The organism is Paraliomyxa miuraensis (assembly GCF_026337845.1).
GTDB lineage: Bacteria > Myxococcota_A > Polyangia > Nannocystales > Nannocystaceae > Paraliomyxa > Paraliomyxa miuraensis.
Map to the genome: position 1 here is coordinate 56,898 of NZ_JAOVZF010000133.1, position 47,753 is coordinate 104,650.

Sequence of the window (47,753 nt, forward strand, 5' to 3'; positions counted from 1 at the left end):
ATCCCCACGCTCGAGCTCGGCCCGAGCCAAGCCCATCAGCGGGTTCACCAGCGGCAGTTCCTCGGGCCCGAACGCGGCTTCCCGCAGCGCGAGCGCCCGGCGATGCCGCTCGACCGCGAGCACCGGCTCGCCCGCGTGCTCGTGCATGATCCCCAGGTTGACCAGCACGAACGACGTGTTCACGTGATCCGGGCCGAACAGCTGCTCGGCGTCCTCCAGCGCGCGCTCGTAGTGGGTCCGCGCCTCCTCGAAACGCCCCTCGGTATCGGCGAGATTGCCCAGGTTGGTGCGCATCGTGATCACGGACGGACCACGCCGCACCGCCGACTCCCAGAGCTCGAGCGCGAGCTCGTAGCGCCGGCGGGCCTCGTCGGCGCGCTCCTGCCGATACGCGAGGTTTCCCAGCTCGTTGTGCACCCTCGCGACCTCGGGGTGCCGCGGGCCCAGCTCCTCCTCGGCCAGGACCAGCGCGCGCTGAAAGCCTTGCTCGGCCTGCTCGACGTTCCCCTGCTCGAGCCGCACCGCCCCCATGCTCGACAGCAGCCCCCACTCGTCCCCCCGGGACTCGTCGTACGCATCGCGGTGCTGCACGAGCAGCGCCCACGCTCGCTCATGGTACTCGTACGCCTGCTCGAGCTCGCCCTTGCGCAGGTACGAGTCGCCGAGGCTTCGCAAGAGCTTGATGCGCAAGTGGGGCTCTCCTCCCGCCCGGTCGATGGCGGCGTCGGCGTGCTGGGACCACTCGAGCGCCTCATCGACCCGCGCCAGCATCGACCCGGTCACGTACACCAGCGTCGTCGCCACCCTTGCGGCCACGCCATCCTCGTGGTGACGCACCGCCTCGAAGTAGGCCCGTCGTAGCACCTGCTCGCCCTCGGCGGGATCGGTGTGCGTCAGCAACCCTCCGTGCAGCGACAGCACCGCGACCATCAGTCCGGGGTCCCCGAAGGCCTCCACGTCACGGCGTAGCTCCTCCACGAGCCGCAACCCTTCCTCGAAGCGCCCCGCGGCATCGAGCGCGAGCCCCTCGAGGTAGCGCTCGCCAAGTGCGGCTCGCTCGGTGCTCTCGGGCTCGATCGAGACCTCGAGCAGGGCCTGTGGATCGGAGCATGCATCCACCCTGGGCAGCCCGGCCACGGCCGCGCTGGCCCGCTCGACCGTAACCGCGTCGGCGACCGCGAGCACGTCCACCAGGGCCTCCAGCCTGGCCCGTTGATCGTTCAGGCACCGGATCATCCGCTCGGTCGGCAGCGAGTGAGCCTCGCCCTCGCCGTGGCTCGCCCGGCAGGCGGAGATCCGACCGGCGACCCAGGTCTCGGCGTACGCATCGAGCTTGGGGCGCACGCGGCTCCACGTGTCCGCGGCAAACGGCAGCTCGGTCCCGAGCATGGCCGACTCCACCGCGCTGCGTGACTCGTCGTTCCAGGTGCCCGCCATGTCGCTCCCCGCATCGACGCAGGGATCCCGACGCACCCCGCCGGCAACCAGCGTGGCCAGGCCCACCGCCACCACCGCGCCCGCCGCCAACCAGGGCAGCCGCGTCCGCGAGGGGCGTCGCTCGAGGTCGGCGAGCACGGCCGCCATCGTCGGGTAGCGCTGCTCGGGCCGCACGGCCAGCCCGCGCACCAGCACCGCGTGCACGAACGGCGGAACCTGGCGGTCGGAGGGCGGCGAGCGCAGCTCTCCGCGTGCAACGGCCATCGCGCGTTCGGTCGCGGTGTACCCCTCGAAGGGCGACTCACCGTAGAGCGCCTCCCATAGCGCCACGCAGTAGCTGAACTGATCGCCACGTGCATCGAGGGAACCACGACCAAACTGCTCGGGGGACATGTAGGCCGGCGTCCCCGGGACCGCACCGGGCCGGGTGAGCGTCATGTCGAGCACACGCCCGTCCGAGCCGCTGCTGGTCGTCCCCTCGAGCGCCTCCTGCAGCGCCGAGATCGAGAGGCCCGCCGACGATCCGGTGCGCGGCGGTCGGGCGATTCCGAAGTCCGTCACGCGCACCCGTCCGTCGCTGCCCACCAGCACGTTGTCGGGCTTGAAGTCACGATGCACGAGCCCCGCGGCGTGGGCGGCCTGCAGCCCTCGTCCCGCTGCCACGAACACCTCGAGCACCTCGCTCCACGACCGCGGCCGCTGGCGTAGCCACTGCTTGAGCGTGCACCCCTCGACCAGCTCCATCGCCAGGAACACCCGCCCATCGGCCGTGCCCACGTCGTGCACGGCGATCACGTTGGGATGGGACAGCTGCGCCATCGCCTGCGCCTCTCGCAGCAGGCGCTGGCTACGGCGACGGCCGGCCTCGTCGCCGTGCGCCCCATGCAGCACCTTGACCGCGATCCGGCGATCGAGCTTGGGATCGTACGCCGCATAGACCACCCCCATTCCGCCGCGTCCGAGGCGGTCGAGCACCACGTACCGCGCAATGGTCTGGCCACACCGGAGCGGAACGTCGACGGAGGCCGATGCCTCCTCGTGCTCACCGGCTTGGGTGGGCTCGATCCCTGGTCGGCCCGGCGAGTTCGTGCCGGTCACCGACGATTCATCCACCGGCGGCATCGTAGGGGGTCTGCCGATGGTGTCACGTGGATCCGCTCGGTACAACGACGACGACGCATCGTTGACACCCCTGCGTAGGCCCGGCTAGCGTGCGCAGAAGGACGCCGCGATGCCCACGCCGTTTCGCCTCTACGACACCAAGTCCCGCACGGTGAGTGACTTCACCCCGCAAGTGCCTGGAACCGTGGGCATCTACGTGTGCGGGATGACCGTCTACGACCGCTCCCACGTGGGCCACGCCCGCGCGATGGTGGTGTTCGATGCGTTCACCCGCTGGCTGCGCCACGAGGGCTGGAAGGTCCGCTTCGTCCGCAACTTCACCGACATCGACGACAAGATCATCGCCCGCGCCGCAACCCTGGGGATCGACCCGGCCAAGCTCGCGCAGGACGAGATCGATGCGTTCCATGCCGACATGGCCGGGCTGGGCCTTCGGCCCCCCGACGCCGAGCCCCGCGTGACCAAGACCATGCCGCAGATCATCGAGCTGATCGCGGCGCTGGTCGACGGTGGCCACGCCTATCCTTCCGAGGGCAGCGTGTGGTTCTCGGTGACGTCGTATGAGCGCTACGGCGAGCTCTCGGGCCGCAAGCGCGAGGACATGCGCTCGGCCGACACCGCGCTGGGCAAGCGCGACCCCGCCGACTTCGCGCTGTGGAAGGCGGTCAAGCCCGGAGAGCCCGCGTGGGACAGCCCGTGGGGTCCCGGCCGACCTGGCTGGCACATCGAGTGCTCGGCCATGGCCAAGCACGAGCTGGGCGACACCATCGACATCCACGGGGGTGGCCTCGACCTCGTGTTCCCCCACCACGAGAACGAGATTGCCCAGTCCGAGTGCGGCAACGGCAAGACCTACACCCGCTACTGGATGCACAACGGCCTGCTCACCATGGAGAGCGGCCAGAAGATGGGCAAGAGCCTGGGCAACGTCACCCCCATCGAGCTGGTGCTGCGCGAGTATCCGGCCGAGGCGCTGCGCCTCTACTACTTGCAAAACCACTATCGCTCGCCGCTGCCGTGGAACGCCGAGGCGCTGCCCGAGGCGCTGGGCATGCTCAGCCGGCTCTACGACGCCCGCGACGTGGCCGAGGCCATGGGAGGAACGGAGGAGGATGCCGACCGGGTGGCATCCGAGCTCGGCGACGATGCCAAGGCGGTGCTCGAGGAGGGCCGGGCATTCCCCGGGCGCTTCGAGCACAGCCTTCGCGAGGACTTCAACACCTCGCAGGCGCTGGCCCACTCGTTCTCGCTGGCGCGAGCGGTCAACCGCTTCGGTGGGCACAAGAAGGCACGCAAGCGCGGCGCGCCGGTGGTCGCCCCGGCGCTCGCGGCCTTCCGCCTGGTGGCCGCGTCCCTGGGCCTGATGGCGATGGACACGCAGGCGTTCGTCGAGGAGGTCAAGGACAAGCGACTGTCGGCGCTCGGGCTGCGCCGCGAGGAGGTCGAAGCCATGGTGGCGCAGCGCGTGGCCCTGCGCGAGGCCAAGGCGTGGAGCGAGGCCGATGCGATCCGCCAGCGCCTCGACGAGCAGGGCATCGTGGTGATGGACGGTCCGGAGGGCTCGCGCTGGCGCGTGAGGCTCGACATGGCGGTGGAGGCCTGACGTGCGGCTTCCTCCGCCGGCCGTCGAGGTACAGCGGCGAGGCAGCGACCTCGTGCTCCGCTGTCCGTACTCCACCGCGCCTCCCGTGCGTGCAGTGGGCGAGTGGCTGAAGCAGTGGGCCCTGCGCGACCCCACCCGCGTGTTCCTTGCCGAGCGCAAGGGCGAGGGCTGGGCGCCCCTCGACTACGGGACCGCATGGGCGGATGCTCGGCGGATCGGGAGCGCACTGCTCGAGCTGGGTGCGCGACGCGACCGACCGGTGGCGATCTTGTCCCCGAACTCGCTCGCTCATGCGCTGATGATGCTGGGCGCGATGCAGGTCGGGGTCCCCGTGGCGCCGATCTCATCGGCCTACTCGCTGCAATCCACGACGTTCGAGCGCCTGCGCGCGGTGATGGACACGCTGCGGCCGGCAGCGGTGTTCGCCGAGGCCCTCCCACCCCACGCGGCTGCGCTCGCGACCATCCCCGAGGACGTGGTGGTGATCGGCGAGGGAGACGGGGGCCGCCCCTCGGTGTCGTTCGCCGATCTGCGTCGCACCGAGCCCGGCCCCTCGATGGAGCGAGCGATGGAGCAGGCGTGGGCCTCGCTGGGCCCCGACACGATCGCCAAGGTGTTGTTCACTTCGGGCTCCACCGGCGTGCCCAAGGGCGTGGTCAATACCCACGGCATGCTGTGCCACAACCAAGAGGCCATCGCCGCCCTGTGGCCGTTCCTCGAGGACACGCCGCCCGTCACCGTGGACTGGCTGCCGTGGAGCCACACCTTCGGTGGCAACCACAACCTGCACATGATCCTGCGCAACGGGGGCACGCTCTACATCGACGGTGGGCGCCCGGCCCCGGGGTTGGTGGCGCAGACCGTCCGCAATCTTCGGGACGTGTCGCCCACGATCTACTTCAACGTACCGCGCGGCTACGACCTGCTGGCCGGCGTGCTCGAGCACGACGCGGAGCTGCGACGCTCGTTCCTCGCCCGCCTCGACGTGCTGTTCTTCGCCGCGGCGGCACTGCCCCCCGCCACTCGAGCCCGCCTGCTGGCCGTGACCGAGACCGAGCGGCGCCCGCTGTTGTTCGCATCGGCGTGGGGCTCGACCGAGACCTCCCCGCTGGCCACGAGCGCCTACTTTCCCACCACCACACCGGCCGTGATCGGCCTGCCCGCCCCCGGGGTGGAGATCAAGCTGGCGGCGGTCGAGGATCGCCACGAGCTGCGCGTGCGCGGACCGAACGTCACGCCCGGCACGTGGTCACCGGGTGGGCACGTCGAGCCGCCGGACCTCGACGCGGACGGCTTCCTGCGGACCGGGGACGCCGGTCGTCTGGCCGCGGACGACGATCCGACCCTGGGTGTGATGTTCGAGGGACGTCTGGGCGAGAGCTTCAAGCTCACCACGGGCACCTGGGTCCTCGTGGGCAAGCTGCGGGTCGCGATCATCGATGCGTGTGCACCGTGGGTGCAAGACGCGGTGATCACCGGCCACGATCGCGACCAGCTCGGGGCGATGTTGTTCGTCGCTCCGCCCGACACCGCCGCCGCGCTGGCCGAAGTTCGTGCTGCGATCGCGGACGCGCTGCGCCGCTTCAATGCCCAAAACCCGGGGTCGAGCACGGCGATCCGCCGGGCGACGCTCGAGCTTCGACCGCCCTCGCTCGACGCCGGCGAGACCACCGACAAGGGCTACATCAACCAGCGACGCGTCCTCGAACAACGGGCGTCCACGGTGCAGCGCATCCACGACGAACCACCGCCGCCGGACGTGCTGGTCATCTAGCCTTGGACTAACGCGGCCCTCGGAACGCCCCGAAGTCCACGTCGAGCCCGATGTAGGGGCCCGAGAGCGTGAAGTCGTTGGGGGGACGCCAGGCCTCGCGGGTCACGAAGCGATAGCCAGCGGTCAGGCCCACGCGCATCCAGTCGGAGAGCGTGAGGCCGAGCGTGAGACCCGGCTCGATGCTCACGAGCCCGACCTTCTCGATGCAGGACCAGCGCCCGAAGTAGCGCTCGCTCTGGGAGATGCACGCGGCCCCGGCCCCCGCCAGGCTCTCGATGCCCACGTCGAGCACCCGGCCCTTGTAGAGCGTCCACGCCAGCAGGACTCCGCCGTAGGCCATGCGCATGCCCAGCTCGTTCCCCCGGGAATCGACGATGGAGCCAGCGTAGCGCGCGGTCAGCGAGTAGAACGCGCCGCCGATGGTGAAGCGGTCGTCGAACACGAAGCCCACGCGCCCTCCCGTCAACGCACTCGGGTTGCGGTTGGTGGTGGTGCCACGCAGCGACAGACCCACGAACCCGTGGACGCGTGGCCCGCTGTCGTAGACCGGCTCGGGGGGGGCAGGTGGAGGCGGAGGGGAGTACGGCACCGGCTCGGGGTGGAGCACGACCTCGGTGAGGTAGACGCCGGAAGGAGGATCCTCCTGCCATGCATCGGTGTAGTCGACGTAGACCGGCGAGCCGGCCGTGTCCGATGGCGGGGCCACTGCGGTCGGTGGCGCTGCGCTCGGCGGCGGTGCTGCACGCGGGGCCACGGGTGCCGGCGGAGGCGCTGCGCTCGGCGGAGGCGCTGCGCTCGGCGGAGCCACGACTGCACCACCGCTGCTCACGACTCGTCCATCATCGTCCTTGTTCTGCTCCGTGGGCGGCGGAGTGGCGGGGCCGGGTGCGGGCGCAACCACGTCGTCCGAAGGCGGCGTCACGCTCAGCAGCAAGGCCAGTCCGAAGCTCATGACCAGAGGATTCCCGCCTCCCATCTTGCCGCAGGACGATCGCCTTGGCCAGCCATCGCCTGCTCGAGAGGGATGTTTTTCTCGTCACGCCCCTCGATGGCGGCGCCGAACGCACCAAGCCCGACCGGCCCTCGACGTGCGGGTCGGGGGGCTGGGTTCGGGAACGACCAAGACGATCACTCGGTCGGCAGAGGCACGGCATCGAGCCCTTCGACGGCATCGCCCTCGGCCAGGTCGATCGTCCCCGTTGGCATCCACAGCACGGCATCCACGATCGGCCCGGTGGCGCCGTGGATCGGACAGGCGTCGCACGGCGCATCACACGGTGAGATCTCGGACTGCAACGCCACCACCTCGCCGTTGCGCAAGAACGCGAGATCGACCGCGGCCGCCACCCCACACAACGAAATCGAGACGGCACCCACCTGGTCGGGAACCCACAGCAGGGCGTCGAGATCGCACCGCCGGTCGACCCAGGCCGAGTCCCGCGCCTCCTCGGTGACTGCAACCTCGGCCGAAACCTCGGTGTCCCCGACCACGAGCATCACCCGCTCGAGTTCCTGCGCGGTCGTGAGTTCTTCGCACGGGAGGCTCTGCGGCCCACCACATGCGGCCAGTACCAGCGTACCCATTGGGCCAATGGCTCGACCCATCGCTCGACCCGGGATCACCGTGCGCAATCGTAGCACCCCCCGTTCGGTCCCCGGTGCACCCTTTTGGGCCCTGGGTGGCTCGAACGCAAAATGCGCCTTTGGGCTGCGATCTCTGCGCTAACGTCGCTACTCACGTCGACCGTCGCCGTCGATCCAGCCCCGCTCCACACCCAGGTCGTGTGGACCGCCTCCGCTCCCTCCCGCACCTTCGTGGGCGACTGGGAGACCCCCTCCAGCGTGGTCCTGGTCTACGGCGACGAGTGGCTCGAGACCTACGAGGCCCTCATCGAGAGCCTCACCGAGGTGGTCGACGTCACGGTGCTGATCGAGGAGGGTCAGGACGTCGTGATGGTGGAGGACGGCCTCGACCGGCTCGATCCCGACCGACGGGCTCGCATCTGGTCGCCCGGCCACGAGGTCGACTCCTCGTGGCCTCGCGACTACGGCCCGCTGCAAGTGCGCGAGAGCAGCGGCGCGGTCACCTGGCTCGACTCCCTGTACACGCTCGACCGCCCCCGCGACGACGAGCTACCGGGGCAGCTCGCCGACTGGTTCGGTGCAGACGTGCGCCCCCTCGAGCACTCCCTCGATGGCGGCGCCATCGCCAGCAATGGGCGCGGTCTGTGCGTGTCGACCGTGGAGTACTTCGAGCTCGCCGACATCGACGCGACCGACGAACCGCTGTTGCAGGGCCTGATGAGCGACCTCGGCTGCGAGGCCCTGGCCCTGGTGCCCGCGCTCGAGCTCGAGGACACCAAGCACGTCGACCTGGTGATGCAGTTCCTCTCGCCCACCCTGGTCGTGGTGGCGCGCTTCGATCCCCTGCAAGCGCCCGAGGATGCCCGGCGGGCCGATCGCGCGGTGGACGTGCTGCAGCGGACGGCCACGTCCATGGGCCTGCCCCTCACGATCGAGCGCATCGACAGCCCGCCGGCCCAGGGCGATCTCTACCCGAGCTACGTCAACTTCCTTCAGATCGATGGCTACCTGCTGGTGCCCGCGTACACCTCGGTCGAGCGGAGCATCGAGCGACGTGCGCTGCGTCGCCTGGCCGAGCTCGTGCCCGACAAGACGGTCCTCCCCATTCCCTCCGATGAGGTCCTGCCGCACGGAGGCGCAGTGCACTGCTTGACCTGGGGCATGGTCCGCTGACCAAACGAACCAAGCGGCACGCCCTCCAAGGTGGAGGGCGGCCGCCAAGTCGAAGGGGAGGCCGCGCCGGCCTCCCCTTCCCGCGGCCCTTGAGGGCTCGTCAGTGCTTCTTGTTCAGGTAGCCGGTGAAGCGCAGGCCCAGCAGCAGGGTCTGCGACGGGCGGCCGTCGTTGCGCAAGCGTCCGTCGTAGTCGAGGCCGAGGCCGAGGCCGAGCTTGTCGAGCACGCGGAACTCGTAGCCCATCCCGAGCTGACCGCCCACCGCGGGTCGCATTCGATCCGAACCCAGGGCCGGCGAGTGGCTCATCACGCCCAGCGCCCCGCGCAGGAAGAAGCCCCGGCCGAAGTAGCGCCGGGCGACCAGGTCGGCGTTGAAGCTGCCCTTCTCGATGCCCAGGTAGCCCGTGCCGCCCAGCGTCACCCCCAGGGTGAAGCGGTCGGTGATGCCCCCGTTGATCTCGTACTCGCCGCGCACGACCGGGATGAAGCTGCCTTGCATGCCCGCTGCCCCCACCCGGATGCTGCCCCCCAAGTTCATGCCCTTGCGGGGCGGCGTCTCCTTGCGCTCGCGTGGGGCGCGGTTGCCCGCGATCTGGAGGCCGGCCTGGGCGGAGCCCGGCACGAGGACCACGAGGAGGGCAAGGAGCAAGAACAAGGGGTTCATCCGTCGCATGGCGGCCCCCGAACGCCAGCCCCCGCGGTGGCCTTACAGCCTCGCACCGCACGAGATCGAGCGTCCATGCCGGGTCCGAGCCCGACCGCTTGACCCCCACGCCCGGTCGGCGTACTCGCAGATCCGTGGCGGGCTCCTCCAAGAGCGCGGTGCTCGGTGCCTTGCTGGGCAACGGGTTGCTCACGCTGGTCAAGTTCGGTGCGTTTGCGTTCTCGGGCTCGGGCGCGATGTTCTCCGAGGCGATCCACTCGCTGGCCGACACCGTCAACCAGGGGCTCTTGTTCGTGGGCATCCGGCAGAGCGAGCGCCCGGCCGACGCCCTGTTCCCCTACGGCTACGGGGCCGAGCGCTACCTCTACTCGCTGCTCTCGGCGGTGGGGATCTTCGTGCTGGGCTGTGGCGTGACCGTGTACCACGGGATCCACAACCTCACCGATCCGCCCGAGATCTCGCAGTCGTGGGTGCCGCTGGCGGTCCTGGCCGTGTCGTTAGTGGTGGAGGGCAGCGTGCTGCTCTCGGCCGCGCGCGTCGTCTGGGCCAACAAGGGGCAGCAGAGCCTGTGGGAGTACCTGCGCAGCACCACCGATCCCACCGCGGCGGCCGTGCTCTTGGAGGACGCGGTCGCATGCACGGGCGTGCTGATCGCGATGGCGGGAATCGGGCTGAGCCAGCTCACCGGGAATCCCACGTTCGATGCCGTGGGGGCGATCGTGATCGGCTTGCTGCTCGGGGCGGTGGCGGTGTGGCTGGGGATCCGCAACCGGTCGCTCTTGCTGGGGCCCGCGATTCCGCGGGAGCTGCAGGCCGAGATCGAGGAGTTCCTGCTCTCGCTACCCGAGGTGCAGCGGGTACGTCGGGTGCGCACGAGGATCGTGGGGGCCGACCGCTTTCGCTTCCAGGCCGAGATCGACTTCGATGGCCGGGTGCTCGGGTCCAGGATGGCCGCGTTGATCCACGAGCGACACGGGCAGCTGCAGGACGACGAGGCGCGCGAGCGGTTTGCGGCCGACTTTGGCGAGCAGATCGTCGACGAGCTCGGCCGCGAGGTGGATCGCATCGAGGCCAAGCTCGTCGAGCGATTCCCGAGGCTCAAGTACGTGGACCTCGAGGCGGACTGACGGCGGCTCAGGGCTTGGCGCCACGCTGCCGCAGCTTGCGGGCGGCGTAGTACTCGACCACGGCGGCGAACGGGGGCAAGCGGCCGTCCTTGCCGGGCGTGCGAGCGGTCTCCAGCATGCGTCGCAGCACCCCCAGCGAGTCGTCGCGACGGAGCTTGGCCCCCTGGCGTTGCCACACCTCCCGTCGTCGCGCCCGCAAGGTTCGCGCTTGGAGGTTGAGCACATCAATGTCGTGACGCGCCCGGGGATCATCGGAGCGAATCTCGCCCTCCGCCGTGTAACGAAACAGCGACTGGACATCGAGCTCCCGTTGCGCCGGGTGCAGCTCGAGCGGACGATCGCCTCGGATCTTGTCACACGTGTGCTCGACACCCCCGTGCGAAGCCTCGAGGATGCCGCCACAGACCCCCAGGAGGTTCGACCACTCGAACACTCGTGAGCGGCCGTCGTCGGAATCGGAACGAGCGACCCAGTGCTCCACCCGCATCCCCCCGGCACGCGGCTTGTCATCGCGAGCCCCCCGCGAGGGATCGATGCGTCGCATACAGTAGGCACACAGACCGAGTTGCTCTGCGGCCAGAGCGTGCCTCACGGCGTCCTTGCAGCCATCGCCCAGCATGTCATCCCAATCCCTGGGACTCGATGCTCCAGATGCTCGCTGATCGCGGCGCGCGACCGCGATGCACTCAGGCTCCTTCTTCTTGTGGATCCGGCGCACCGTGGACCTCGAGGTCGTGCAGCTCCCACTGCAAGCCCGTCACCGTGGGGTCGTCTTGGCCGAGGTCGTCCTCGACCTTGGCCAGCAGTGCCTTGGCGTCATCGAGCGCGCCGTCGTCGATCAAGCGGGCGAGCTCGGCGAGACGCTCGCGCATCCAATCCGGCCGCTCTCCCACCCCCATGATGTCGCGGAGGATGGCGTTGCTGTCCTTGCCATGGATGGGCCCGGGACGCATCGCCTTGCCGTCGTGGAGGAGCCACAGATGCTCGGGGCGAGCGGAGGCGATCACCTGGGGGGAGTGCGTGGTGGCGACGAATTGGAGGTTGGGGAAGGTTCGCAGCAAGTCATCGATGACACGGCGCTGCCATGCCGGATGCAGGTGCAGCTCGAGCTCGTCGATCAGCACCACACCGGTGGCATCGCGGGCGGCATTGGCACCGTGGTGCGGGTTCAGCTGTGATGCGCGCCAGGTGATGTCGGCGACCATCGCCACGAGGTTGCGGTAGCCATCGGAGAGCTGCGAGAACGGGACGAGCTCGCCCGTGTCGAGTTCGAGACGCAGCTCCTGGTGGTTGACGTCGTAGAAGAAGCGCTTGGCTCCGCCCACGCAGCCGAGCACGGCCTGCTCCATGGCCTCGAGTTCAGGGGCGCGCGGGACTTCCTTGGGAGGTCCGCCCGCCTTGATGAGCTCGGCAAGGCGTTGCAGGGATGCCTCGGTGCGCCAAGCCATCCAAGCCTCGAACCGCTCATAGCTGGCCGCTGAGGTGAGCCCCCCCTCGTAGCCACGCAAGCGCGAGCCTAGCTTCTGCGAACGGTCGCCTGCTTGACCACCCAGCTCAACCACTGCAGACCGCAGCCTGTTGGTGCCGTATTGCGCCAACACGGGCAATTCGACCTTCTCCGATCCACTGAGTCTGTTCTGGTATTTCCTTGCGACGTCTTGAATGCCATTGACTCCGTGCGAGACTTCGGCCAGCTCGTGCTGGCCGTTGTCGACGTAGAAGGTCTCCTCGAGTCCGGCGACCCACCTACGCCACTCGACTTGCTCATCGTCGATGCATCCGATGGCTGTCACCGCCACTGGAAACCGTGGCTCGAGGCTCGGTACCTCGGTGGACTTGCGTAGGGCCTGCCGGACGTCCCCGCGTTGAAAACGACGAGCATGACGCCACATGTCGCTCAGCCCCAAGAGCCAGCCGCTCAACCCCACCGCCAGCCCTTCGAGCGCGTTGCTCTTGCCCGAACCGTTGTTCCCGATGAGCAGGGTCAGCCGCGGATGCAGCTCGAGCACCAGGTGCTCGAATCCGCGAAAGTTCTGCAGCTCGAGGCGGTCGATTCGCATGGCGGGGCGCCCTCGAACCCTACCATTCCCCAATAAAAACACACACTGGAGCGCGATGCACTATCCCCGCACCCCCTACCCTGCCGGAAACCACCCCTTGGTCCGGTTGGCGAACCGCACCAGCGACAGCATCACCGGTACCTCGATGAGCACCCCCACCACGGTCGCCAGCGCGGCGCCGGAGGCGAGGCCGAACAGGCTCACCGCGACCGCAACCGCCAGTTCGAAGAAGTTCGAGGTGCCGATGAGCGCGGCCGGGGCCGCCACGTCGTGCGGCAGCCGTAGCCAGCGCGCGAGCGCGTAGGCGATCGCGAAGATCCCATAGCTCTGCAAGAGCAGCGGCACGGCGATCAGCACCACCCGCCCCGGCTGGTCCACCAGCGTCTGCGCCTGGAACGAGAACAGCAGCACCACCGTGAGCAGCAACCCCACGATCGAGGTGGGCTTGAGCCGCGCGGCGAACCCCTCCACCGCCGCCGGTCCCCGAGGCCGCGAGAGCAGCACCCGCCGCGTGAGCACCCCGGCCAGGAGCGGCACCACCACGAAGATCACCACCGACGCCACCAGCGTCCCCCACGGCACCACCAGGTCGGTCACCCCGAGCAACAGCCCGGCGATGGGAGCGAACGCGAACACCAGCACCAGATCGTTGATCGAGACCTGCACCAGCGTGTAGTTGGCGTCCCCCTCGGTGAGGTGGCTCCACACGAACACCATGGCGGTGCACGGGGCCACGCCCAGGAGGATCATGCCCGCGATGTAGTGCTCGGCGTCCTGCTCGGGCACCAAGCCGGCGAACACCACCCGAAAGAACAGGGCCCCCAGCGCCGCCATGGTGAACGGCTTGACGAGCCAGTTGATCACCAGCGTGAGCACGAGCCCCTTGGGCTTGCGACCCACCTCGCGCAGGCACCCGGGGTCCACCTTGAGCATCATCGGGTAGACCATCAGCCAGATGAGCACGGCGACCACGAGGTTGACGCCCGCGAGCTCGAGAGCGGCGATGGCCTCGATCATCCCGGGCACGGCCCGGCCCACGAGCACCCCGAGCCCGATGGCCAGGGCCACCCACAGCGACAACCAACGCTCGAACAGGCCCATGCGCGCGTCCCTCCCTCAGGCCTGCACGAGCCCGAACAGGTAGAACATCTCCGCCGCGATCTGCCGGCTGCGCTCGTCGTAGCGCGCCGCTTCCTGCGGGGTCCCGTCGGCCTGCTTGGGGTCGTCGTAGGCCAGCGAGAGCCGCAGCGCAGCGCCCTTGACCGTGGGACACGAGGCATCGGCGCTCGAGCAGGTCATGATCGCGGCAAAGCCCTGCTGCGGATTGGTCTCGTCGTCGTAGCGCTTGGACCAGCCCTCGGTCGGCGCACCGGCCGGGCCCATCGAGACCGCGTAGCGCGGGTTGTCACCCTCCGCACCGCCGACCTCGAAGCCCGCGCGCCGCAGGGCCTCCACCGCTCGTGAGTTGAACGCGGTGACCTCGGTCCCCCCCGAGAACGTCCGCACGCCATCCACCCCGAGCCAGGCCGCGGCCGTGGCCGCCCACACCTGCCCGAGCTGGCTGCGACGCGAGTTGTGCGTGCAGATGAACGTGAGCTCGGCGGGCTGCCCCTCGGCGCGCCGCTCCGAGACGAACGCGGCAAGCTGCGCGAGCACGGCCCGACGCTCGGCCGGGATCTCGGCCATCGCCGGCAACACGTGCTCCCGCACGTGCGCATGCAGAGCGGGATGCATCGAGACCTTGGGCGTCATGGGTAGCTCCGGGACGGCAGGGGCAGCGGGGGTGGCCTCGTCGTGGCGTGAGCCGGTGGCATCGCCCCCGCAAGCACCCACCATCAATCCCAGCACCGAGAGGAGGCCGAGGCGACGAATTCTCATATCGATGTTCATCGATGCACCAGACGAAGGCAATCGAGGGAAGAACGTCCGTTACCTGCGCAGCGTGGTGACCAGGCCCTCGAGGCGGGACACGGCCTCGCGGTCGAGATCGTAGAAGACCCACGTGCCCCGCCGCTCCGAGCCCAGCCAGCCCGCCTTGCGCAGCACCTTGAGGTGGTGCGAGATGGTCGGCTGCGCCAGATCGAAGTGAGACTCGATGTCGCATGCACAAAGGGGCTGCCCGGCCGCCGCCAGGAGCCCCACGATCTCGAGCCGGGTCTCGTCGCCGAGCGCCTTGAGCAGGCCGGCGTAGGACCTCAGCTCACGAGGCTTGCGCCGCCCCGAAGGACGGCACTCCTCGACCACGCGAAGGCGGGTCGTCACGGGGAGATACTACATCGATGAATGTCGATGTAAAGCTCCACCGCGAGACCAGGGCTCATCGTCACCGTCCCGTGACCCAAACCCCAGCACCCGGCGGCACCCGGCGCCAGCCCGGTGCTACTCGATCGCGGCCAGCGACTTGCACGCCGCCAGCATCGCGTCCACATCGGCCTGGGCGTAGGGCTGCCCCCCCAGCTTGTCCTGGCAGTGGTACTTGGCGCCGTCGACGTCGACGTTGGCCACGAAGTGAAACTCGGGCTTGCCGTCCAGTTCGGTCTCGTAGACCAGCTCGGTCTCGTTCTCGGTCACGAACGACTTGAGCTTGTTGACCGTGTTGCCCTCGATCTCGGCCTTCTTGGCGGCCAAGTCGGCGGCGCTGGCGTTGATCTGGAGCTGGAAGCTCTCCCCCGCCATCACCACGTACACCCCGAACTCCGCCGTCGCCTTGGCTCCCTCGGGCGCCTGCACGTTGGCCTCGAGACCCACGTCTTCGAGCGAGAGCGAGGCGAGCTTCACGGGCTCGGCCGGCTTGGCGTCGGCCTTGGCGTCGGGCTCGGCACCGCCGTCGGCGGCCTTCACGTCGCCCGCCTTGGCCTCCTTGGCGTCGTCCTTCTTGGCCTCGGCCTTCTTGGCGTCGTCCTTCTTCTCGCCCGAGTCGCAGGCGAGGGACAGGGACACACTGAGCACGAGCGCAAACGATCCTGCGAGACGTTTCATGGCGCCCGCATGCTCGACCAAGACCCGTCCCTGCCGCAAGCCCCCCGCCCCACGGGTGAAGAACACCCGCCTACGCCAGCACGAGCAGCACGTAGAGCGTGGCCAGGACGATCTGCACCAGCGCGTAGGGCAGCGCCTTCACCACGAACCCGCTGAACGAGACCTTCAGGCCCTGCTTGTGCATGATGGTCACCGCCACCAGGGTCGACGCCGAGCCGATGGGGGTGAGGTTGCCGCCCAGGTTGGCGCCGAACACCACCGACCACCACAGCGGCGAGTCCGACGGCTTGCCGAGCTGCTGCAGGATCTTGGCCAGCATCGCGGCCAGCGGGATGTTGTCGGTGACCGAGGAGAACGCGGCCGAGGCCACGAGCACCAGCCCGGTACCCAGTGTGTCGCCCAGCCCGATCACCCAGGCGAGCCCCTTGCCGATCAGCGTCAGCACCTGCGCGTGCTCCATCACGTTGATCACGATGAACAGGCCCGCGAAGAACCCGAGCAGATCCCAGTCGAGCGCCCGATAGTAGGCGTCGACGCTGCTCTTGTAGCGCGCCAGCATGATCACGGCGAACGTGAGCGCCACGTAGCCCATGCCCAGCTCGCTGACATAGGGCAGCACCGACGTGGTCGCGATCACCACGATGAACAGCCCCAGCATCACGGCCCCGAAGTAGAAGAAGCCGCGGCTCTCGATCCCGTCGTTCTCGTCGAAGCCCGCGACCTGCTCGGCGGCCGCGCGCCGCTCCTCCTCGGTGCGGAGCGGCTCGATCCGGAACAGCCGCGCGCCCATCAGCAGGGTGACCACCGTGCCGAGCACCACGAACGGCGCCGCCGCCACGAAGAACGCCATGAACGAGATCCCGGCCGCCGTCCCCACGATGATGTTGGGCACCGAGGAGATCAGCGTCAGCAAGCCCCCCACGTTGGTGAGCAGCCCTTCGATCAGCAGGAAGCCGAGCAGCATGGGCTCGCGCCCGAGCTTGCGCAGCGACACCCCCGTCAGCGAGCCCACGATGATCATCGCGGTCACGTTGTTCAGCACGGCCGAGAACACGACCGTCATCAGGCCGTAGAACCACAGCAGGCGCACCGGGTCGCCCCCGCTGGCCTTGGTGAGCCGAATCGCGATCCACGTGAACAGCCCCGACTTGGAGGTCACGTCGACGAAGATGCTCGAGCCCAGGATGATCGCGATCACCCCCCAGTCGATCGCCGGGATGTAGATCGGGATCGTCAGGGTCTCCTCGAACACGTGCACCTCGGCCGTGCCGGGCTCGATCCCGAACACCATCGCCATCATCAGCGACAACATCGCGAACGCACCCGCGATGAACGACTTCTTGGCGTGGATCTTCTCCTCGAGCGCCAGGCACAGGATGAGGGCGACCAGCACGGCGGCGAACGTGAGCGTCACCGACAGCGAGGGCGCATGGTGCCCGGCGCTGGCCAGCAGGCCAGGGGCGGTACCGACGAGGGCATGGAACGACGACGAGGGAATCGGTGCGGCTTCGATCACGGGAGCACCTCCTAGAGCAGCAGCAGTGGGATCTCGCGCAGCTCCACGGCGAGCGGGTACGCCAGGCCGTGCATCGCGAGCTGATCGTCGTCACGGGTGTTGAGCACGAGCACGTCGACGTCGTGCTCCTTCACCAGCCGCACGTGGTCCGCGAGGCGGTGCCCCATGGTCACGATCTCCTCCACCGTCACGTGGGATCCGATGCGCTCGATCCCCTCGCGACACGAGCGAATGTAGTCGTGGGGCTCCTTGAGCAGCTGGGCACGGATCGTGCGGCGCGCGGTGTCGGTGTCGAGCGCGGGGATCTTGGCGATGACCTCGATCATGCGATCGAAGGAGCGCTCGTCCTCGACATGGCTGAGCAGCAGCCGCCCGCCTCGCTCGGTGAGCGCGAGCGCCCAGCTCACCAGGCGGTCGTCGCCGGCGAGGTGATCGGTGACCGCCATCACCCGGTCGGTGCCACGCTCGGCGAAGCGCTCGGGGGCGACGAGCTCGGGGTGCGGGCACACCAGCACGGGGGCGTGGCTCACCTGGGTGAGCACGTCGAGGTGCTCGCCCAGGCTGTGAGGCCACCGCCAGCCGTCCGAGCACAGGTTCCGGTGGGTGCACACCAGGCTCGCGCCGGCCTTCTGCACCGCCTCGAGCAGCTCGCCCGTGGTCCTCCAGTCCTCGCCGGGAAGCACCTGCACCTGCTGCACGCTCGGCACCCCGTGCAGCAGCCGGCGCACGGCATCGGCGAAGGCCTGGGCCGACTCCCCCGTTCGATCGCTGACCACCACCACCGTGCTCGCATCGACCGGCGCGAGGTGGAACACGGGCTTGTCGGCGGAGCGAAAGACGCTCTCGAATTGATCGACGTTGGTCATGACTCGCGCCGGGCAGTATACGTGCACCGGCGCGAGCGCCTCCGCGCATGACCCGCGTTCACCGCGGGTTTGCGCGTCTCCCCGGGCAACCGGCACGAGGGCGGCAGCCCTCGACCGGTGCTCACGAACGAGCTACTGGCATTCCTTGGGCAGCGGGACCTCGCAGCACGTGGTGTCCCACTCGAGGCAATTGACATTGCAGGGCAGCGGCATGGTCGAGCTGCCCATGCCCAGGGCCTGGCACGACGGACCGGGGTCCGAGTCGAGCTCGCAGATCTCCTGGCCGTTGATGAGCGTGTCGCCACAGAAGCTGCACTGCGCGAAGTCGAACTGGCAGCTGGCCATGTTGCAGTTGAGGATGCCGCCCGTGTAGTAGCGGATCTTGCCGTTGGGCAGGAGCGCCGTCTGGCCCAGGCACATGTTCCCGCCCAGGCCCGCCGGCGTGCAGAAGTCCTCGCCGCAGTCGCACTGCTCGGTCCCCTCGATGACGCCGTTGCCGCACGCCTGCCCCGTAGGGCCGTCGTCCGAGCTCCCGCTGGCATCGGTGGCGGTCCCGGAGTCGAGTCCGGTGGTCGTGTCGTCCGACGTTGTGGTCGTATCGTCCGACGTGGTCGACGACATGCCCGTGGTGGTCGTCGTCATGGTCGTCATCGTCGTCTGAGGACCCGTGGTCATGTCGAACGGGTTGGTGGTGTCGTCGCTCGCGGGGCAGCCGAGAGAGACCACCAGCCAAAGCGAGGCAAGGAGCGGGGCGCCGGTAGGACGAAGCAATCGCATCGGCCTAATTTATGGCCTGAATCCGCCTCGAGCTTCGAAAAACCCACAGGATGCCTCCAGACGGCTCAATTCCGGGAATCCCGGCCGCTTCGCGCCTCCATGGCGGCGCGTGACCGGCCGGCCAGGGCGGTCCATCGTGACCCGCGCACCCTCCGGCATCCCCCGAGCGCGCCGTGGAGCGCCGCAAGAGGCTCGGGCGCACCTAGTCGTCATCGTCATCGTCGTCGTCGAGCCCGACGATCTCCAGCGCGGTGACGACCGCCGCGTAGATGGCCTCGCGGTCCCCCACGGCGCGCAGCTCATGGGTCGAGCCATCGGGGGATACCACGAGGTCGCCCGCCAAGTAGCGCCGGCCCTCGTCGTCGCGCAGCTCGCCCTGCAGCACGAGCAAGCGCTCCTCGCCGACGTGCGTGTGACGCGGAAACGCCTGACCGGGCTCGAGGCGTACGAGCCCCCCGTGGGCCTCGCCAATCGCGGGGCCGCCATCGAAGTCGTGGAAGCGGACGCCCGGAAGCATGTCGTCCCAGACCTCGTCGTCATCGATGCCGCGCAGATGGCCCTGGGCCTGCGCCTCGGGCAGATCGAACAGCACCATCATGCGATCGAGGAACGGCAGGAAGCGCTCGCGCCCCCCCGCGAGTCGGAGCAGGCTCTCGCGCATGCGCTCGGTTGGCGCGCGCCTGGGCAGCCCGGATGCCAGCAGCTCGAGCACGTGCGCGTCGATGGCCTCGGGCTCCGAGGCGTTCGAGCTCAGCTCGTCGGTGCTCATGCCCTCCCTCCTTCGGACGGGGGCATCACGCTCATCGCAGCCCGCAGCTTGCCCAGGGCAGCCGCCGTCCGCGACTTGACCGTGCCGATGGGCGAGCCCATGTGCTCGGCGATCTCCGATGACGACAGTCCATGGAAGTAGGCCAGCTCGATGACCGTGCGCTGATCCTCGGGGAGCTCGGCCAGCACCTGACGCACCAGCGCGCGGTCCGGCGACAGCTCGGGATCCTCGTGCGAGGGCGCGGGCTCACGAGGGACGACCTCCTCGACCGGAACCTCGCGCCGGTGTCGAGCCGAGCGCAGCCGATCGACCGCACGACTGCGCAGGCGAACCAGCATCCACGTGCGAACGGAGCCCCGCGAGGCATCGAACGCGTGGGCACGACGCCACACCTCCATGAGCACGTCCTGGACCAGATCCTCGGCGGCGGTCTCGTTGCCCAGCATGCGATGGGCGGTGCTCAGCAGCATGCCCGCGTGACGATCGTAGAGGGTGGCCAGCGCCGAGAGCTGGCCCCTGGCCACCTCGCTCACGAGCATGCCGTCGTCCGGCTCGGCGTCCGGTGCGGCCGAAGCACCGGACTGACTGGGGCTCGATGGGGCCATGCGCGTGCTCCGCCACGCTAGGCCAAGGAAGGCAGCGCGGTCAATTCGGAGGAGGGGTCCCACCTCGAGCATGGGCGTGGCCGGGGTCAAGCGAAGTCCTCGTGGGGCTGCCCCTCGATACGAAGGTCGGGCCCGCTCGGATCGGCGCTTCGTGGTCAGCCCGCTCCGCTCGCGATTCCGAGCTCCAAAGCCAGGTAGCGCCGGAGCTCGGCCAGCGCCTGCTCGATCTCGGCGCGATCCACCGTGCCGCGCTCGGCCGCCTTCATCAGCCCGAACATCACGGTGGCCCCCACCGAGCCCGAGGCCCCCTTGAGCGAGTGGGCATGGCGGCGCAGCGCCTCGGCATCGCCCTCGCGATGGGCCTCGAACACGTGCGCGAGCTGCTGCTGCGTCTGCTCGAGGTACTCGAGCAGCAGCTCGCGAAGCTCGTCCTCGTCGTCGCCGAAGGTCTCGCGCAGCCCGCTCAGATCGCAGGGAGGCGCGGCCGCCGGAGCCGGTGAAGGACGTGCTGGCTCCTCCTGCCACGCGCCGTGCTCCCGCAGCACCCGCAGCAGGTCGCGACGGCGTACCGGCTTGCTGATGTAGTCGTTCATCCCGACCTCGAGACAGCGCTCGCGGTCGGTCACCAGGGCGTGGGCCGTCATCGCCACGATCGGCAGCCTGGGCCCGGCGTCGCCCTCGCGCCGGCGGATCTCCGCCGTGGCCTCCAGGCCGTCCATGATCGGCATCTGCACGTCCATGAACACCAGGTCGTAGGGGATCGACTCGATCATCTCGAGCGCGGCTCGTCCGTCGCCTGCGACATCGATGCGGCACCCGAGCTGCTCGAGCATGCGCTGGGCGACCTTTTGGTTGACGGCGTTGTCCTCGATCACCAGCACGCGGGCCCGGCTCTCGCCCAGCGGGCGCACCTGGGCGTGGAAGCGGGAGTAGCTGGTGGAGACCGCGATCGGAGCCCGCGTGGGGCCGGCAGGCCGATTGCCCCACACGGTGGAGAGCACGTCCATCAGATCGCTCTGGTGGGCCGGCTTGACCAGGTATCCGGAGAAGCCGGCGGCCTCGAGTTCCTCGGTGCCCGCGCGGTGGGTCACCGAGCTGAGCATGACCAGCACCATGTCCCTCAGCCCGGGGTCGGCCTTGATGGTCCGGCCGAGCTCGAGGCCGTCCATGTTGGGCATGTGGAAGTCGAGGATCGCCAGGCCGAAGGGACGCGCCTGCGCGCTGGCTCGGCGCGCCACCTCGAGGGCCTCGGCGCCCGACGAGCACGCCTCGACCCTCAGCCCCCAGCGCGAGAACTGCTCGACCAGGATGCGGCGATTGACCACGTGATCGTCCACCACGAGGATGCGAGCGCCGCTGAGCGAGGCCGGCACCCGTACCTGCGAGGGCGCGCCCTCGACGACCTCGAGGGGCAGGCTCACCCAGAACGTGGAGCCACCATCGGGCGACGGCGACAGCCCCACCTCGCCGCCCATGAGGCTCGAGAGATCCTTGACGATGGCCAGCCCGAGCCCCGTGCCTCCATGCGTACGGGTGGTCGACATGTCGACCTGCTGGAAGTGCTCGAAGATCGCGTCCCGTCGGTCCTCGGGCACGCCGACCCCGGTGTCCTGCACCTCGATGCGAAACCGGTCTGGACCCACGTTCCGGGGGAGGTGCTGGACCTCGACCAGCACGTGGCCCTCGTCGGTGAACTTGACCGCGTTGCTCACGAGGTTGAGCAGGATCTGCCGCACGCGCCCATGATCGCCGATGACGTCGGCCGGGGTGTCGGGCAGGTAGCGACACACGAGCTCGACGTCCTTGGCGTCGGCGTCGATCGCAGCCTGATCGAGCACGTCCTCCACCAGCGCGCGCAGGTTGAAGGGCACCGCCTCCAGCTGCATCTGCTTGGCCTCGATCTTGGAGAAGTCGAGGATGTCGTTGAGCAGATCGAGCAGCGCCACGCCCGAGGTGTGGGCGATCTCGGCGTGCTCGCGCTGACGCTGCTCGAGCTTCGAATCGAGCAAGAGGCCCAGCATCCCCAGCACACCGTTCATGGGCGTGCGGATCTCGTGGCTCATGTTGGCCAGGAAGCGGCTCTTGGCCTCGGTTGCCGCCTCGGCCTGCGCGCGCGCGAGGTTGGCCCGCGAGAGCGCCCGCGCTCGCATCATGTCGAAGGCATGGGCCATCGCGGTGAGCAAGATGATCACCGCGGCCTCGTTGATGGCATAGAGCCCGATCTCCGCGGGATCGCCCCGGGTCATGCTGGCGAGGAACACCACGGAGATCACGCTGACTCCGCACCACAGCCATCCGGCACGACCGCCGAGCACCATGCACAGCAGCACGGGAACGAACGTCAAGGTGCTCACCCCCGCCCCGAGCACGCCGTTGCCGGTGAGCAGACCCGTGACGACCACCACGGAGAACAGCGCGGCCACGGTGTGGGCCACGAGCCGCGAGGATGCTCCGAGCCGCACCATCACCAGCAGCACGAGCACGATCCCCAGGCCCAGCCCCGTGAACAGCATGCCGATGGCGTTGGCGATGATCACGTGCACGAGCACGAACATCGCGATCCCGATCGTCATCACCAGGAGAGCACCGACGAACACGCGAAGGCGTCGGTGTTCCGTCTCGTCGTGCTCGCGTCCCGACGAAGCGATGATCCGCTCGACCAGCACCAGGAATCTCCGGGCCAGCGCGCTCCGCTCCTCGTCCGGATCCCCCGCCTCCCGCGGCGGGCCCCGGCGCGGCTCAGCCGGCATCGCCCTCGACCCCATCGGCCGCTTCGGCCGTGGGCACGTCGTAGAGCTTGTAGAACGCGCGATCGTAGCGGCGAAGCTGCCCCACGTTGGTGAACTTGACGCGTCCCTTGAGGAACGCGGCCATCGGGTTCTTCTTGCCGGTCTCCACGCCCACGTAGGTCTTGGCGGGCATGGTGAGCACGCAGCTCGGCTCGCCGTGCAGGCCTTCGACGACCTCGCAGCGACCGTTGGCGATCGTCACCGTCCACTCGGGCTTGGCGTCGCCCGTGAGCACGAGGTGGAAGCGCCCCTGCCAGTCCTCGACTCGCTCGGGGCGCAGGCGGGCCGGCAGGCTGCGAACGATCGCTTCTACCTCGGCAGGCGTGTCGAGCACGGTCGGACGAGTCACGGTCGGCCGGACGATATCAGCCAGGGGCATCGCTGCCACCGGGGACAGCAGGCCCGCAATGGGCCGATTCCGGATCGACGGGAGACCGCGCCGAGCTCCGTTCAGTCGCCGAAGCGACGCACCCGTGCGTGACAGTACGGCGTCTTGCCGCTCCTGGCGTAGTAGTCTTGGTGGTAGTCCTCGGCCTTCCAGAAGCGCTCGGCCGGGCGTACCTCGGTGACCACGTCATAGCCGCGCGCGCGAAGCCGCTCGATCAAGCCCTCGGTGATCTGCTTCTGCTCGGGGCTGCCGTAGAAGACGGCCGAGCGATACTCGGGCCCGATGTCGGGACCCTGGCCATCGGCCTGGGTGGGATCGTGGATCTCGAAGAAGCGCTTGGCCACCGCTTCGTAGGAGACGCGGCCGGGATCGAAGCGGACCGCCACCGTCTCGAGGTGGCCCGAGGTCATGCTCGAGACCTGCTCGTAGCTGGGCGACTCGACGTGGCCTCCCATGTAGCCCGACTCGACCGAGATCACCCCGGGGAGTTCCTGCATGTAGTGCTCCACGCCCCAAAAGCAACCACCGGCGAAGTAGGCCACGCCATCGGCGACGGGGGCGGTGGGCTCGCCATCGGCCACCATCGCGGCCTCGGAGGGCGCGGGCGCGGCCGTGGCCGTGGGCTGGGCGCTCGGTGACGAGCACGAGCACGCGATGAGGAACAGACCGCCGAAGCCGAGGAGGAGACCGCGCATCACGACGAGTCTACGACCGGCTCGCGGCGACGTTACGGTCACGCCACGCGCGGGCCATTGCCCCCGAGGCGATCCTTCACGAAGCACGCCCGCTGCGCATTGCAGCACTCGGGCGAGGCCAGCTCGTCGTCGGGCCCCCACGACTGGCAGGTTCGCAGGCACGAGAACGGGACCTGACTGCGCAGCACCGACTCCCACACCTGCTGGGGATCGCCGCTCTGCCGCGAGAAGGTCTTCCAGCGCAGGTATCGACACAGTTCCATCATGCACCTCCCTGTGGGTTCGGGGTCGGCGGCTCGTCCGCCTCCGGCAAAGAGCCCGACGACGGCGTGGCCAACGACGGCGTGGAGTGGCAGGCCCGCTCGAGCGTCTCGAGCACGGTGCCCTCGACGAGGTCGACCTTGTACCCGGTCATCGGCAGCGGCGTGGCGCCCTTGGTGGCGATCGCGGCCGCCTTGGCGAGCGCCTCGGCGCTGGCCGGGCCCCCGACGAGCGCCGCCTCGACCTCGGGCAGACGCAAGGGCACGGGCGCCACCCCGCCCATCGCCACCCGGGCAAGGCTCACCGTGTCTCCGTCCATCACCAGCCGCACCAGCACCTCGACCAGCGGCCACTCCGAGCGTGCGCGCGTGATGGTGCGAAAGTATGCGGCCTGCTCGCGAGGCCTGGGCGGGGGGAGCACCACGTGGGTGAGCACCGCGCCGGGCTCGAGCCGATGGTCGCGGGAGGGATCCGACCCGTCACCGTAGAGCTCGGCCACCGTGCGATCTGCGGCGCCGTGCACCATCACGCTGGCCTCGTAGGCCATGAGCGCCATGCCCAGGGTGGAGGGATGCACGCACGCGCACGGCCCGAGGTCGAAGCAGGCGTGATGGATGTGGTCGCCCTGGCGAGCCAGGCACGCCGCCCCGCCCTTCTTGAGGCAGCGCTCGTCGGGGTTGCGGTAGTACCAGCAGCGATTGGCCTGCAAGAGGTTGCCCCCCAAGGTCGCCACCGCACGGATCTGCGGGGTGGCCAGGGCTCCGGCCGCGGCACACAGGCCGGGGTAGGCGGCCGCGAGCCCGGGGTGCACCGCCAGCTCGGCGATGCGCAGCTTGGCCCCCACGAGCATGCCTCCCGTGCCGTCGGGCTCGACGGTGTCGAGGCCAGGCAGGTCGCGCAGGTCGAGCAGCGGGCCCGCCGCCATTCGCAGGCGGCGGCGCTCGGTCAGGTCGGTCGCGCCCGCTCGCACCACGGGGGCGGAGCCGCCGGCGGCGGGCTCGAGCTCGGTCAACGAAGTTGGAAAGCGGATCATCCTCGCACCCCCTTCAGCACGCGGTCGGGTCGAAGCGGCAGCTCGCGGGGCCGCCAGCCGGTGGCGTCGAACATGGCGTTGCCGATGGCGGCAGCGGGGGCCAGCGTGACCAGCTCGCCCAGCCCCACCGAGCGGCCGCGGATCTGCTCGTAGCCGGTCTCGTCGAAGTGCACGTGGATCTCTCCCACGTCGCCGATCCCCATGACGCGATAGTCCTCGAGCCCGGCGGTGAGCAAGAAGCCGCGCGAGGGATCGAGCCGGCGCTCCTCGTAGAGCGCATAGCTGATGCCCTGGATGATGCCGCCCTGGGCCTGGCTGCGTGCGAGCTGCGGCGACACGATGCGACCGACGCCGTAGCCGCCCCAGGTGCGCAGCACCCTGGTACGCCCCAGGCGCGTGTCGACCTCGAGCTCGACCACCTGCACCGATCCGGCGAGCGCCTGCTCGATCGCCAGCCCGAACATCGGCGGCATGTAGTAGCCGCCTTCGTCGCGCTGGCGTCGGCCGATCACGCGGATCTTGGGTCCGATCGCCATCACCTCCGCCCAGGGGATCACGCCGCCGTCGTGCCCCACCCCGTCCTCGGCCACATGCACGCCGGAGAGCCCGTGGTGCTTGCGCGCCAGGTCGCACAGCTCGTCCTTGAGCTGCGCCACCGCGTGCATGGCCGGGGGCACGACCGACGAGGTGGTGCGGCTGCCTCCCGCCATCGGCCCCGGCACGTAGTCGGAGTCGCCCATGCGCACGTCCACGTCGTGCATCGAGAGCCCGAGCGACTGCGCGATCACGGTGGCGATGGTGGTGCGCGTGCCGTTGCCGATGTCCTGGGTCGCAATCGAGGCCACCAGGCCATCGGGGCCGGCCTGGAGCTCGAGGTGGCTGTTGGGCTGGGTGAACGAGAACCACGCGGCGGTGGCCAGGCCCATGCCACGGCGGTAGCGACCGCGATCGGCCCGGGGCTTGGGACGATCCCTCCACTCGGGCAGCGCCTGCACCCAGGCGTAGAGCGCGTTGCGAGCGGGGTTGGGATCCCAGCGCTTGCGCAACTCCACCGGATCCTCGCCGCGCGCGTGGGCCATCTCGTCGACCGCCTGCTCGAGCGCCCAGTAGGCCTGCGGACCGGCAGGGCCGCGAAACGGCTTGCCCGCCGGCGCATGGTTGGTCACGTCGTAGTCGACGATCTCGCGCGGCGCCTCGGGGTAGACCAGGCGATGCATCACCCCCACCACCCCGCCCACCGCGACCCCGGAATCGTTGTGGGTCACCGAGCGCATCGCGGTGAGCGTGCCCTTGGGGTTGGTCACCAGCGCGATCTCGGTCTTGGCCGCGGGCCGGTTGCCGCCGATCATGAGCTCCTGGCGACGATCGAGCGCGTACATCACCGGGACGCCGCACACCCGGGCGAGCTCGACCGCGATCACGGTCTCGGTGGTGAGCGTGGCCTTGGCGCCGAAGCCTCCGCCCACGTAGGGCGCCAGCACCCGCACGTGCTCCTCCTTCAGCCCCCAGCGCTCGGCGATCTCCTCCGCCATGTGGTGCACGGCCTGGGTGCTCATGTGCACGGTCAGCGTGTCTTCGCCGTCCCACTGGGCAAGCGCCACGTGGGGCTCGAGCGGGGTGTGGCACTGCACCTGGGTGCGCCACGTGCCCTCGACCAGGGTCGCGCCCTTGCGATCCTCCTCGGTGGCCTCCTTGGCCTGCTCGATGGCGCGGCGGGCCTGCGAGCGCTTCTTGGAGAACAGCCGCAGCGGCCCGCGGAGGTTGCCCTTCCAGCCCTCGGGCATCAGCGGGCCCTCCGACGAATTGGGCAGGTGCTTGCGCTCGGTCTTGGCCTCGTAGACCACGGGAGCCTCCGGCGCGAGCGCGGCGTCCATGCCGATCGCAGCCGGCTGCACGTCGTACTCCACCTCGACCAGCAAGAGCGCGTGCTCGGCCGTGCGCTCGTCGGTGGCGGCCAGCGCCATGATCTCCTGCCCGGCATGGCGAACGCGCCGCGACTCGGGGAGCAGGTCGATGGCGCCCTCGACCCCCGGGACCGCCAGCGCCTTGGACCAGTCGAGCTTGGTCACGATCGCGTGGGCATGGGGCGAGGCGAGCGACTTGGCGACGAGCATGCCCGGCAGCGTGGTGTCCACCGTGTACTTGGCCGCGCCGGTGACCTTCTCGCGCGCGTCGTAGCGCGGGGCCGCCTCGCTGGCATCGAAGCGACCGGCACAGGCGCCCTGCACCGCCGCGTAGATCTGGGCATAGGCGCCGCAGCGGCACAGGTGCCCCGAGAGCGCCGCGGCCACCTCGTCGCGCGAGGGCTCGGTGGTGCCGTGCTGCTTGCGCCACGCATCGTGGAAGGCGGCCGCCTCGACCACGAAGCCGGGGGTGCAGTAGCCACACTGCAGCGCATCCTCGGCCATGAATGCGCGCTGCACCGGGTGGAGCGACTTGGATCCCTTGGCTCCCCTGGACAGGCCCTCCACGGTGACCACCGTGCGACCCTCGAGCGCGGTGGCGGGCAGCAGGCAGGTGACCACCGGGGTGCCGTCGAGGTGCATGGTGCACGCACCGCAGGCCCCGTGACCACAGCCGAGCTTGCTGCCGGTCAGGTGGAGCTCCTTGCGGACCACGTCGAGCGCGCTGTCGTCGGGGTGCACCTCGAGTTGATGCGCCTTGCCGTTGACGGTGGTGGATACGGAGACGCGCTCGCCGGCCTCGGCGGTGCCCGGAGCAGTGGCCGTCTCGCCGGGAAGGTGCGCCGGCTTGGCACAGCCCGCGTCGCTCACCACCAGGGCCGCGCCGGCAGTGCCGATCGAGCCGCGCAAGAAACCTCGTCGGGTGGTGCTGATCTCGTCCTTCATCGCCGCTCTGCCGCTCCCAGGTGATCACCCGCGGTCACGAGCCCCCACGCAACACGCGGAGGAGCATCGCGCTCTAGGTAAATGACCATCGGTCACTTGTCAAGGTCGATCGCGCAAGCCGGGGTACGCCGCCCGTATCTCGAGGATGTGGCCCGCCCGTGTCCCGGAAGCTGGGTGCTGCACGCGGGCGTGCTCTTCAACCACTTCGTCGAGCTCGTGGTCTGGTCCCGTGGTTCCTGTTCGGCCCTCCGCGGTCGATCGCCTGGCCGAGGCAGAGCCGATGCAGCACCGGGCGATGGACGACACGCAGTCCTCGGAGGAGCGACCGAGGTTCCTCGGGAGTTGACGTTCGTTCGCTTCAGCGCGACGTAGATACTCGTGGAACGATCTCCCGAGCGCGCCCGGGGGTTCGCTCGAAGCGCGGGCGAGATGTTCGCGAGCACCAACGCGAAGGACGAGGTCGAGCGAGTCGATGCCTGGCTCGTCGAGCATCCCCATGACGCCAGACCCATGACACAAGACCCATGACGCGACGCGCGGAACCTTGCTCCGGCCCGCCCGGGTCGCTATCGTGCGGTCGTGCGTCGCTCCCATCGCCCGTGGACCATCACCGCCCTCTTCTTCCTGCTTGCATGTGACAGCGCCGACCAGCCCAAGGCGCCCGATGCCAAGTCGGCCGATGCCAAGGCGCCCGATGCCAAGGCGCCCGATGCCAAGACGGCGGACGCCAAGGCGGCGGACGCCAAGGCGCCCGACACCAAGCCCAGCGAGGTCCACTTCGATGCCAGCAAGGACAAGTCCGGGGCACTCGCGCGCTCGGCTGCGGTCATCGAGATCGCCAGGGCCCACGACGACGAGAGCCTGCGCGAGCTGTCCCACCACGCCGAGTCGATGCCCAGCTTCGAAGACGTGTGCAAGCACGAGGCCGAGGTGGGCAAGAGCGGGGTGTCAGTACCCGACTGCATCAAGGCCATGGAGCATCACCTCGTGAAGATCGGCCCCGAGCTCTACGGGGAGGTGGCCCGCTGCATCATGGCGGCCAAGACCGCGCAAGAGGTCGCCCTGTGCGACGCGGCCGAGCTCGAGGTCGAGAAGGCGCTGCACGACGCCCCCCACGGCGAGGGCCTGACCAAGGAGGTCTGCACGGGGCTGTTCACCCAGTTCGAGAAGCTGGCCATGGACGACGCGGGCGACCACGCCGCGCTGGTCGAAGAGGTGCTCGAGGAGGTCGAGGACGACGTGATTGCCTCGTGTCAGGAGCAGGGCACCCAGGCCGAGATCGACTGTGCCATGAAGGCCAAGACCATGGCCGAGCTCAAGGACTGCGCCTCGACGCTCCTGTGAGCGACGCTCACGAGCCCCTGTGCCGCGTGCAGAGGCCTCGCAATCACGCACGATCGGTTATCCTCCGTCCATGGCCGCCATCGAGGATCTCGCACTGCTCATCGGGCTCGTCGGGTTGGGGCCGGCATGCGCAAGGGAGCACCCGGCCATGCCCGAGTCCCCCGCGGCCGACCCCGGCGACGTGCCGGCGGAGCCGGCGGTGGTCGAGGTGCCGTACCGAAGCGTTCGGCACCAGATGCTGATCGACGTGCGGATCGAGGGAGAGGGGCCGTTCACCTTCCTGGTGGACACGGGGGTCACCGGCGCCGTCATCGACTCCGCGCTGGCGGCCAAGCTCGGCATCGAGCTCGACGACGACGAGGCCCAGCGCATCGAGCAGTTCGGCAAGACGCTGCTCATCCATCAGATCTGGATCCCCGAGCTCTCGGTCGGCGAGCTCCGGCTCGACCGTCTACAGGCGGCCGCGGTCCCCATGGACATGCTCGGGAGCCGGCTCGGCGAGCCGCTCCACGGGATCCTGGGTGACGGCTTCCTCGGGAGCCGCGCCACCCGGTTCGATCACGTCGAGCGCACGGTGAGCTTCGCCCCTTCGATGGAGGCGTTCGCAGAGGACGTGGCCGCGGCCGACCACGTGATGCCCCTGGTCATGAACGCCTCCGGCGACATGCCGGTCGTGGAGGTCGCCCTCGGCGACAAGTCGTTCCGCGCGACGATCGACACCGGCTCCTCCCTGGGCCTCGAGATCTTCACGCCCTTCGCCGAGGAGCTCGGGCTCGGCGGTGCGATGACCGAGTGGACGCAGAGCCGCGTCCTCGGCGGCAGCCTGGGCGAAGCGATCGTCTACGATGGCACCGTGGACCGGCTCACCATCGGACCGCTCGAGCTGACCGACGTGCCCACCAGCATCACCCCGCCCCGCGCCGACCCCAACCGCAAGGGCAACCTCGGCAATCGCCTCTGGGAAGGCTACGTGATGATCCTCGACTACCCCGGCAGGGAGATCGTCCTGCGCAAGAAGGCCTGAGCCCCATGCCCCGCGAGCTGGACGCGCTCGGCGACGCCCCGCCGAGCCAGACCACCCCCGTGCTCCTCGAGCTGGCCCGCAAGCAGGCGGCCCGCCGACGTCCCGCGGACCTGCTCGCGCAGTGGGTCCGCGATGCCTACGTCGCCCCGTCGATGCTCGATGGGCGCACCATGCATGCGCTCGACGGCCTGGCGCTCGAAGCTGCCGAGGGCTTCGAGGCGCTGGTGCTCTCGCCCGTGGCGCCGCTGGGAAGCTGCTCGGTGGTCGCGCCCACCAGTCAGGATCGCACGCTGAGCGCCAACCGGGGCACGGAGGTCGTCGCCGATCCCACCAACGTGCTCGCGCTCGAGTGCGCACATCGATTGCGAGAGGATCCCACCGCAGTCGTCCGCCTGTGCACTCTGCACCAGGTGATGCGCTGCCAGCCGCTGCCGCCCTTTCGGGGCGCGTCGCGACACTTTCGCATGTTCGCCATGGTGCAGGCCGGGCCCGCTCGGGCCGAGGACGGGTTCGAGATCGAGGCGTTCGGCGAGCAGATCGCGGTGATGCAGCGGCTGTGCGACCGCGCCGAGGCGCTCGGCCATCGCCTGGTCGATCGTGCGCTCACGCTGCGGGCTGCCCCTGGCCACGAGGTGCTCGCCGGTCGCCTCGAGACCGCGCTGAGGTCCACGGGGCTCGCCGTGGAGCGGGCCGAGCCCCCGCATGCGTACTACGACGGGGTGCGACTCTCGTTCGACGTGCGCGCGCCCGACGGTGCCGTGGTGCCCATCGGCGACGTGGGGCGCTTCGACTGGGTCGCGCAGCTCACCTCGAATCGACGCATGCGCATGATCGCGACGGGGTTCGGGCTGCAGCTGCTGCCGCTGCGGTTTGCCCACGACGGTGCTCGATGAGCGTGGCCCGGGGGTACCATTGCCGTCCATGCCGGAAGTCGCGACCCTCTCGCCCTACCTCGTTGGCGGACTCACCGTCGTCGGGATCATCGCCTACTCGATCTGGGCTCGCCGCAGCGCCCCCGGGTCGGGCCACGACGCCCGCTACTACGCCGACCGCCAGGATCCGCAGCGCTACTGGGTGCAGGCCGTGCTCGCGGTCTACCGTGGCGACGTGGGCGACCCTGCGTACTGGGACCCCGAGGACGCGTGCCGCGAGATCCAGCAGGGGTGGAGCACGCCCGATCGCAACGAGCTGCTCGCGCTGATCCAGCGCTACGTGGCCGGGGAGTGCACCCCTGCCTTCGACCACGTACGCATCATCTGGCTGGCGAGGCTCGGCGCGGGCGCGGGGTGGCTCGACGAGGCCACGTCGTGGGGCTACGCGCTGCAGGCCAAGTCCATGCTGCAGTACGGCTACACCGGATGGCCCGCGCTGGCCGAAGGGATCGATCAGCCCATCACGCGCAGAGCAGGGGCCGACCAAGCCCTTCGTGGCTCACTTCAGCCTCACGTGGTCGATCTCCACGGTGTGTGCGCCGGCTCGGGGCGGCACGCGCTCGGATCGAAAGGATCGGCTTGGACGAGAGGTTGGCCGGACCCATGGGTCGATCGCCGGGAAGAAGATCGCACCAGCCCAGGCAGCGGGCAACGAACCCTGGTCGATGGTGCCCTCGATCCTCATCATCCCCTTCGACGCACTCAGGTCGACCGTCGAGCCACCTCCGCGCATGGCGTCGGTGGATCTCACCGGTGGAGCCTCGGGAACCGCCGTGGCGTCGGAGTCAGACTTCGGTCCGCACGCCATCAGCACGCCGGTGACCAGCAACGTCCGTCGCATCACCGCGGAGTGTAGCCGGATGCCTCCTTCAACCCGCGCTCGATCTCCAGCCGTGCGCGCTCGTCCTCGTCCGCCTCGTGCATCGCCAGGGCCCGCTCGAGCACCCCCACCGCCTCCGCATGTCGCCCGACGGCCACGAGCGAGAGCCCTTGCCCCTTCAGCGCTTCCCCCACGAGCCGGTGTTCCGCCCCCAGCACTCGCTCCGCGTCGACCGCAATGTCTCCGTACACCGCCACCATCTCCGCATGCTCACCACGCTGGGCCCGGAGCCTGGCCCGGGTGGACCTCGCTGCGAGTACGTCGGGGTGATCGGAGCCGAGCGCGGGCTCGGCGATGGCGAGCCCACGCTCGACGTGGTCGAGGGCCTCGTCGGCGCGGCCGAGCACGTCGAATTCTTCCCCGGCGCTGACCATGACCAGTCCCACCGTGGGGTGTCGTGGGCCGAAGGCTTCCTGCAAGATCTCCAGCCCTCGCTGGAACTGCTCGACGCCCTCCCGATGCTCGCCCTGCGCCGAGGCCACGCGGGCGAGGCCGAGCAGGGTGAAGGCCTCGCGGATCCGGTCGAGGTTGCCGTTGACCCCGATCACCTCGAGCGCCCGCACGAAGCGCGACCGCGCGTCATCGATCCGACCGTCGTCGAGCTCGATGTTGCCGAGGTTGATGAGGTTGGAGACCACGCTCGGGTGGGTGGGGCCCAGGTTCGCCACGCGCAGCTCGAGGCTGCGCAGCTGGTGCCGGTGCGACGCCTCGCGGTTGCCTCTTTGATACTCGAGGGCGCCGAGGTTGTTGAGGAACGAGGCGATGGCTTCGGGGTTGGGCGGATCGGCCCGCTCGGCGATGTCGAGGGCCCGCTCGAACAAGGCCCGCCCCTCTTCGAAGCGCGCCGCATGGAGATGCGTGTTGCCGGCGTTGTTGAGGATCCAGGCCAGGCGCACGTCGTCGATGCCCGCTCGGGCGGCGAGCGCCTCGCCCTGGCGAAACCACGAAAGGCCCTCGTCCACGCGCTGCAGCCGGTCGCCCACGATGTGGATCAGCAGGATTGCGATCTCGACCGACTGCTCGTCGTATCCGATGCGCAGCGCCTGCCAGTACGCGTCCTCGAGCAGCTCGCGGGCGGGCTCGAGCTCGCTGCGGGCGACGAGCGCGGCGCCGAGCCGGGCCTTGGCCTCGACCTCGAGCGGTGCATGACCGAGGCCGGTCGCCTCGGAGAACGCCGCGCGCGCGAGCCGTTCGGCCTCGACGAGGTGACCGGCGAATCTCTGCGCCGATGCGCTTGCAAGCTGCTCGCGCACGGCCCCCACCGGCTCGGCGAGCTCGGGTGGAGGCAGCGGGATGCTGGCCAGCAACGCCTCGGCATCACCACAGCGGCGCGGTGAGGGCAACGATGCGGCGAGCTGCACCGCGTGCTCGACCGCACCGGGATCGGCTTGCACGAGCACTTCGACCACCGCCCGGAACGCGCGCTGGTGGTCGTCGAGGCAGGCCATCTCGCGATCGAAGAGGGTCGTGCCCTCGGGGCCCGGGGGCACCTCGCAGACCTGCAGGTGCACCTCCTTCCAGGTGGATGCGAAGTCGTCGAGGGCATTCGAAGCCGTGACGAAGCCGACCTCGGCGTGGGGAATCGCGGTGCGCATGAAGGCCTCGCGGAGCTCGGCCCGAACGTCCGGATCCCACAGCGACTCCAGCCGATCGGCTCCGTCGACGCACGAGCTCGAGCCCCCCATGCCGATGCCCATGGCGTAGCCCAGGCTCAGCACGCCGATCATGCCCACCACCGCGAGCCCCCAGGCGCCACGACGCCGCGGTGTGCGATCGAGCGCGGCGATGAGGCTGCGCATGTCCGGGTGGCGCCTGGCGGGATCGACGGCCAGCCCGCGCATGAGCACCGGCAAGATCCACCCGGGGACGTCACGGCTCGATGGAGGAGGCTGGACACGACCGCGGCGCACCTCCTCGGCGAGGCCCGCGTAGCTCCTGCCGACGAATGGGCGCTGGCCGTAGACCGCCTCCCAGGCCGTCACGCAGAAGCTCCACTGGTCGCTGCGCGCGTCGGTGGCCGTCCCTGCGAATTGCTCGGGCGGCATGTAGGAGGGCGTACCCATCACCGTGCCGGCCTCGGTGAGGTCGTCGAGGGCCGGGCCGACGTCGCCGGAGAGGGAGCCGTCGGTGAGCTCGTCGGTCGCAGAGGCGAAGCGGCGCGCGAGGCCGAAGTCGAGCACGCGGGTGCGGCCGTCGTCGGCGACCAGCACGTTGCCGGGCTTGAAGTCGCGGTGCACGAGTCCGACATCGTGGGCCGCGGCGAGCCCCTCACCGGCTTGGCGGAGCACCCCGAGGATCTCGTCCAGCGCACGCGGCTGCGCGGAGAGCCACTCGCGCATCGTGGGACCCTTGACGTACTCCATCGCCAGGAACAAGCGCCCGGCGTGCTCGCCCACTTCGTAGATCGCGACCACGTTGGGATGGGACAGCTTGGCGAGCGACTGGGCCTCGCGACGCATGCGATTGCGATCGTTGCGATCGTCGTGGCGGTGCAGGAGCTTGATCGCGACGCGGCGATCGAGTTCTTCGTCATAGGCCGAGTAGACGACCCCCATGCCTCCAGCACCCAGCTGGCGCAGCAGCACGAAGCGGCCGATGCGAGCCCCCGGAGTCGAGGCCATCTCGGCCCGCTGCGCGGGTGAGTCGAGTGCGGTGGACTCGTCCTCGTCCTCGTCCTGGAGTTCGTGCATGCGGATCGCTGCCCCGCGTGGATGTGACATCGTACCCCCGACGAGCCCGACGGGATGTCACATCCACACGGCAGCCCTCAGACCGCCTCGGCCGCCCGCTTCTCGTCGCGCTTTCTCAGGTTGTGGTCGAGCACCCGCTTGCGCAGCCGCAGGCTCTTGGGTGTGACCTCGCACAGCTCGTCGTCCTCGATGAACGCCAGCGCCTGCTCGAGGCTGAGGAGCTTGGGCGGGGTCAGGAACAGCTTCTCGTCGGCCCCGGCCGAGCGGACGTTGGTGAGCTTCTTGGTGATGCAGGGGTTGACGATGAGATCGGTGTCGCGGCTGTGCGCGCCGATGATCATCCCCGCGTACACCCGCAGCTGCGGCCCCACGAACAGCGTGCCGCGATCCTGCAGGCGGTGCAGCGAGTAGGTGATGGTCTCGCCGGGGTCCTGCACGATGATCACCCCGTGCCCGCGCTGGCGGATGGGCCCCAGGTAGCGCCCGTAGCCGTCGAAGATCGACGACAGCACCCCGGTGCCGCGGGTCTGGGTGAGGAACTCCGAGCGATAGCCGATGAGCGCCCGCGTGGGCACGCGGAACTCCATGCGGGTGCGGCCGGGGCCCTCCTCCTCCATCACCAGCATCTCGCCGTGCTTGCCCAGGCGCTCGATCACGGCGCCCGTGTACTCGGTGTCGCACTGCGCCACCACGCGCTCGTAGGGCTCGCTCTTGCCGGTGGCGCTCTCGCGCAGGATCACCCGCGGCCTGGACACGCACAGCTCGTAGCCCTCGCGGCGCATGGTCTCGATCAGCACCGACAGGTGCAGCTCACCGCGCCCCCGCACCTCGAACTCGTCGGGCGACTCGGTGTCCTCGACCTGCAGCGCCACGTTGGACTTGATCTCCCGCATCAGCCGCTCGCGCAGCTTTCGCGAGGTGACCCACTGCCCCTCGAGGCCGGCGAACGGCCCGTCGTTGACCCGAAACCGCATGGTCATGGTGGGCGGATCGACGGTGAGCGCGGGGAACACGGTGCGCTCGTCGGGGGACTCGGCGGTCAGCGTGTCGCCCACCTGCAGCGAGCTCATGCCCGCCACCGCCACGATGTCGCCCGCCTCGGCGCGCTCGAGTTCGAAGCGGTGCAGGCCCTGGAAGCCCAGGATCTTGCTCACGCGAAAGGTCTCCTCGCACTTGGCCGCCTCGGCCGCGGCGCCCTCGCTCGCGTCCTGGCCGCTGGTCGCGGGAGCGGGGCGCATCAGCGCCAGGCGGCGGCCCATCTCGATGCGACCGTCGCGGATCCGACCGATGGCCAGGTAGCCCAGGTAGGGATCGTGCAGCAGGGTCGAGACCCACATGGCCGGCGGACGCTCCACGTCGACCTCGGGGGCCGGCGCGTGCTCGATGACCATGTCGAGCACCGCGGTCATCGACAGCCGCTCGCCCTCGGGATCGTGCAGCGCGTAGCGCTCCACCGCGCTGGTGTAGATCACCGGGAAGTCGAGCTGCTCCTCGCTGGCATCGAGCGCGGCCAGCAGATCGAAGGTGGCGTCGACCGCCCGGTGGGGCTCGGCCGCGGCGCGATCGATCTTGTTGACCACCAAGAGCACCTTCAGCCCGCGCTTGACGGCCTTCTCGGTCACGAAGCGGGTCTGGGGCATGGGGCCCTCCACCGCGTCGACGATGAGCAGCACCGCGTCGACCATGTTGAGCACGCGCTCGACCTCGCCGCCGAAGTCCGCGTGTCCCGGGGTGTCGACCAGGTTGACGCGCACGTCGCCGTGGGCCAACGCGGTGGGCTTGCTGGTGATGGTGATGCCACGCTCGCGCTCGAGATCCCCCGAGTCCATGGCCTGGGCGACATCGCCCTCGCCGCGGGCGAACGCCCCCGAGATGGAGAGCAGCGAGTCCACGAGCGTGGTCTTGCCGTGATCGACGTGCGCGATGATCGCGACGTTGCGGACCTGGGACCGATGAGAGGCCATGTGCGGGCGGACTTTGGCCCGGAGGCGGGAGGGTGGCAAGGCGGCGATCTCACGGCGCATCCACCGTGGCCGGGGCATGGTCGGGGCACGGTCGGGCGTGCGCTCGCATGACCGACCGGGATCGGGTGGAGCGGGGCCGGTTCGTGATAGATAGCCGCGGCGGTGCAGGCCCACGAATATCTCCAACACGACGCGACCGCCCTTGCCGCCCTCGTACGAGACGGTGACGTGACGCCAGCCGAGCTCGTGGAGCGAGCCATCGCGCAGATCGAGGCCCACGACCCACGGCTCAACGCGGTCGTCCGTCGCATGTTCGAGCAGGCGCGCACCGTCGCTGCCGCAGCGCTGCCCGACGGCCCCCTGCGAGGGGTTCCGTTCCTGCTCAAGGATCTGCTCGCCGACCATGCCGGGGTTCCCACCACCTCGGGCAGCCGCTACTTCGCGGGCGACGTGCCCCAGCGCGACAGCGAGCTGGTCCGTCGCTACAAGGCCGCGGGGTTGGTGGTGGTCGGCAAGACCAACACCCCGGAGCTGGGCATCATGGGAGTGACCGAGCCCGCGCTGCACGGGCCCACGCGCAACCCCTACCACGCCGAGCACACTCCCGGTGGCAGCAGCGGAGGATCGGCCGCGGCCGTGGCCGCGCGCCTGGTGCCGGCCGCCCACGCGGGCGACGGTGGGGGATCGATCCGCATCCCCGCCTCGTCGTGCGGTCTGGTGGGGCTCAAGCCCACGCGCGGGCGCACGCCGGTGGGTCCCGATCGCGAGGAGAAGTGGTCGGGCTACGTGTGCCAGCACGCGGTCACTCGTACCGTGCGCGACACGGCGCTCTTGCTCGACGTGATCGCCGGACCGGAGCTCGGCTCGCCCTACCACGCCCCCGTGCCCGAGCGACCGTTCGTGGACGAGGTGGGGCGCGACCCCGGGAGGCTGCGGATCGCCTTCACCCTCGATCCGCTGCTGCTCGGCAGCACCGATCCCGAGTGCCGCACCGCGGTGGAGCGCACGGCCGAGCACCTGGCCAGGCTCGGGCACGACGTGGAGCCGGCCCGCCCCGACTTCGACCGCGAGGCCACGGCCGATGCCTACCTGAGCACGGTGGCCGCCAACGTCTACGGCGACCTCGCCCACGCCGAGCGCACCACGGGGCGCAGGGTTCGGCCCCGAGACGTGGAGCTGGCCACGTGGGTGCTGCGGGAGATCGGCCGCACCCTGAGCGCCGGGCGGCTGATGGAGCTGCACAACATCCAGGGCAAGACGCGCTGGTCCGTGGCCCGGTTCTTCCAGCGCTACGATCTGCTGCTCACGTCGACCACCGCCAAGCCACCCGCGGAGATCGGAGCGCTGATGCCCACGCCGGTCGAGCGCGTGGGCCTGGAAGTGCTCCGGCGGCTGCCGCTGCCCATGCTGCTGCGGCAGGCGCTGGTGGCCGCGCGCAGGCAATTCGCGGCCTACCCCAACACGCAGCTGTTCAACATCACCGGCCAGCCGGCGATCTCGCTGCCCGTGCACCGCACCGCCACGGGGCTGCCGGTGGGCGTGCAGCTCGCGGCGCGCTTCGGCGAGGAGGGCACGCTGCTGCGGGTGGCCGCGCAGCTCGAGGCAGAGCTGCGCTGGGAACGGGTGCAGCCGGACTGGCTCGAGTAGCGCCATCGGTCGAACGATCGTCGCCACCACGCACCCCACCGCCAAGGACCTGGTGGTGCTGCCGCCGCGGTGGAAGACCGATCTGCTGCGCACCAACCTGGCCGGCCGCGGCGCCGTGCCCGGGAGCCGCCCGCACTGCGAGTTGCTCTCGGTGGTGGTGGGCCCGGCCTCGCTGATGACGGAGCGCCCCAACGTCGTCCGCGCGCTTCGAGGTCTCGATCGCGCGGCCGAGGGCCTGGGCACGATCTACGTTGGCGAGCTCGATGGCGCCAAGGTGCTGGTCGTGCACGTGGTGGCGACCTCGCCCGCGCACGCCGAGCAGGCGCGCAAGGCGGTCGAGCGGACCGTCAGCCAGCCGGTCACGCTCGATTGCCGGGTTCCGTGGGTGGAGACGATGGTGGTGCCGTGAGCACGCACGAGCCGTGTAATGCAGCCAGGGCGGCTGCGTCGGCTTGACATGAGCACCTGCACGATGCCCGAGCACGGGCGCCCGGATGCGCCCTCGGCCTGCTGTCACCCCCGCATGGGGGCACCTGCCACCGAGGCCCTGCTACGCTCCGCGATGGTCGTGGCATCGAGCACCTCCCCATCCGTCCCGCGCGAGGTCGTCGACCGCTTGGTCGGCAACCATCGCGCGTTCCTGTCGTTCGTGGAGCGTCGCGTCGGAGACCGAGCCCTCGCCGAGGACATCGTACAAGATGCCTTCGTGCGCGGGCTCGATCGCCTCGACCAAGTGCGCGACGAAGAGTCCGTGATCGCGTGGTTCTACCGCTCGCTCCGCAATGCGGTGATCGACCACCATCGCCGGAGCCACGGCGCGGGGCGGGGGATCGACGCCTTTGCCCGCGAGCTCGAGGCCAGCGCGGCGCCGGGCCCGGAAGTGCTCGACGTGGCGTGCCGCTGCGTGCTCGCTCTGGCGACCGACCTCGACCCCGCCTACGCCGACGCGATCCTCCGCATCGACGTGGAAGGCCAGGCGGTCAAGGACTACGCGGCCGCGATCGGCATCACCGCCAACAACGCCGGCGTTCGGGTGTTCCGCGCCCGGCAGGCCCTGCGCAAGCAGGTCGCCCGCTCGTGCGGCACCTGTGCCGAGCATGGCTGCCTCGACTGCACCTGCGGCGGCCCCAAGCCGTCGTGCGGCGGCCACGACTGAGCCTCGAGCGCTCCTCGTCGCCGTTCGAGACATGGCGCGCCCGCGGGTCGCGATCGAGCTCGGCCGAGCGTCCACCCGAACCCGGGTCACGCCGCCCGTGCCGCGGCCTCGAGCCCCGCGGTGCGCCCTGCCGCGGGCAAGCCCAGCCCTGCGCGCACCTCCTCGAGCCCCTCCCCGAACCGATCCTCCAGCCGCTGCGCCATGAGCATCGGCAGCCGCTTGCCCGCGGCATACCCCGCTCGAAACCCCCGCACCATCGCCCCGAACCGATGCGGAGCCAGCAGCGGCATCACCACGATCGCCAGCGGCAGGTACAGCCAGAACACCCACGAGATCCGCTGCGCCAGGGTGAACGCATACACCTTGGCCTCGCCTGCGAGATCCGAGCCTGCGTTCAGCAGCACGTGGAACATGTCGTGGACCACGGCGTAGCGTGCCCAGTGGAGGTTGCGCTGCATGACCTGCGACGAGGTCAGCTCGGTGACCACGAACGGATGCAGGCCGTTGTCGTCGAGGAAGCGCGCGTAGGCGCGACCGAAGCTGCGCTCGGGCAGCGAGCGCAGCGCGGGCAGGTCGATCGCGGGCACCACCGGCTCGACCCGACGCAGCGCCGCCGCCAGCTCGGGGCGCATGCGCCCGAGGAACGCATCGGCCTTGTGGATCGCGATGTCGCCCGACCGCCGCGTGCCGTGGGCGGCGATGATGCGGATCATGGTGAGGACGCTGCCGAACCGGCTCGGGGAGGGGGTCGGAGAGAGGGTCATGGTGGCTCCTTCGATGGGTGCAGCGTGGATCTCCAGGGGTGGAGCGCCATCGTCCGAAGGGTGTATTTCGATCCTGCGCGATAAGCGCAGGTCACGCGAGCAGCCCCAGCGTACGCGCCCGGTGCACCGCCTCGGTGCGGTTGCGAGCTCCGAGCTTGCCCAGGATGTTGTGCACGTGGGTCTTGACCGTCACCGGCGAGATGAACAGCCGTCGCGCCACCACCTGATTGGACAGGCCCTGTGCGACCAGCCGTAGCACCTCGAGCTCGCGCGTGCTGATCGGCTCGGGCTCGGGCTTGGCCGCGTCGTGGGCCTGGGCCCGAGCTCCCATCGAGGGAGCGACGAGTGCGGGCTCGCCGGACTCGATCACCTGGCGGGCGGCGGCGACCAACGGGGGGATCCCCGCGCCGCGGGCGACGGTCTCGGCCTCGGCGGCGGCATCGGCCGCACCCTCGGCGTCACCTCGGCGGCGACGGATGATCGCCAGCCCCAGCAGCCCGCGTGCGATCGCGGCCGGATCGTCGCCCAGGCGCAGCGCACCGAGACCTGCGATCGTGCGGTGCTCCGCCTCGTCGAGCTGGCCGGCGTCGAACTCGAGCATGGCCTGCTCGAGCTCGAGCTCCGCCACGACCGGCAACGCCGTCCACCCGTGCTCGTCGATCGCCGCACGCCCCTCGTCGATCACGCGTCGCGCCTCTTCGCCGCGACCCAGTCGCCGCAGCACGCGGGCGCGATGGGCCATGGCCGTGAGCCCCGAAGGCAGCGCGGGCGTGGCCACCAGGGCCAGGCGAGCCGCGCGCTCGTAGCGGGCGAGCGCACGCGAGGGATCGCCCGCCTGCTCGGCACCGAGGCCGGCTCCGACCGCGAGCGCCACCACCAATCCCGTGGGCAGCCCGCGATCGTCCTCGAGGTGAGCCTCGAGTCGGGCTGGCGTCCCTCCGAGCCGCAGCGACACGAACCCCTCGAGGGCATCGAGCGAGCCCTGCAGCGCGGGCTCCGACGATCCGACCACCCCCCGCGCATGCGCGAGCGCCTCGCGAGCCCGCTCGGGTGCATGCCGCAGCGCCGCCCAGGCCCAGAGCGTGGCCAACAGCGACGAGCCCTGGCGCACCGGCTCGTCGATCGCACGGAGCAAGCGCTGGAGCAGCCCCATGCGGCGCTCTCGAAGCAGCGAGAACCCGTGCACCGTGGCGAGCTCGACCCGCAGCGCCCCACCATCCGACCGCAGCGCATGCTCGATCGCCTCGTCGAGTCGACCTCGCGCGGCGAGATGACGTGCCAGCGCCTCGTGCTGTCGTGCCCGGTGCTCGGGCGACAGCCGTCGCCGCAGGGCCGCTCGCACGAGCGGCTGCACCTGCCAGCCCTCCCCCTGCCCCATTGCCGCCACCAGGCCCTTGTCGACCAGCGCCCAGAGCATGGGCTCGACGTCCTCGCTCGCGGTCAGGGCCGCGCACGCCGGCGCGGTGAGCCGCTCGAGCACGGCACAGTCGAGCAGCACGCCCAGGTGCTCGGGCGTCATGGCATCGAGCACTTCCTCGGCCACGAAGTCGAGCGCGCGCCGCGAGGACGACTCGCCTCGCGAGGCCCAGGCGAGCGCCAGCAGCGAGAGCGCCGCCGGCCAGCCCTCGGCGCGGGCGTGGAGCTCCGCCCGCTGCTCGGGCGTCGCCGCGGGGCCCAGCCGCGCGCGCAGCCATGCATCGGACTCCTCGGGCCGAAGCCACAGCGTGGACGACGGCAGCCGCCCCACCGCTCCCGCGGCCTCGAGCCGGGCCAGGGGCAGCGGCGGCAGCTCTCGACCCACGAGCGCCACCGACAGCCGCGCGGGTCGATCGTGCAGCAGCGCCGCGAGAGCCTCACACCCCGCCCCGGGTGGCAGCGCATGGACGTCGTCGAGCACCAGCGTCACCGGTGGGCCCGGGTCGGAGAGCGGCAGCACCACGTGCTCGATCCACCATGCGTGCGCGTCGACGGACTCGTGCGACGGTGGGAGCCGCGGAGGCGGCGGCACCACGGCCCGCCTGACCAGCGCGCCCAGGATCCCGCGCACCAGCGTGGCGGGATCCGCATCGCTGGCATCGAGCGTGAGCCAACCGAACGACCGCGAGCCGGCCGCGAGCCACTGGGCGACCGCGATCGACTTGCCCGCTCCTGCGGGGCCGGTCACCACCAGCACTCCGGACTCGCCGAGCTCGTCGAGCGCCTCCATCACCCGCGGTCGCAGCAGCGGCCGTCCATCTCGATCGGACGATGGCTCGGGAGGCGCGAGCTCGTCCGGGCCGAGCCCTTGCTCCACGCACCACGTGGACAGCGCATCGTCCATTGCGGCCACGAGTCTACGAGGCTCCGCCGTCGTCGCGGTAGTCTCGCCCGCGATGCCCATGACGCGAGGTGGTGGGTCGCCACTTGGCGACCAGCGCCCTCGCGACCTCGAGCGCGTGGAGATCGAGGCCAGCGGCGTGGGCGTGCAGCGGTCGCAGCTCGGGGTCGGCGAGCAGCGCGGCTCGGATCGTCTCGGGAGGCTGGCCTTCGAGCAGGCGCTGCAGCAGCTGCGTCTGCCAGTGGTGCAGCACGCGCTCATCCGCGTCGTCGGCTGCGGCCTGCGCCGCGTGGGCCTCGTGCGCCTGCGGTGTCGGTACGGAGGCGCCGTGCCCTTCCACCGCGGCCCGTAGCCGCATGAAGTCCTCGCGCAGGCGCTCGCCGGCCGCAGGGCCCTCGAGGGTGAAGCCGATCCGCTCGAGCACCACCAGCTCGAGCCTCGGGCAGTGCGGGAGCGCCTGGTGCAGCAGCTCGTGCACCGCGGCGGGCACGTCGTGATCGTGGGTGTCGCGGCGGAAGCGACGGGCTCGACCGCCCACGCTCGGCTCGGACCACGAGCCGCCGGACACATGGATGCAGCGCACCCGCGAGAGCGGCTGGGCCAAGAGCAGCGCGCGCGCATCGATCCCGAAGTTGATCGCCTGGCAGTGGAGGTTGTGCAGGTCGAGCACCAGGTAGCCGTCCACCGCGTCGAGCACTTCAGCGAGCAAGGGACCCTGGGCGTGCACGTCGGCCTCGGCGAGCGCGAGCGCCAGGTTCTCGAGGCCCACCGGGGTGCGGGTGGCCTCGGCCAGGCGGCGCAGGGCCGCGACTGCGGTGGCGGCAGCGGCAGGGCCCGGCGGCAACGGCAGGGGGGCACCGCCATCGAGCGAGCCGGCGACCATGAATCCGTGGTGCTCGGACACGCCGACGTACGCTCGTCGTCGGCACTCCTCGGCCACGCGGGCCAGCCATCGATCGTGGTGGGGCGCATGCACCGAGAACGGCGACATCGTCACGCCGTGACCCCACAGGCGGCCGGCCTCGGCATAGTGGTCGAGCAGCGCCTCCGCCCAATCCGGCAGCAAGTCCGGCCCCGGGTGTCGGCCCCAGCCGATCTCGAAGCTGTACTCGAGTGCATCCACCACGCCCGCCTCGAACAGCGGCAGCACGGCGCGTCGGAACGGCTCCTCGATCATCAGCGACAGGCCAACGTGGATCATGGGCGGGAGACTGGAGCATAGGCTCCCGCCCTCGATTTCGCTGGCCGTGCGCTACGCTCAGCCGCGGCCGCAGGCGGGGCAGTCCCACTTGCCACGGGGCGGGTCCACGGCGACGAGCTGGGGATCGCAGGGCTCGTCGACCGGACGCGCGACCTTGGACTTGCGCGGGCGCGGCTTGGTGGTCTTGGTGCTCTTGGTGGTCAGCGGCGCGAGGGCGAGCGTGCCGGTGCCGTCGTCGTAGGGGATGAACGGGCGGGAGCCCTCGGGCTCGGTGGTCGAGCGGACGGACGGCGGAGTGGAGGGTCGGTCGAGGTCCCCGAGGTCATTGATGGGCGGCGGCGCGGTCGGGGTCGCGCGGGTCACCGCCTGCTCGACCGCGGTCGCCAGCGGGCTGCGTCCCAGCAGCATTGGCTCGGGGGAGTCGGGGGTGGAGGTCGGCTGGGCCTGCGGCGCGGGGTCGGCCGCGGTCTGCTCCGCCACCGCCTCCTCCTCGCCCAGCGCCCGTGCCTTGGCCTCGTCGACCAGGTCACAACCACCCAACATCACCGCACCCACGCCCACGCCCACTCGCATGCACCCCAGGAGCTTCGCCGGCAATCGCATGGGGGTCACCAAACGGGCGGCGCTCGGGGTCGATCTACGCCAAGGCAGAATCGTCGGGAGGCGGGGGGTCCGGGGCCACCGAGAGCATGGGGATGCCGTTGGCGTCCAGGGGAGCCGGGGTCGCGCGGAGCACGGCGGAGGCGGGGAGATCGCCGTAGAGGTGCGGGAAGCGGTCGCCACCGCGCGAGACCTCCCAGCGCAGGGCACCCGGGGGCAGGCGATCGGGATCGACCTCGAGCAGGACGAGATCGGGCTGGTGGCGGAAGTGCCTGGCCGCGGTCTGTTGCACCTGGTGGGCGGCGGAGAGGTGGATGAAGCCATCGGCCGCGTCGACGGGCGAGAGCGGGAGACGGCCGGTCTGCTGGCAGGTGCGCCAGTGGGAGGCGGGGCAGATCTTGTAGATGGGCGCGGTGGGCATTGATTGAGGAGTGATGTTCAGGGGTGGCAGTAGCCCTCGATGTAGCGAGGGACGAAGGCCGCGAGCGTCGGGACCTTGTCGTCTTCGGGCGTGGCATGGCTGCCACGCCGCCCGGGACGGAGCGCCGCGGCAGCCTCGGCGCCGCGTGAGCACGGCCCGTTGGTCGGCAATGGTGCCCTCCGACGGACGGCGCTTGCTCGTCAACCTCTCGCGCTGCGATCGAAAGGAGCTACTTCCAGGAAAACCGGAAAACCGAGCCCACCGCGCCGAGCCTCCGAGCTTCGGAGGGGGACTCATGCGCTCAGCAGCCCGGCGTGATGGGCGGGCCGACTTCTCACCGCAAGCGCTTGTTTTAGGACTAGAGGACGATGGATCTTGTCGGGCGCAAATGACTGACGAGCAACGCAGCCATGCATGACGGGGGCGTCACTATGCATGGCATGCGTTCTTCAGCCTATTGACATCAACTGAAGCGCTCGAAGAGTGTGGCAAGATCTGCGGGTAGAATCTCCGACAACTGTGCCCCGCTGCGATCAAAATAGCGACCGGCCATGTGCGAAGGATGCTTCTGGGCCTTGGATTCAAGGACGATCACAGCCTTGTCGTAGTAGCGAATGAGTCTCATATGATTGCGGACGTGGCTTCTTAGAGGCTCCGAAATGTCAGACTTGACAACCTGGTCTGCTAGCCACTGAAAATGTTGATCAAGGTTCCTACCACAAGCTTGCGCCTCATGTTCTATGCCCACGACATGGAACCCTCTGTAGACTGTCGACGACACGCCATACAACTGCTGAATCCGCATTGCGTCCGCGGATTTGTCGGTAACACCAATGATTACGTACCCAGTGGCTCGTGGCCCAATATTCGCGATACCAACGAGAGTCTCAAGAACCTTGCTGATGGAAGCCTGATCGATCTTCGCGTTTTTGTCAAGGCGCAAGAACCCCTGCTTAAAATCATAGCACGGCTGTTCAGTGAAAGAGTTGGTTAGCAGATTCTCGAATTGGAGAACCCAACGTGCTACGGCGGGATCGTTATTATGCGCTTCTTCAAACGATCTTTGGAGAACCCCTACCATGCTATCCACGGCGCGGCTTCTACTTTCTGCCCCCCAACGCCCTCCCTCTTGAATTTTGATGTCACCACCAGCATTGCGGAGAGCATCTGCCGCTCCATCGCGAGAGGCAATCCTCATATTTTTCTCGACGAGAAGATGATACAACGCAAGGAATACGACCTGAAAATACCTTGGGGCACGTTGCGGGGGTTGCCCAAAGAGCAATTCGCCAAAGCTGCATTGAGCATGCCCTAGTACAGAGAGCAATTCGTCAATAACCCGCTGAAAGTCAGCGGCGACAACTTCGATCGTTCGCTTCTGGACCTCAAGCTCCAAATCGGATCGGCGCTTCTCAGAGACTTCGGACCGACCGAGGCCGAAGTAGTCGTCGAGATACTCACTTCGTGACGATGGCTTTGGGCTAATTAGCACGTAGGCAAGAATATCAGCAATTAACTCTTCGTCGCGTGATTCGCGAACCTGCTCCTTTGTCAGGATACTGTGCTTGACCCAGAAGACATCATCCACAGGAATTCCGTACTTCAAATCCCGGTTGGACAGGCTGATCCGCGCCATGTCATTGAGAGCTAATTCATCCGATGTAGACGAATCTCCGCGAAGGCGACTTGCTGTGATCCGAACCGCAGCGGTGAAGGGCCCAATCGAGCCGGCCATCCTCAGTTCTTGTCGCGAAAGCTGCCGACCACCGGAGTTGATTCTCCTAAACACCTCGTCGACCTGTCCGTCTTCCGCGAATTCATAGACCGAAAGCGGCAGTGTGTACGAGGCTATCGTAACGCAGAGTGAGCGATCCAGGACAGGCTCCCGCTGAGCGAGTACGCCTTCGTCCAAGAGAGCCTTGGTCGAGGCCATCGTATTCAGGTCAAAGAAAAAGGCATTGTCATCAACATGCAGAGCGTAGACGTTTTCGATGAATGAAGTGATGGCGTCAAGTCGCTGCATCCCATCAATGATCTCGTGATAGCTCCGGCCCCCCCGCGACGCCTCCGCCAGGAGAATAATCGGCACCGGAAAGCCGTGGGCGATGGAATCGATGAATCTCTGTTTCTCCTCGACGGTCCAGACCAGTTTGCGCTGATATCGTCGATTGACGAGATATCGCCTGTCTCTGTAGCTGCGATAGACCTGCTCGATCGACTCTCCCTTGACAGTAAGGTCTTGCTTGCGTTTTCCGGCCATGGCGTTTGGCGCCCCTTGCGCCACAGGAATCTACACTGGGGACCAAGGGATGTCCAGGGCTGGCGTCGAGGGCCGTCATGCTCTCCTATCCACAGTCAGCGACCAGCCGATCGACCAGCTGCCAGTCCGCGAGGCTATGTTCCTGGCCATATGTACCGTATGGCCCTATGAGCCCCATCTGACGGATGTCCGGTGGAACGGGTAACCCGGGTGGATGAGGGCAAATCCGACGCGACGCTTCCTGTCAACTTTTCTCGCCCATGTTCCGCGCTGAGGTGTCCTCCTATCACACCAGCCCCCCACGGTTCACGGAGCGCGGAATGACGCGTATAGTTCGTGAATGGGCGGAGAAGACACCGACTTCACGCATGACGACGACATTCTTAAAATCCGCTCCCCTAGGCCTGAACCAAGCGCTCGAAAAGCACAATAGGCGGGATTTCACCTGAAGGGCCGGTTGTTGAGGGGTTTGCGTCAGGCAA

Annotated in this window: 40 protein-coding genes (1 of these 40 only partly in view); 11 read left to right on the forward strand and 29 right to left on the reverse strand. The window is 69.5% G+C overall.

Features of this window, described 5'->3' with window-relative positions:
• On the reverse strand, nt 1-2,550 hold the 5' portion of the coding sequence (locus OEB96_RS04610; RefSeq protein WP_266214210.1) for a serine/threonine-protein kinase. It extends 378 nt beyond the left edge of the window; the window shows 2,550 of its 2,928 coding nt (coding positions 1-2,550); it begins with the start codon at nt 2,548-2,550; its stop codon lies beyond the left edge, outside the window.
• A 118-nt stretch (nt 2,551-2,668) separates the two neighbouring features.
• Between OEB96_RS04610 and cysS the strand changes: the two genes are divergently transcribed.
• A complete protein-coding gene (cysS, locus tag OEB96_RS04615) occupies nt 2,669-4,162 on the forward strand; it encodes a cysteine--tRNA ligase (protein WP_266214211.1) in 1,494 nt (497 codons plus the stop codon).
• A gap of 1 nt (nt 4,163) precedes the next feature.
• Nucleotides 4,164-5,936 carry an AMP-binding protein gene (locus OEB96_RS04620; RefSeq protein ID WP_266214212.1) on the forward strand — a complete coding sequence of 591 codons (1,773 nt, stop codon included), beginning with the start codon at nt 4,164-4,166 and terminating at the stop codon, nt 5,934-5,936.
• 7 nt (nt 5,937-5,943) lie between these two features.
• Here the strand turns inward: OEB96_RS04620 and OEB96_RS04625 are convergent, their stop codons facing one another.
• Both OEB96_RS04625 and OEB96_RS04630 read right to left on the reverse strand, forming a co-directional pair.
• A complete protein-coding gene (locus tag OEB96_RS04625; protein WP_266214213.1) occupies nt 5,944-6,888 on the reverse strand; it encodes a hypothetical protein in 945 nt (314 codons plus the stop codon).
• Nucleotides 6,889-7,064: 176 nt separating this feature from the next.
• A complete protein-coding gene (locus OEB96_RS04630; protein WP_266214214.1) occupies nt 7,065-7,520 on the reverse strand; it encodes a DUF192 domain-containing protein in 456 nt (151 codons plus the stop codon).
• A 198-nt stretch (nt 7,521-7,718) separates the two neighbouring features.
• Here OEB96_RS04630 and OEB96_RS04635 point away from each other — a divergent pair, with 198 nt between their 5' ends.
• Nucleotides 7,719-8,693: an agmatine deiminase family protein gene (locus tag OEB96_RS04635; RefSeq protein ID WP_266214215.1), complete on the forward strand. Its 975-nt coding sequence runs from the start codon at nt 7,719-7,721 to the stop codon at nt 8,691-8,693.
• Between the two features lie 100 nt (nt 8,694-8,793).
• On the opposite strand, the gene OEB96_RS04640 is transcribed toward OEB96_RS04635, so the two are convergent.
• Nucleotides 8,794-9,342, reverse strand: coding sequence for a hypothetical protein (locus tag OEB96_RS04640; RefSeq protein WP_266214216.1), 549 nt, complete (start codon nt 9,340-9,342; stop codon nt 8,794-8,796).
• Between the two features lie 149 nt (nt 9,343-9,491).
• Between OEB96_RS04640 and OEB96_RS04645 the strand changes: the two genes are divergently transcribed.
• Nucleotides 9,492-10,484, forward strand: a complete 993-nt coding sequence (locus OEB96_RS04645) for a cation diffusion facilitator family transporter (RefSeq protein WP_266214217.1) — start codon at nt 9,492-9,494, stop codon at nt 10,482-10,484.
• A 7-nt stretch (nt 10,485-10,491) separates the two neighbouring features.
• Here the strand turns inward: OEB96_RS04645 and OEB96_RS04650 are convergent, their stop codons facing one another.
• From OEB96_RS04650 to OEB96_RS04730, 17 genes are all read right to left on the reverse strand, one after another.
• A complete protein-coding gene (locus OEB96_RS04650; protein ID WP_266214218.1) occupies nt 10,492-11,076 on the reverse strand; it encodes an HNH endonuclease family protein in 585 nt (194 codons plus the stop codon).
• A 94-nt stretch (nt 11,077-11,170) separates the two neighbouring features.
• The gene (locus OEB96_RS04655; RefSeq protein ID WP_266214219.1) at nt 11,171-12,544 is read right to left on the reverse strand and encodes an AAA family ATPase; all 1,374 of its coding nucleotides are present in this window, start codon (nt 12,542-12,544) and stop codon (nt 11,171-11,173) included.
• 75 nt (nt 12,545-12,619) lie between these two features.
• Nucleotides 12,620-13,645: an ACR3 family arsenite efflux transporter gene (gene arsB / locus OEB96_RS04660; protein ID WP_266214220.1), complete on the reverse strand. Its 1,026-nt coding sequence runs from the start codon at nt 13,643-13,645 to the stop codon at nt 12,620-12,622.
• 15 nt (nt 13,646-13,660) lie between these two features.
• Nucleotides 13,661-14,422, reverse strand: coding sequence for a low molecular weight phosphatase family protein (locus tag OEB96_RS04665; RefSeq protein ID WP_266214221.1), 762 nt, complete (start codon nt 14,420-14,422; stop codon nt 13,661-13,663).
• Nucleotides 14,423-14,473: 51 nt separating this feature from the next.
• Nucleotides 14,474-14,806: an ArsR/SmtB family transcription factor gene (locus OEB96_RS04670; RefSeq protein ID WP_266214222.1), complete on the reverse strand. Its 333-nt coding sequence runs from the start codon at nt 14,804-14,806 to the stop codon at nt 14,474-14,476.
• 117 nt (nt 14,807-14,923) lie between these two features.
• Nucleotides 14,924-15,523, reverse strand: a complete 600-nt coding sequence (locus OEB96_RS04675; protein ID WP_266214223.1) for a hypothetical protein — start codon at nt 15,521-15,523, stop codon at nt 14,924-14,926.
• 70 nt (nt 15,524-15,593) lie between these two features.
• Nucleotides 15,594-17,039: an ArsB/NhaD family transporter gene (locus OEB96_RS04680; RefSeq protein ID WP_266214224.1), complete on the reverse strand. Its 1,446-nt coding sequence runs from the start codon at nt 17,037-17,039 to the stop codon at nt 15,594-15,596.
• 11 nt (nt 17,040-17,050) lie between these two features.
• A complete protein-coding gene (locus OEB96_RS04685) occupies nt 17,051-17,905 on the reverse strand; it encodes a universal stress protein (protein WP_266214225.1) in 855 nt (284 codons plus the stop codon).
• Nucleotides 17,906-18,037: 132 nt separating this feature from the next.
• Entirely contained in the window at nt 18,038-18,682 is a 645-nt protein-coding gene (locus tag OEB96_RS04690; RefSeq protein WP_266214226.1) for a hypothetical protein, read from the reverse strand.
• Between the two features lie 202 nt (nt 18,683-18,884).
• Nucleotides 18,885-19,451 carry a cupin domain-containing protein gene (locus OEB96_RS04695; protein ID WP_266214227.1) on the reverse strand — a complete coding sequence of 189 codons (567 nt, stop codon included), beginning with the start codon at nt 19,449-19,451 and terminating at the stop codon, nt 18,885-18,887.
• Nucleotides 19,448-20,056 (reverse strand): sigma-70 family RNA polymerase sigma factor, encoded by a 609-nt coding sequence (locus OEB96_RS04700; protein ID WP_266214228.1) that lies wholly within the window; start codon nt 20,054-20,056, stop codon nt 19,448-19,450. The genes OEB96_RS04695 and OEB96_RS04700 overlap by 4 nt, the downstream gene beginning before the upstream one ends.
• A gap of 155 nt (nt 20,057-20,211) precedes the next feature.
• On the reverse strand, nt 20,212-22,806 hold the full coding sequence (locus OEB96_RS04705; protein WP_266214229.1) for a hybrid sensor histidine kinase/response regulator: 2,595 nt from the start codon (nt 22,804-22,806) through the stop codon (nt 20,212-20,214).
• Nucleotides 22,796-23,194 carry an SCP2 sterol-binding domain-containing protein gene (locus OEB96_RS04710; RefSeq protein WP_266214230.1) on the reverse strand — a complete coding sequence of 133 codons (399 nt, stop codon included), beginning with the start codon at nt 23,192-23,194 and terminating at the stop codon, nt 22,796-22,798. Before OEB96_RS04710 ends, OEB96_RS04705 begins: the two co-directional genes overlap by 11 nt.
• A 101-nt stretch (nt 23,195-23,295) precedes the next feature.
• On the reverse strand, nt 23,296-23,928 hold the full coding sequence (msrA, locus tag OEB96_RS04715; RefSeq protein WP_266214231.1) for a peptide-methionine (S)-S-oxide reductase MsrA: 633 nt from the start codon (nt 23,926-23,928) through the stop codon (nt 23,296-23,298).
• A gap of 38 nt (nt 23,929-23,966) precedes the next feature.
• Nucleotides 23,967-24,191, reverse strand: coding sequence for a hypothetical protein (locus OEB96_RS04720; RefSeq protein ID WP_266214232.1), 225 nt, complete (start codon nt 24,189-24,191; stop codon nt 23,967-23,969).
• The gene (locus OEB96_RS04725; RefSeq protein ID WP_266214233.1) at nt 24,191-25,222 is read right to left on the reverse strand and encodes an FAD binding domain-containing protein; all 1,032 of its coding nucleotides are present in this window, start codon (nt 25,220-25,222) and stop codon (nt 24,191-24,193) included. The genes OEB96_RS04720 and OEB96_RS04725 overlap by 1 nt, the downstream gene beginning before the upstream one ends.
• Entirely contained in the window at nt 25,219-28,071 is a 2,853-nt protein-coding gene (locus OEB96_RS04730) for a molybdopterin-dependent oxidoreductase (protein WP_266214234.1), read from the reverse strand. The genes OEB96_RS04725 and OEB96_RS04730 overlap by 4 nt, the downstream gene beginning before the upstream one ends.
• 579 nt (nt 28,072-28,650) lie before the next feature.
• On the opposite strand from OEB96_RS04730, the gene OEB96_RS04735 reads away from it, so the two are divergent.
• From OEB96_RS04735 to OEB96_RS04750, 4 genes are all read left to right on the forward strand, one after another.
• On the forward strand, nt 28,651-29,415 hold the full coding sequence (locus OEB96_RS04735; RefSeq protein WP_266214235.1) for a hypothetical protein: 765 nt from the start codon (nt 28,651-28,653) through the stop codon (nt 29,413-29,415).
• 70 nt (nt 29,416-29,485) lie between these two features.
• Nucleotides 29,486-30,439, forward strand: a complete 954-nt coding sequence (locus OEB96_RS04740; RefSeq protein WP_266214236.1) for a retroviral-like aspartic protease family protein — start codon at nt 29,486-29,488, stop codon at nt 30,437-30,439.
• Between the two features lie 5 nt (nt 30,440-30,444).
• A complete protein-coding gene (locus OEB96_RS04745) occupies nt 30,445-31,332 on the forward strand; it encodes a hypothetical protein (RefSeq protein WP_266214237.1) in 888 nt (295 codons plus the stop codon).
• A gap of 28 nt (nt 31,333-31,360) precedes the next feature.
• Nucleotides 31,361-32,227, forward strand: coding sequence for a DUF1266 domain-containing protein (locus tag OEB96_RS04750; RefSeq protein WP_266214238.1), 867 nt, complete (start codon nt 31,361-31,363; stop codon nt 32,225-32,227).
• On the opposite strand, the gene OEB96_RS04755 is transcribed toward OEB96_RS04750, so the two are convergent.
• A complete protein-coding gene (locus OEB96_RS04755; RefSeq protein WP_266214239.1) occupies nt 32,212-34,971 on the reverse strand; it encodes a serine/threonine-protein kinase in 2,760 nt (919 codons plus the stop codon). The genes OEB96_RS04750 and OEB96_RS04755 overlap by 16 nt on opposite strands.
• Before the next feature lie 47 nt (nt 34,972-35,018).
• Nucleotides 35,019-36,905: a translational GTPase TypA gene (gene typA, locus OEB96_RS04760; protein WP_266214240.1), complete on the reverse strand. Its 1,887-nt coding sequence runs from the start codon at nt 36,903-36,905 to the stop codon at nt 35,019-35,021.
• Nucleotides 36,906-37,067: 162 nt separating this feature from the next.
• Between typA and OEB96_RS04765 the strand changes: the two genes are divergently transcribed.
• The 3 genes from OEB96_RS04765 to OEB96_RS04775 are packed head-to-tail and all read left to right on the forward strand — an operon-like array spanning nt 37,068 to nt 39,708.
• Entirely contained in the window at nt 37,068-38,552 is a 1,485-nt protein-coding gene (locus OEB96_RS04765) for an amidase (protein ID WP_266214241.1), read from the forward strand.
• A 55-nt stretch (nt 38,553-38,607) separates the two neighbouring features.
• Nucleotides 38,608-38,961 carry a hypothetical protein gene (locus tag OEB96_RS04770; protein WP_266214242.1) on the forward strand — a complete coding sequence of 118 codons (354 nt, stop codon included), beginning with the start codon at nt 38,608-38,610 and terminating at the stop codon, nt 38,959-38,961.
• 48 nt (nt 38,962-39,009) lie between these two features.
• A complete protein-coding gene (locus OEB96_RS04775) occupies nt 39,010-39,708 on the forward strand; it encodes an RNA polymerase sigma factor (protein ID WP_266214243.1) in 699 nt (232 codons plus the stop codon).
• Between the two features lie 86 nt (nt 39,709-39,794).
• Here the strand turns inward: OEB96_RS04775 and OEB96_RS04780 are convergent, their stop codons facing one another.
• From OEB96_RS04780 to OEB96_RS04805, 6 genes are all read right to left on the reverse strand, one after another.
• Nucleotides 39,795-40,472 (reverse strand): Coq4 family protein, encoded by a 678-nt coding sequence (locus OEB96_RS04780; protein WP_266214244.1) that lies wholly within the window; start codon nt 40,470-40,472, stop codon nt 39,795-39,797.
• Nucleotides 40,473-40,563: 91 nt separating this feature from the next.
• On the reverse strand, nt 40,564-42,792 hold the full coding sequence (locus OEB96_RS04785) for a LuxR C-terminal-related transcriptional regulator (RefSeq protein ID WP_266214249.1): 2,229 nt from the start codon (nt 42,790-42,792) through the stop codon (nt 40,564-40,566).
• Nucleotides 42,793-42,805: 13 nt separating this feature from the next.
• On the reverse strand, nt 42,806-43,990 hold the full coding sequence (locus OEB96_RS04790; RefSeq protein WP_266214245.1) for a multinuclear nonheme iron-dependent oxidase: 1,185 nt from the start codon (nt 43,988-43,990) through the stop codon (nt 42,806-42,808).
• Nucleotides 43,991-44,047: 57 nt separating this feature from the next.
• Nucleotides 44,048-44,593 carry a hypothetical protein gene (locus OEB96_RS04795; protein ID WP_266214246.1) on the reverse strand — a complete coding sequence of 182 codons (546 nt, stop codon included), beginning with the start codon at nt 44,591-44,593 and terminating at the stop codon, nt 44,048-44,050.
• Nucleotides 44,594-44,627: 34 nt separating this feature from the next.
• The gene (locus tag OEB96_RS04800; RefSeq protein WP_266214247.1) at nt 44,628-45,011 is read right to left on the reverse strand and encodes a DUF952 domain-containing protein; all 384 of its coding nucleotides are present in this window, start codon (nt 45,009-45,011) and stop codon (nt 44,628-44,630) included.
• A 463-nt stretch (nt 45,012-45,474) separates the two neighbouring features.
• Nucleotides 45,475-47,271 carry a GmrSD restriction endonuclease domain-containing protein gene (locus tag OEB96_RS04805; RefSeq protein WP_266214248.1) on the reverse strand — a complete coding sequence of 599 codons (1,797 nt, stop codon included), beginning with the start codon at nt 47,269-47,271 and terminating at the stop codon, nt 45,475-45,477.
• Between the last annotated feature and the right edge of the window lie 482 nt (nt 47,272-47,753).

Coding starts and splice junctions, on each gene's coding strand:
- OEB96_RS04675 (WP_266214223.1), bottom strand. CDS start 15,523: ATGAAACGTCTCGCAGGATCGTTTGCGCTCGTGCTCAGTGTGTCCCTG.
- OEB96_RS04720 (WP_266214232.1), bottom strand. CDS start 24,191: ATGGAACTGTGTCGATACCTGCGCTGGAAGACCTTCTCGCGGCAGAGC.
- OEB96_RS04655 (WP_266214219.1), bottom strand. CDS start 12,544: ATGCGAATCGACCGCCTCGAGCTGCAGAACTTTCGCGGATTCGAGCAC.
- OEB96_RS04625 (WP_266214213.1), bottom strand. CDS start 6,888: ATGAGCTTCGGACTGGCCTTGCTGCTGAGCGTGACGCCGCCTTCGGAC.
- OEB96_RS04695 (WP_266214227.1), bottom strand. CDS start 19,451: ATGAGCACCGACGAGCTGAGCTCGAACGCCTCGGAGCCCGAGGCCATC.
- OEB96_RS04685 (WP_266214225.1), bottom strand. CDS start 17,905: ATGACCAACGTCGATCAATTCGAGAGCGTCTTTCGCTCCGCCGACAAG.
- OEB96_RS04730 (WP_266214234.1), bottom strand. CDS start 28,071: ATGAAGGACGAGATCAGCACCACCCGACGAGGTTTCTTGCGCGGCTCG.
- typA (WP_266214240.1), bottom strand. CDS start 36,905: ATGGCCTCTCATCGGTCCCAGGTCCGCAACGTCGCGATCATCGCGCAC.
- OEB96_RS04750 (WP_266214238.1), top strand. CDS start 31,361: ATGCCGGAAGTCGCGACCCTCTCGCCCTACCTCGTTGGCGGACTCACC.
- OEB96_RS04690 (WP_266214226.1), bottom strand. CDS start 18,682: ATGCGATTGCTTCGTCCTACCGGCGCCCCGCTCCTTGCCTCGCTTTGG.
- OEB96_RS04740 (WP_266214236.1), top strand. CDS start 29,486: ATGGCCGCCATCGAGGATCTCGCACTGCTCATCGGGCTCGTCGGGTTG.
- OEB96_RS04700 (WP_266214228.1), bottom strand. CDS start 20,056: ATGGCCCCATCGAGCCCCAGTCAGTCCGGTGCTTCGGCCGCACCGGAC.
- OEB96_RS04630 (WP_266214214.1), bottom strand. CDS start 7,520: ATGGGTACGCTGGTACTGGCCGCATGTGGTGGGCCGCAGAGCCTCCCG.
- OEB96_RS04805 (WP_266214248.1), bottom strand. CDS start 47,271: ATGGCCGGAAAACGCAAGCAAGACCTTACTGTCAAGGGAGAGTCGATC.
- cysS (WP_266214211.1), top strand. CDS start 2,669: ATGCCCACGCCGTTTCGCCTCTACGACACCAAGTCCCGCACGGTGAGT.
- OEB96_RS04705 (WP_266214229.1), bottom strand. CDS start 22,806: ATGCCGGCTGAGCCGCGCCGGGGCCCGCCGCGGGAGGCGGGGGATCCG.
- OEB96_RS04780 (WP_266214244.1), bottom strand. CDS start 40,472: ATGACCCTCTCTCCGACCCCCTCCCCGAGCCGGTTCGGCAGCGTCCTC.
- OEB96_RS04745 (WP_266214237.1), top strand. CDS start 30,445: ATGCCCCGCGAGCTGGACGCGCTCGGCGACGCCCCGCCGAGCCAGACC.
- arsB (WP_266214220.1), bottom strand. CDS start 13,645: ATGGGCCTGTTCGAGCGTTGGTTGTCGCTGTGGGTGGCCCTGGCCATC.
- OEB96_RS04665 (WP_266214221.1), bottom strand. CDS start 14,422: ATGAGAATTCGTCGCCTCGGCCTCCTCTCGGTGCTGGGATTGATGGTG.
- OEB96_RS04785 (WP_266214249.1), bottom strand. CDS start 42,792: ATGGACGATGCGCTGTCCACGTGGTGCGTGGAGCAAGGGCTCGGCCCG.
- msrA (WP_266214231.1), bottom strand. CDS start 23,928: ATGCGCGGTCTCCTCCTCGGCTTCGGCGGTCTGTTCCTCATCGCGTGC.
- OEB96_RS04795 (WP_266214246.1), bottom strand. CDS start 44,593: ATGCGATTGCCGGCGAAGCTCCTGGGGTGCATGCGAGTGGGCGTGGGC.
- OEB96_RS04725 (WP_266214233.1), bottom strand. CDS start 25,222: ATGATCCGCTTTCCAACTTCGTTGACCGAGCTCGAGCCCGCCGCCGGC.
- OEB96_RS04755 (WP_266214239.1), bottom strand. CDS start 34,971: ATGTCACATCCACGCGGGGCAGCGATCCGCATGCACGAACTCCAGGAC.
- OEB96_RS04800 (WP_266214247.1), bottom strand. CDS start 45,011: ATGCCCACCGCGCCCATCTACAAGATCTGCCCCGCCTCCCACTGGCGC.
- OEB96_RS04775 (WP_266214243.1), top strand. CDS start 39,010: ATGAGCACCTGCACGATGCCCGAGCACGGGCGCCCGGATGCGCCCTCG.
- OEB96_RS04790 (WP_266214245.1), bottom strand. CDS start 43,990: ATGATCCACGTTGGCCTGTCGCTGATGATCGAGGAGCCGTTCCGACGC.